Raw genomic sequence first — 56,181 nt, forward strand, 5'->3', positions numbered from 1 at the left:
AAGACTTAAAATTATTAATATTATATTAAATTAATAGTGTATTGTGATTTGGGTATAAAAAAACCCACACGTGTGGGTTATTTGTTCAAGCTCATGTATTTATTTATAAGTGTGTCGATTTTTTTGCTTGACGCTACTAATTCTTCACTAAATATCTCTGGATATTCAATATATGTATTTATTTCATCTCTAACTGATTCAATCTCAGACCTTAATTCCTCTAATTTATTATTCTCCATAATGATCTCCAGTATTACAATTTTTGTATTTTTATATGTATATCTTATCAAAGAACATCATATTTTGTCAATATTCTATCAATGAAACTTGGGCATAATAGACTAAATTTACATATTGCTTATTTTTAAAAAACGTCTACTTTACCAAATGCAGGTTTTATATAAGTATACAGTTTAAATTTCAACATATATTTTATTAAGAAATTCCTGTATTCTCCATTATTATTTTCAGAAGATTCTTCTTAAATACAATAATAAATTACCCTATTTTCATTATAAAAATCGTTTTAAAAAACAATTTCAACCTAGCTTGATTACTGGGTTTATCTTGACTTTTTTGCATTTACTTGCTATAATATATTAAATGAAAATGAAAGTCATTAGGTGGTACTAATGAGGACTGTTCTGATTTTAAAAAGCCTCTCAAATCACCTATTATTAAAGAAATGATTGTTAAAATATTTAATAGGAGATGTCGTTTATGACAGTTAAAGACTTAAAAGTTGGGCAAAAAGGCACTATCAATAATATATATGGAAACGAAAAATTAGCTAAAAGGCTTCTTGCCTTAGGGTGTATAAACAATACTGAAGTTGAAGTTAGAAAAATTGCTCCATTAGGAGATCCAATAGTAATTAGATTTAGAGGATTTGATCTAGCAATAAGAAAGGCAGATGCTAAAAATATTTCCTTACAACAATAAGGGGGCTTTAAATTGATTAATGTGGCATTATTAGGTAATCCAAACGTTGGTAAAACTACAGTTTTTAATTTGTTAACCGGATCTAACCAGTATGTAGGAAACTGGCCTGGTGTAACAATTGAAAGAAAAGAGGGTTTTATTGGAGATGACATCAAGGTTACTGATTTACCTGGAATCTACGCAATGGATACATTTTCAAATGAAGAAAAGGTATCTAAAGAGTATTTAGAAGAAGGCGATGTAGATGTTATAGTAAATGTCGTCGACTCAACTAATTTATCTAGAAATTTATATCTTACAACGCAACTTATGAAATACGACAAACCTATTGTTATATTTTTAAATATGTTAGATATCGCTAAATCTAAAGGAATAACAATAGATGATAAAAAACTTAGTCAAGAGCTAGGTGTCGAAGTTTTTCCACTGATTGACAAAGATAAGGCAGAGGTTGACAAAATATCCGCTAAGATAAAATCTATCTCAGGCGATACATTTGAATACAAAACAAGCTTTGGAAATGAGACTCAGACATATAAAGAAATCGAAGAAATTTTATCTTTATGTGTTGTCAAAGAAGATAACAAGAAAATATCAATAAGTGACAGAATTGATAACATAGTCTTAAATCCAATACTAGCTTACCCTATATTTATCGGTATTTTATATCTACTATTTAAATTTACATTTGACTGGGTAGGCGGACCCCTACAAGAGCTATCAGAATCACTTATTGGGCAGTTTATTGAAGCCCCGGCAACTAGTTTATTAGCTTCTTCAAGTCCATGGTTTAAATCACTTATCGTAGACGGTATCATAGGAGGGCTTGGAGGTACGCTACCTTTCTTCCCACTTATATTTACTTTATTCTTAGGTATTTCATTATTTGAAGACAGCGGCTATATGTCAAGAACTGCTTTTTTAATGGATAACATAATGAAAAAGGTAGGGCTTTCTGGTAAAGCATTTATCCCAATGGTAATGGGAATGGGCTGTTCATCACCAGCTATAATGGCTACAAGAACACTGGAAAGTGAAAAGGATAGAAAAGTAACAGCTCTTATAGCACCACTTATGACATGCGGTGCTAAACTCCCAATATACGCACTATTTGTAACTATATTTTTTAAAGACAATGCAGCACTAGTAACAACATCTTTATACTTGCTTGGAATTGTAGTTGCAATATTAGTCGCATCGTTCTTAAACAATACCGTATATCAAGCGGAGGTCGAGCCTTTTATATTAGAGCTCCCAGAATACAAAGTTCCTAAATTAAAAGCGCTATTTAAAAGTGCATGGAGCAAATCTAAAGGCTTCTTAATAAAAGTTGTTACAATAATGTTTGCAATGTCCGTTGTTATTTGGGCACTATCTTCATTTAACTTCAGCGGTTTTACAGAAGAAATAAATAACAGCTTCCTCGCATCAATAGGAAAAGTGATATCTCCTTTATTTATGCCATTAGGTTTTAAAGACTGGAAGATTTCAGTAGCTTTACTAACTGGACTAAGCGCAAAAGAAATTGTTGTAAATACGTTAAATATACTATACAGTAATATTTACACTACATTACCAGCAGTATTTACTGGTGTTACTGCATACACATTCCTTGTATTTACAGCTTTATATACTCCATGTATCGCTGCACTTGCAACTATGAAAAAAGAATACGGCAACAGAATGATGTTTATATCATTTGCATACCAATTTATACTTGCATGGGTAGTTGCTTTCATGGTTAATATCATTGGAGGTGTAGTATTTATGAATGGATCAATTGTCGAATTACTTGTCGCTGGTGTTATAGTAGCAGCAGCACTATTTATACTATATAGAAATTTAAAATCTGCTAAATCAGGAAAAGGCGGATGTAGCGGATGTTCAGGTTGTCCTTCAGCTTCACAAGGATGTCCAAGTGAAAAAGCAAAGGCTAAAGACCAAGATTAATTATATTAAATAAAAAGAACCAATTACAAAATAATAATTTTGTAATTGGTTCTTTTATTTTAAATACCTTTTTCTATTCACTTTTTTTCTTAAACTTATCAAGATTCTTAGGTAATTCTGGCTGATGTGATAAGTAAAAGCATATTGAGTTAGCTGAAACTTTTAGGTACATAATGCAACATCATTAAATTTTCCAACACTTTATAGCTTATTCCCTTTTTCATAGATTTTTCACTCTTTTCTTTATGGATCCAAGAATTTGCATTGTATATATATTTTTTATTCTACATAATATTTTAAATCCTTTTTTTAGACAAAATGTTTTCCAAAATATAATAATATGCAAGGTATTCTGATATTAAAGTAAATTTACGCATAAAAAAAAGAGCTTACATTTATAAAGAAGCTCTGTGCTTTAGGATCACTATCAAAAGATAGGTCAATATCATATAAAAATGAAGGGGAAGACCCCTCCAAATTTTTAATTTTTAGATTTCTATTATGCCTTGAAGCGAACACAAGTCTACGCCCGAAAAGGCGATTTTAGCGTCAACTTCCTACTTACTCATTTCAATTGATTTATCTACACTTGCAACTGTAGCTTTTATAACTGCTGATCTAAGCCCTTCTTCTTCAAGAACTTTAACTGCTTCAATTGAAGTTCCCGCTGGAGAGCAAACCATATCTTTTAAATCTCCAGGGTGTCTTCCAGTTTCAAGTACCATCTTAGCTGATCCTAATACTGATTGTGCTGCAAATTTGTAAGCTTGAGCTCTTGGCATACCTGCCATTACTCCACCATCTGCCATTGCTTCTATAAACATAAATACCTGTGCTGGTGCTGATCCACCCACTCCTATAACTGCATCCATTAGAGACTCTGGTATTATTTCTGCTTGTCCAAAAGCTTCGAAAAGCCCTTTTATCTCTACAAGCTCTTCATCTGTTACATTTATATTTTTACATAATCCAGCCATTCCTTCACCAACTAGTGCTGGAGTGTTTGGCATTGTTCTGATAACTTTTTTATCTGATCCTACTGCGCCCTCTAAAGATGCAATAGTTTTACCTGCTGCTATAGATACAATTATTTTATTTGTATCTATGTACTCTTTTACTTGTCCTAATACCAATTCAACTACGTTAGGCTTAAGCGCAATTATTATTACATCAGAATTCTTAATAACTTCTGCTGAATCTTTTGTAGTATTTACACCGTAATCAGCTTTTACTCTATCAAGAGCCGCCTGATTTAAGTCTGATATAGTTACATCATTTGGTTTTACTAATCCTGCATTAAGTATCCCACCCAATATTGCAGTTGCCATATTTCCTGAACCGATTATTCCTAGAGTTTTCATATTAAATTTCTCCTTTTAAATGATTATTGTAACAATTCAATAAGCTAACTCTAGTTTTAGAGTTAGCCTATTGTAATAAGCCATGCTTATATTATATATAAATTTGAAATTTTCTACAAATTTAAATTTAATCTATATATTTTTCTATATTACTTTTAGAAACTTTGCTCAGTTCTTCCTATTATCTCATCTTGCAATGTTCTACTTAAGTTGTTAAAGTGATCACTGTACCCCGCAACTCTAACTATAAGATCTTTGTAATCTTGAGGGTTTTTTTGGGCTTCTAGAAGTACATTTTTGTCAAATACGTTGAACTGGATATGGTGTCCATCCATACTAAAATACGATCTAACTAAGTTAGCCATATTGTCTAGACCTTCATCCCCTACAACTACAGATGGTGCAAATCTTTGGTTAAGCAATGTTCCACCAGTTTTTAAGTGGTCCATCTTAGCACATGATTTGATTACTGCTGTAGGCCCATTAGTATCAGCGCCTTTCTCTGGTGATATACCTTCTGAAAGTGGTTTTGCAGAAAGTCTTCCATTTGGACTAGCACCCATAACTTCACCAAAGTATATATGACAAGTTGTTGGAAGCATGTCAACTCTGTACTGTCCTCCCGCTACTGTAGGTCTTCCTGTAACTTCATTGTAGTAAGCCATAAAAACTTCTTGCATTACTTCATCTGCATAGTCATCATCATTTCCATACTTAGGAGTTTTATTTAACACCATATTTAGTATAGCTTCATAACCTTCAAAGTTTGCATCTATAGCCTTAAGTAATGTATCCATATCGAACTTTTTATTGTCGAATACATTGTATTTAATAGCTACTAAAGAGTCTGTTATAGTTCCTATACCAACTCCTTGAATGTATCTAGTATTATATCTAGATCCACCTCTTTGGTAGTCCTGAGCTTTTTCTATACAATCATCAACTATTGTAGACATTAATGGTGATGGCATATGTTTTCCGTACAATCTCTCTATTACCGAATTTCCTTCAACTTTTATATCAATTAGATAGTGCATCTGCTTTTTAAATGCTTCAAACAATTCTTCATAAGTTTTGAAATCTCTAGGATCTCCAGTTTTTACACCTATTTGTTTCTTGGATATTGGATCGTATCCATTATTTAATGCGAGCTCTAACATTTTAGGGATATTGAAATATCCTGTAAGAACGTAAGCTTCTTTTCCGTAGCATCCAGTTTCGACGCAACCACTTGTACCGCCAAGTCTAGCATCTTCTATAGTTTTTCCGGCTTCCATAAGCTCAGAAATTATGGCTTCAGTATTGTAAAATGCAGGTTGACCCCATCCTTTTCTAGATATCTCACATGCTCTCTTTAAGAATTTTTGAGGAGTTTTTTTACTAATCTGTACATTTGAACTTGGCTGTATAAGCTTCATTTCATCCATTACATCTAGTATTATATAACTTACTTCATTTACTCCATCTTGCCCCTCTGGATTTACTCCACCAGTGTTTATATTTGCAAAATCTGTATAAGTACTACTTTCTTTTAGCGTTATACCAACTTTTGGAGGTGCAGGTTGGTTGTTGAATTTAATCCATAAACACTCAAGTAACTCTTGTGCTCTTTCTCTATCTAAAATTCCATCTTCTACATCTTTTTCATAAAAAGGATTTAGGTGCTGATCTAATCTTCCTGGAGTGAACGCATCCCAAATATTAAGCTCAGTAGTTACACCTATATGAGTAAACCAGTACATTTGTAGAGCTTGATGATAAGTTTCTGGTTTATGAGCAGGCACTACATCACAAGTTTCAGCTATTAAAAGAAAATCTTTCTTTTTATTTTCGTCAGTTTCGATTGCAGCTAGTCTTCTTGCTTCTTCAGCATATCTTTTTCCATAAGCGACCATTGCATCACAAGCTATTCCCATACCCTCTAGATCTGCTTTTTTATCATATGCGTCTGGATCATTTAAGAAATCTAATCTAGCAATTCTGTTTATAACGTCTTGCTTTAAATCTAAAAATCCTTTTTTGTATATTGTGTCTCCACATACTGTATGACCTGGGGCTCTTTGCTCCATAAACTCTGTGAATATACCAGTTTCATAAGCATCCAACCACTCATTAGTCATCGATTTAAGCATCTTATCTCTTATTTGTCTCTTCTTCCAAAATGGTATTATTTCTTCTTCATGAATTCCTTTTGATTCTGGCGAAACAGAGAAGCTTATAATATCTCTATTGTTCATTACATCTAAATCTTCAGGTGTATGACAACAAAGTTCAGGATAAGTTGGAGCTCCATTTGGAGAATCTCCTTTTTCACCTACAATCAGCTCACCATCATTGATACATAGACTTCTATTTTCCATGTAATGTTTAAATGATAAAGCACGCAGTACTGGTGTTTCCACACTTCCTTCATACTTCTTATAGGCTTCTGTCATTAAGATAGCTCTCTCCATAGAAATATGTGGCTCAGCATTGATACTTTGTTCTCTCAATTTTTTAGTTCTTTCAAATGTACCTCTAGACATATTCTTATCCCCCAATCTTAGTATTAAAATTATTTTGTTCAAATAAATCTTTTATCTCTTCCATTTTTTCGTCACTTGGCTTTTCAAACTCATCGCTTCATAAGTTTTGTACAACTTTTCATACTTATGTTTTCCTATGTTGTGATAAGGTAAGAGACTTACTGCTTTTATATTTAGAGGTTTTAAGAATTCTATAATTTTTTTAACCTCTAGATTATCATCATCTACATTTACCCCTACTATTAAAGGTATTCTTATGTTTATATTTGATTTATTATCACTTAAAAATTTCAGGTTTTTAAGTATCAAATCATTAGATTTGCCTGTGAATTTTATGTGTTTTTCATCATCTATTAACTTAATATCGTATAAAAATAAATCTGTATATTCTAATATACTCTCATAGTTTTGCGTCTTTGCATAACCACAAGTATCTATAGCTATGTGAAAACCTTTGCTCTTGCAAAGCTTTACAACCTCATTTATATAGTCCATATCCTGCGCCATTACCTCTCCACCAGAAAGAGTAACTCCACCGCCAGACTCTTCATAAAACATTCTATCCTTGTATAGCTCATTGACCAGTTCTTTTGGAGTATACTGCTTGCCTACCATTTCTCTTGCATTGTTTATACAGTAGTCAAGACAAGTTTCGCACTGTTCGCATTTTTCAAAATCTAGACAGACTTTTTCAGTGTCTCTGTATATTGCACCATGTGGGCATATCTTTATACAAGCTTCACACCTAGAGCACTTCTCTTCATTGTACAAAACTTCTTTTGAATACGCCTGACTCTCAGGATTATGACACCATATACATTTAAGAGGACACCCCTTAAAAAATACTGTGCTTCTTATTCCAGGTCCATCATGTATGCTACATTTTTGTAAATTTATTACTAATGTATCCATATATTAACCCCCTAACAGTTGATTACATATTTTAACTATTAAATAACTATATTAATTATTTTTTAACAAACTTCGTTATATATATATTACTATATTCGTTATAATTTTGTCTATACTTTTTTAAGTAATATTAAATTTTTAACCTATATTTTCACACTCATAAATTTTTATGTTATTTTATACCTATTATTATATCTATATCTAATTTTTTCATTAATTAAACTTTAAAAACCGTTAATATTTTATAAAAATTTAGCAAAAAATAAGACTATTGTTAGATATAATATATTCAATTTCACATATATGAATACTTATATCTAATAATAGCCTTAAATTTATTTTATTATAGAGATTTATTTTTGTCTAAAATTGTGCGTTTAATTTAACTTCTTTTCCGCCTCTATTTACCACTATTTCGGATTTTTTACCTTTTGAATAACCGTAAAGTGTTTTGTTTAAATCATTCATTCCAGTTACTTTAGTACCGCCAACCTTAACTATTACATCCGCTGCTCTAAGCCCTGCTTTATCTGCAGTTGAATCAGCTATTACCTCAGCTACATATACTCCTTCTTTTGCTTCTAAATCCATTCCTGTAGCCTCTTCATAATTTGTTAAGTCCATTCCTTTTATTCCTAATGTAACTTTTTCGTACTTGCCATTTTCTATAACTTCTTTAACTATGCTCTTAGCTGTATTTATTGGAATTGCAAATCCCATACCTTCTCCTTGTGATGCTTTTGCAGTATTTATACCGATTACCTGACCTTTACTGTTAAGAAGTGGTCCCCCACTGTTACCTGAGTTTATACTTGCATCAGTTTGAAGAAGCCCAGTCATTTTAGCCTGCTCAGTTTCTATACTTCTATTTAGTCCACTTATTATACCTTGAGTAACACTTTTTTGGAATTCAAGTCCAAGTGGATTACCTATTGCTATCGATATATCCCCGACTTTAACCTTATCACTGTCTGCAAATTCAGCAGGTGAAAGACCTTTTTTCTCTACTTTTACAATCGCTAAATCCAATTGTGAATCGTACCAAACCACTTTACCCGATGTATCTGAACCATCGTTAAACAGTACGTTTACACTAGTAGCTTTTCCGTCTGAAACAACATGTGAATTTGTTAGGATATATCCTTTAGAATCTACTATTATCCCTGTACCGACTCCTTTCATTTCAGAAGGGAAGAATCCGCCGCTTCTATCTACACTTGTTGTTGTGATACCAACTACTGATGGAGTAGCTTTTTCTGCTACTGCTTGGTATACATTTTCCGATTTCCCAGTGTCATTTACTACGATATCTTGAGATTTTGATGTACTATCTGTACTAAAAAGAGTATTCTTTAGAACTAATACCGTTGCTGCAGAACTTAATATAGAACAAATGACAGCAACCAAAACGGTTATTTTAATTAATTTGTTTCGAAACATAATTTCCTCTCCAATCTATAATATATTCTTACACCATTTCGCCTTATATTTTATAACATATTAAATAAATTTATGTATAAAAAAAGAAATCATCTAGGTGTAAACATATGTCTCACTTAGTATGATTTCATTATATTCTTTAAATCTTAATTTAAACTTAACTTATAATCTCTTTTCTAATTTTTCTTTGTGCGATTCATATCCCGGTTTGCCCGAAAGTGCAAACATATTGTTTTTATATTCCTCTACTCCAGGCTGATCGAATGGATTTATTCCAAGCAAATAACCACTTATAGCACATGCCTTTTCAAAAAAATACACTAAATACCCAAAATTATATTCGTCCATATTTGGAATATTTATTATTAAATTAGGTACGCCACCATCATTGTGAGCAAGTATTGTACCTTGATAAGATTTAAAATTTACAAAATCCAAATTTTTTCCAGCCAAGAAATTAAGCCCATCCAGATTTTCTTCATCATAAGGTATCTCTAATTCACGCTTTGTATTTTCAACATTTAAAACAGTTTCAAATATTATTCTTTTACCATCTTGTATATACTGACCAATTGAGTGTAGATCCGTAGAGTAGTTTACAGAAGCTGGGAATAGACCTTTATGATCTTTACCCTCACTTTCACCGAATAACTGCTTCCACCATTCACTTATATAGTGAAGTTGAGGCTCATAGTTAACTAGCAACTCAACATCCTTACCGCTGTTATTTAGTATATTTCTCACTACTGCATATTGATAGCAATCATTTGACTTTATATCTGGAGTTTCAAACTTAACTCTAGCATCGTTTGCTCCCTCCATGATCTTATCTATATCAAATCCAGATGCGCATATAGGTAAAAGTCCTACAGCAGTCAGCACTGAATATCGTCCTCCTACATCATCAGGTATAACAAAGGTTTCGTATCCTTCATTTTCAGCCATCTTTCTAAGCGCACCTTTTTCTTTGTCAGTAGTCACATATATTCTATTATTTGCTTCTTCTTTGCCGTATTTATTTTCAACATATTCTCTAAATATCCTAAATGCCAAAGCAGGTTCAGTTGTAGTTCCTGATTTCGATATAACATTTATTGAAATATCTTTTTGGTCGATCAAATCTAAAATATCATTGATATAAGTGGAACTTAAGTTATTTCCAACAAAATAAACCTTTGGAGACTTTCTAACGTCTTTATCTAGCTCATTACTAAAAGTATGACCCAACATATTTATAGCTGCTCTAGCCCCTAAATAAGACCCCCCTATACCAATTACTAATAATACATCCGAATCTGACTGTATCTTTTTAGAACACTTTTTTATTTTTTCAAATTCAGACTTATCATAATCTCTCGGGAGATCCATCCATCCCAAATATTCATTTCCCAATCCGTTTCTATTGTGAAGCATAGAGTGCGCGTCATTCACACTTTTCTGCATAGAATCTATATCATCTTGTGAAAAAAATCCAATAGCTTTTTTATAATTAAAATTTATCATATCTATAAATAAACCTTTCATATTTATACTCTAATGAAATTATATCACAGGAGTGAGTCATTAACTACATCTTTCCAATTCTCTGAGCAATAACTTGTTGTGCAATATTTACAGCGTGATCGGATACTCTTTCTAAATTTCCTACTACATCTAAGTATATAACCCCATTTTCAATACTACATAAATTTTCATTTAATCTTTTCATATGATTTGCCTTACATGATTTTTCTAGCATGTTGACATGTTCTTCTATTCTAAGGACTTTATAAGCAAGCTCAACATCGTCCTTCTTTATCGACTCAATTGCATAATTGTATCCAGTTATAACTTTGCTGTACATCTCTTCTAGTTCTTTTCTTCCCTCTTCAGAGAATACTATTTTAGAATCGACAGCTTCTTGAGACAGTTCCGCTATATTATTAGCGTGATCTCCAATTCTTTCTATATCATTAACTGTATTAAATAAAGTATCTACAGTCTCTCTATCGTCGTCATCTAATGATGCCTTCGAAAGATCCAATAGGTAATTTAATATTTGTTTTTGTAGATCATTTATAAGACCTTCACGCCTATAAGATCTATCTATATGTTCTTGAGACAATTCAAGCAATCCTCTCATAGCCGCATTCAAACTTTCTTTCGCCTTTTCACTCATCCTAACAGTTTCTTTAACTGTATTTCCAAGAGCTATTGTAGGAGTCTCTATCATTCTGCTATCTATATATTTAACAGTTCTTGCTTCATCCTCATCTTCGTCGCCTTCCTTATCTGGTACCAACCTCATAGCGAGTTTGATTATAAGACTATTGAATGGCATCAATACTATAACAGATAAAATATTGAACAGTGTATGAGTATTTGCTATTTGTCTAGCCACATTTCCTGGGTCCCAAGATGTAACTAAAGCCACGACTGGTTTATTAAGCAACAACAAGAATATCGCAGTGCCGAGAATATTAAAAATCAAGTGCATTACTGCAGCTCGCTTTGCATTCTTATTTGTACCAATACTCGATAACAGTGAAGTTACACAAGTACCTATATTTTGTCCGTACAGTATAGGCAGTGCAGCTCCAAGTGGTATAATTCCTTCTGAAGCAAGTGCTACCAACATACCCATTGATGCACTTGAACTTTGTACAATCGCTGTAATAGCGAATCCAAGCAATAAACCAAGTAGCGGTTTATTGCCGAATGTAACCAATAAATCCGTAAATCCCTTATAATCTCTTAAAGGTTCGACAGCACCTTTCATAAATTCCATACCTGTAAATAATATACCAAAACCGATTAAAACCTCAGCAAGGTTTTTGACCTTTGCGCTATGTGCAAATAAATATATAATGATACCTATTCCTAAGGCAATGGGAGCCATACCATCTAGGTTAAAAGATACTAATTGAGCGGTTACAGTTGTCCCAATATTAGCACCCATTATAACGCCGATAGCCTGCTTTAATGTCATAATTCCCGCGTTAACAAACCCTACAACCATTACAGTAGTAGCACTTGAACTTTGGATTATCGCAGTAACTCCTGTACCAACTAAAATACCCATAATCAGATTACTTGTAAGTAATTCAATTATTTTTTTTAATTTCGTCCCTGCAGATTTTTGAAGCCCATCTCCCATTAAATTCATTCCATAGAGAAATAGCCCCAATCCTCCCATCAAATTGATTGTAATTTCCAATGTATTTCCTCCCCTTAAGAGTTTTCAGAACCTTTTTACACCTCTTGTATTTTACCAAATTTCGAGTTTTGTAGTGTTAAATGTATGTTAAAAATTATAATTGCATTAAATTTTTGTTAAAACTTGGCTAAACTTTTTATATCTGTAAACCTTTTTCCTAACGTCCCGAATCCGTAGCGATTTATATGTATTTAATATTTAATTTATAAATTATTTTTTATACTTAAGTCTTTCTGATTGTTTTTCTATATTAATTCTTTTACTAGTTAATTTTATTTTAATATTTGCTTTTATTTCTATAGCTAATTTCACTTTTGATTTTATTTTTGTTTTTATATCTAATTTCGGTTTTGTTTTTATATGCTTTTGTTTTGTTTATGGTATTGATGTATGACTAGACATCTCAATTTATTATGTTTTTTATTAAATCCAAAATTAATTAAAAAGGATATCTTAAGTGAGTATTAATCACTTTAAGATATCCCCTTCTTCTCATTACATTGTATTATTGTTTTGAATAAATTAATTCTATATTTTCTTTGTTTAGATTCGTTATCAAAACTTCTTCAATTATAAATTTCTTTAATTTATCTTCGAAGTCATTTTGGCTAATGTATTCGCTGTATTTTTCTACTATAGCTAAAGCTTGAGTTTCTCTTCCTAGCCTCTCAACTAAAGAGTCTTCTACTTCCATAATGACAACTTTAACATCACACACAAAGCTATCTTTATCTCCAATATTTATTTCGTCGTCAAATTTATAGATAGAAAATTCTACTTGGTTTTTGTATGGAGTTATGTTTTCTATGCCAATTAGATCCATATTTAACTCCCTTGTGTTATAAGACCTTTTATGATCTTCATATTGTTGAATACTTTTTCGATAAAGTTTTCTGCTTCTTCATTGTCTAATAGCTCTATTTCTAAAGAATCATCATTTAAAATGTCTTTTTCTTCACAATATTTCTTTGCCATTTCAATTAACTGTTCTCTTTTGTCTTTTGATAAATTGTACTCTTTATAATCTACAATTATATACTGTCTTGTATCTAGGTGCCCACTATTATTGTACCCTATTTCTATGTGGTATATAAGTGCATGCACTTCATCTCCTACACAGATAGGTACAGCTGGATTAGATTTTATAAAGTTAGTTGACACTGTAATTTCTTTGCCTAGACTAAGATTCATTCTTTAATACCTCTTTCTAAAACATTGTATCATCATCGATAGTTTTATATCTTTCATAATTTTATATATTTATATATATTTTTAAACTTTATTGTTCTTTATTATGCGTTTTTAATTTCTTTGTATCTCTTACCTAATGTACTAGCGCTTGTATCATACTTTTTAGCTACTTCAGCTTGAGTCGCAATTTCACCATTTTCTTTCTTGATGTGGTATTCAACTGCTGCTGCCCAGCTGTTTTCTGATCCCTTTATTTTATCCATATTATTATTTTTGTATTCAGTCCAGAAATTTACGCATTTAGCAGAAATTTCGTCGTCCGAAATTCGTTTTATAAGCTCAGTAACTTTACAATCTACTTGAGATGGCTCTTTTATTTCTGAAGCATCGTCATTTTTAGTTACAGCAACTTCATCAACTAAAGCTTTATCTCTCTCTGCTTTTAAAAAATCAGCAACTCTCTTATCGAGTAACTGTTGAATGTATTTGTAAAGTATATGTGTGTGATAAATCAAGAAAGTTTTCTTATCTTTGTATACACTCTCATATTGATTATGTAATTTGTTAATATCATTAACGATAAGATCCTTAACTTCATCAGATATACTTAATGTTATATCTATAAGTAGACTTGTATCTCCAACATGTATAGGTCTAGCGATAATTGCGCTTCCTACCTTAAATTCCTTTAATAAATTAACATCAGCTGTAGTTACTTCATCACCTGTCAGACAATCTTTCAATTTAACCTTTCCAGATGACATGTCCATTATTTCGTAAACGCTTAAATACGATTCAAATAAGCTCTTTAATATGTCTATATCTACTTGTGTCAATGTGTTTTTATTTTCTTCAAAGAAATCTACTGTAATCACTTTATTTACATTATTCAATTCCATTATGTGATCTTGAATAAAGTAAGTATTGAAAAACACCTCAAATTTCGAGTTGATTTCTTCATCATCCATAATAAAGAACGCTTCTTTTGCCTTCTCAAATTCATCTTTAAACTTTTCCTGCTTTGAATAATTGTAAAGTCTTGTATATAAATCAGTATATTCTTTTTGTGAAAGCCCAACTTTTCTCGCAGCTCTCTCTGATATTAGGTCTTTATTCATACAACATTTTTTATATTTTTTGCCGCTGCCACATGGACATAGCTCATTTCTTCCCAACAATGTGACTTTCACTCCCCCATCAATAAATTAAAAGTACAATTCGTAATTATACCACATATTTTCATGGATATGTTAAATTTCAACGTTTTTCTAAGTTTTTTTAGCAAAGTGTCAGTTTTTTGTCTTTTGACACATTATCCACAATTACCACTTACGATTTTACCATATTTAGATATTTTTTAAAACCTGTATTTATTAAATTAAAAAGCCTATAACTTGCTAGGCTTTTTAATTTAATAACTTACACACCTAATTAACTTCTTTCTTTGTATTAAATTTATCCTCTTGTATAGCTCCTATGTCTAGTGATTTTTAATGTATATCTTATTTTGTTATAATTATATATTATATTGATGTATCAACAATAATCACATTTTTATATTTAGTTCTTTAAAACGGAATCTATATCAAGTGCCTTCTATAAACTTAGTTGCAGAGACTTTTTTACGTGATATTGAACATTATGGGAAAATATCAAAATATTAGATCTATCATATAATAATAAGAGCATTCGCTTAAAAACTGTAAAAGGAAGTTGAACATTATGAGAAAATACAATAAATATGTTAATAAAGACTGTAGTTTAAAATTTAACAAACACTCTTGTAACGATCATTGTGATTATCCTTGCAATGATTGTTGTGACGATTGTTGTGATGATTGTTGTCATAAACATAAACCACCGCATTGGTGCTGTACTCCATGTATAGTAACAGGATCTACAGGTTTAACCGGGGCGACAGGTCCTACTGGAGCTACTGGTATAACTGGAACGACAGGTCCTACTGGATCGACAGGTATATTTGATGTAGGTCAGACATTATTAAATATTGCAGGACCCGATACTACAAGTGTCCCTTTGTTTGTGAACGATGATTTAATTTTCGAATCATCAACACTTGACATTACAGTAACACCTGGTTCTGCGATTGTGACTATAGAAAATTTAAATTCGCCAGGAAATACTGGTGCTACTGGTGCTACTGGCACTACTGGTGCTACTGGCGCTACTGGTGAGACTGGCGCTACTGGAAATACTGGTCCTACAGGAGCTACCGGCACTACTGGTGCTACTGGTTCAACTGGTTCGACTGGCACGACTGGTTCGACTGGTTCGACTGGTTCGACTGGTTCAACTGGTTCGACTGGTTCAACTGGTTCGACTGGTGCTACTGGTGCTACTGGTGCTACTGGTTCAACTGGTTCGACTGGTTCAACTGGTTCGACTGGCGCTACTGGAAATACTGGTGAAACCGGTGCTACTGGTCCTACTGGCGCTACCGTTGGTACCACTGGTCCTACTGGTCCTACTGGTGAGACCGGTGCTACCGGTCCTACTGGTGCTACCGTCGGAGCGACTGGCGCTACTGGAAATACTGGTGCTACCGGTCCTACTGGTGCTACCGTCGGAGCGACTGGAACTACTGGTACTACTGGTGTGACCGGCGCTACTGGTCCTACTGGTGCCACTGGTGCCACTGGTGCCACTGGTCCTACTGGAACCATTGAACCAAATCCATTTGAGATATATGTTAAAGCTGGTGCAGTTAATGGTGATGGTACCCAAGCTAACCCATTTGGAACAATCCAAGAAGGTATTACTGCCGTATCTCCAACAGGTATTGTGCATATATTAGGAGGAAATTATCCAATAACTGCTCAGATAACCATCAATAAAGCAGAAATAACATTAAAAGGGTATCCTAATACACTGATTGAGCTACAAAGCACCGCTATCGTCTTTTTAGTAACGGGAACTGGCGTAACATTAGATGGATTAACCATCACAAGTAATGATCCTTACGAAGTTGAATTTATTCAATTCGCAGGAACAAACCATAAGCTTGTAAACAATACTATTTATGGACCCCCACAAGCAGGGCCATCAACAGATTGGGTAGTAAACCGTGGTTTTGTAACGCAGAGTAATGTTACCAATTTACTGGTTCAAGGGAATTTATTCTATTCTCTCAGACAACCTGCATATTTGAATCCAAATTCAACAGGTAATATCTTAGACAATGTGGTCTATAATACGAGAGGATTTGTAGTAGCTCAGGCTATTTTTATATTTTCTGGTAACTCTTGGGGAATACCTGCTAATGCAGTAGACATCGCTTTACTGGTTGGTACTATTACCGGTGCACCTTACGATCCTCTAAGTGCTTTGTCACAAAGTAATAGCAGTGCAATTATCAGTAATCAGAGGATTTAACTGAGCTACAAAGACTAATTAATTCTAAAATCATGGATGGTTTTTTAAGAAATTAAAAAGGGTAGCAATTAAGCTACCCTTTTACATATCATAGAAAATGACTTTACAACTACAGCTAGACGCTTTCTCTTTTTCAACATGTAAAACACTCTATAATCCTTAACCTTACCATAAAAATTTCTATTTAGGATAGAACTGTTCTGTATCGACAAATACTGCAATATCATCTCCATTATCAAGCACTTTTATTGTAAAGCTACCAACCTTGCTCTGTGGAACTGGGACTGTGTTTAAATATCCTTTTTCTTTTAGAGTCTCCACGCTTATATTTTCAGCAATGCTCTTATCATCACTTATTGCAATACTTGTTGCGGTTGCAATATTAGCTGCATTTGTATAGTCTGCATTTAACTTTGCGTTGTCCTGAACCTTCCCGTATTTCACAAGTGCGATACTCGTAAGAATCCCTAGTATCGTAATAACAATTACCATCTCAACAAGTGTAAATCCTTTTTTCTTTCTATCTTTTATTCTAAGTAGCTTCTTATTTTTTATTTTTATCTCCAATACACGCTCACCTTTCCCAAATAATTCTTATACTGTTACTGTAATTTTCACACTATAATTTTTTATTTTATATAGATTCTATGCGTAACTTTATTTCACTAACTATACTGAAGATATTATTTCAAACATAGGTGTTACCATTGCTATTATTGAAGAACCTATAATCGCTCCTAAAATTATAATAATTACCGGTTCTAAAAGCTTTATCATTTGCTCTATCTTTATATTAAGTTCATTTTCATAAAATTTGTTAGCTGCTTCTAAACTCTCTTCAAGTTTTCCGCTCTCCTCACCTGCCTTTACCATAGATATAAAAAGTTCTGGAAAGAACTTAACCTGCTCAAGTGCAATTCCTATTGAATTTCCCTTTTTTATGTAATTATTAGCACTTGATATATCTTTATATACATATTTGTTATCAACAACATGGGCAGAAATATCTATCGCATCAATTATCTGAACTCCACTGCTTATAAGTATCTTCAATGAGCTTGAAAATCTCGTTGTTATTATCAATTCGTTCAACATCTTAGTAACAGGTAATTTTAGTTTTACTTTATCGATATAATTCTTAAACCACTTGTTATAGACAAATAAGTAGTACAATAAGGTCAATACTGCTATAAATATTAAAGACAATATTGTAAGGTTACTTCTTAAAAAGTTTGATGTAAATATCAGTATCTTTGACAAAAGAGGTGGCTCTATCGCATTACTTGAAAAAATGATTTGAAAATTTGGGATGATAAATAATAAGATAAATACCATAGATGTAAATGATAAAATAATTAAGATTATTGGATATATCATTATTGTAATTATCTTAGACCTAAGCTTGTACTCTTTATCGAAGTAACTTGATAAAGATTCCATCACTCGATCTAAGCAACCACTCACCTCTCCTGCAGAGACTGTATTTATAAAAAAATTTGAAAATGATTGTGTACTTTGAAATGCTTGTGTTAAAGTCTTTCCACGCTGGATTTGATCCGAAATATGTGCAAGTGCATCCTTTGCAGTTTTACTAGAATGTTCCTTAACCATATTAAGGAGTTTGATTATCTCACATCCTGATTCCAGTAAAATAGCTATTTCTTTACACATAACTCTAAGTTCTTTGTATTTTATATACTTTGAATTTGAAAATTTATTATTTTTATAATTTTTATTTATCGTTAATATGTATTTATTTAAATTTGGAATATAATCATACAATTTCTTCAATAGATATACACTCCTCTAAAGTTGTAATCTTTTTTTCTATTAATCTTCTGCAACAGTCATTAAATGTAATCATCCCACTGCTTATAGCTATGTTTTTTATGTAATTTGTATCTGGAGATTCCTTTATACATGTTTTTATATCGTCATCTATATTTAAAACTTCATAAATCGCAGTTCTACCTAAATATCCGATATTGTTACAGTTCTTGCACCCCACTGCGACTTTAGTTTTTATTTCTTCATATAAGTTATCCTTTATAGATATCTCATGGCTACAATCACCGCATACTTTCCTAACTAGCTTTTGAGACAAAACTCCTATTATAGAAGCGCTTAATAAATACGGTTCAATTCCCATCTCTAGAAGTCTCGTTATAGCTGACACTGCATCATTCGTGTGTAGTGTACTTATTACTAGGTGACCTGTTATAGCCGCTCTTATTGCTATTTTAGCCGTTTCTAAATCCCTGATCTCTCCTACCATAATTACATCTGGATCTTGTCTTAATATACCTCTAAGTCCATTTTCAAAGTTTAGACCTATTTTTGGATTTATTTGAATTTGATTTATCCCATCCATCTTGTACTCAACTGGATTTTCTATTGTCATTATATTCTTACTTGTGTCCCTCAAGTCATCTAGTAGAGAATATACAGTCGTCGTCTTCCCACTGCCAGTAGGGCCTGTCACAAGAATTAGTCCTGACTTTTTACCAATCATTCCCTCTATTAGCTCTATTGATTTTTTGGAAAATCCAAGCTCCTTTTTACTCTTTAAAAATGAATCTCTATTTAAAATTCTGAGTACTATCTTTTCCCCAAAGATCGTAGGCATTGTGGATACTCTAATATCTATAACCTTACTCTTTACTTTAATATCTACTCTTCCATCTTGAGGCAGCCTTCTCTCAGTTATATCCATACCAGCGCTCAGCTTTATAATGGTACACAGTGCTGAGTAATCGTCAATTTCCACACCTGATCTTTTTATAATCTCTCCATCTACCCTCATTCTAACAACAGTCTTCTCTTCAAAAGGTTCAATATGTATATCACTTGCATTTAATTCAACAGCTGTCGTTAAAAGATCATAGAATAATCTCTTTATAACATTGTTGTCATCAGCATTTATATTTATGTAAGAATTTAAATCACTTGGTTCCGATACATCATTTAAGTAATTTCCTTCATCGTTTAATAAAAGTTGTGATGCCACGCTCTTTTCTATTTTACTCACCCTCTATATATTTTAAATTATTAGGCAAATTTATCTTTTTCATATGAATTTTCTTATCAAATTTTATATTTATTTTTATAGGATTTTTTAATTGAATTCTATTTAAATACTCACTTCCTTGGTCCATATAATTCGATAATTTTTTTTGATCTCCTATTGCTTTTATTACATAAGCTTGAGCAACAGGAGTTCCGTTTATATTAATATGACTACCAGCAAGTGCTATCTCTGAATACTGATTAATCCTCTGGTCATTTATAGAAACAAAATCTGCACCCTCAGACTTCAGCTCATTTACAATATTTAGAAGTATCCTGTTGTAGTCGACTAAATTAGAAAGATTTCCTTCCTTTTCATCTCTTGCATCAACAGTCATTATTATCCCTGATCCTTTTAAATCTGTATAAGAAAGATTTTCTTCTAGAGAATTTATGTCTTTGGCTTCATCTGAACTTTTGAATTTTTTGCTTAGCTCTTCTACTTGATCATCTAACTTTCCTTTTTCTTCTTGAAGAGCTTCTACAGATTTTTTCTTTTCTTTGATTTGTGATTTTACTACTTTGTCTTTGTTTCCATAAACAGCGTTATCGCTAGCAGTGTCTCTTATCATACTTCCGATAAATATACCTAATATTGCACTCGTTAATATTATAAACATATATACTTTTTTCATACTGATTAGCTCCCTACAAATTAATTCAATTTCTTTAATTTCTTTAAGTACTATAATATCATAAAATATAAGTAGAATGTGGGTTAATGGTTGAGATCCAAATGGATATAAGGATGATGTTGTTATCTTGCAGGCTGGCTAAAAAATCTTGCCAGACAACTACAAATACAACGCAGAGAACTTAAATATAAAGAGCAAGTTCAGTGTAAGTGAACTTGCTCTTTATATTTTCGATTTAGTTTTTTACTCATTATTTTTGCTTATAATTTTAATCATTATTTATACTCATTGATCTATTTTTTATAGCTATTTATTTTTTTAATTATTTCTTCTCTCAACTCGCTAACTTTATCAAAATCCATGTTAGGTACATAGTAGCCCTCCATGATATCGTGATTTGCTTTTGCTCTCTTTAAACTTGATATTGCTAGATTCAATAGATCTTCTAATGCTTTTTCATCAGTTTTAATATCTTCTTCGTATTTCAATAATTTCTTTTTATCTAGGTATTCGTTAAAGTCTATTGTCCTTCTTTCACTAAATAGATTGCTTACTGTGAATCCTATGTTTAGATTTTCTATATATACGCTTTCTACTTTTTCAGGTATTAGTGGATAGTGGTATAATTCTACTTTCATCCCTTTAAGTTCAGCTTTATCTGCTATCCTTTTTATAAATGTAGATTTTCCTGTTCCTATTTCTCCTGATAGGTAATATATTTCTGCGTCTTCAGGGAAAATATTGCCTGCGTGATCTACACATCCGACTGGAGTTATAGCTGATCCAAATAGATGTACTTTTTTTCTATAGACTCCTGTATTCTTTATATCTTTAAATAGTTCGTCTATAAATTTCTCAGTCATTTTATTTAATTTTCCTATATTCAAACAAGAAGAGTTTTTATCTTGTATTCCTATATATATAGGTTCCGCTGCTGCTAGGTACTTATACGCTCTTTTGAAGCTATCACTTATGTCTCTATCCGTTTCTATTATTTTGTTTTTATTCTTTTCAAGTTCTGCTGTATTTAGAAAATCCCCTAAGTTTACTATTTCATCTTCTGCCCCCGGTAGTTTTGGATCTACTATATGTGGAGATGTACCATCTAATAAGAGTACTCCTAACTCTTTGATTACTAGCGCATCAAGTGAGTTTGGGTCTGATGGGCAGTGAAACAAGTCTATATCGTATCCTTTGGAATTGTATTCTTTTGCTAATTTTTTCATTAAGGAAGATTTTCCTACTCCTGGCCCTCCTTTTAAGCAGAATATTCTATTTACGTTTTCAGGAACTATATTGTTAAAAAATGAATACGATCCTTTTGAAGTGTTACCACCAGGAAATGCTCTTTTAATTTTCCCTTTCATTGACAATCCCCTCCTAAAAAATATTTTTCACTCTACTAAGCATATTACTAAAATTCTTAATTTATTACTTCAGTTAACATATTCCTCACACTTATTAATAGTATTATCATATGATTGAATATAACTTATATTTATTAAAAATTATTTTTATAATAAAATAAAAAGGATCAACTATTGTGATAAACTACATTTTAGTATTATGTAGTAATCAAATAGCCAATCCTTTTTTATTTTAATCTAGTGTTATTTCGTAGCCATGCTCATTATACTGAGCTATTATTTCGTTCCACAGCTCTTCAACTCCAGTTTTCTTTAATGATGAAACTGGTATTACTTTTTCTTCTGCTGCCATCTGTAGTTTATTTCTAATTATACTTATATGCTTTTGGTATTGCCCTCTTGAAATCTTATCTGATTTTGTGGCTATTACAGCACAGTTGTATCCGTAGTGCTTTAACCATTCGTACATAAGTTTATCGTCTTCAGTTGGCTCATGTCTTATATCTACAAGTAAGAATATAGAGCAAAGTACATCTCTATCTTCTAGATATCTTTCCATGATACCGCCCCATTTTTGCTTTTCACTTTTAGCTACTCTTGCATATCCATATCCAGGTAAGTCTACAAAGTAAAACTCTTCATTTATCAGATAAAAGTTAATAGTTCTAGTTTTACCTGGAGTTTGACTTGTTCTTGCAAAGTTTCTTCTATTTAAAAGTGTATTTACAATAGAAGACTTTCCTACATTAGATCTACCAACAAGGGCTATCTCTGGGATACCCTCTGGTGGATACTGTGATTTATTTACTGCACTCATTGTTATTTCTGTACTTCTAATTTTCATCTTTTACACCACTTTTCATTAAAGCTTGTTCTAACACTTCTTCCATATGATCAACTAAAACGAATTCCATTTTTTCTTTTACGTTTTCAGGAATTTCTTCTAAATCAGACTCACAATCTTTTGGTAATAGTACTTTTGTAATTCCAGCTCTATGTGCTGCTAGAAGTTTTTCTTTAACTCCACCGACTGCAAGAATTCTACCGCGAAGAGTTATTTCTCCAGTCATAGCTATATTTCCTGGAACTGATCTCTTTGTAAGAGCTGAAGTAACTGCTAGAGCCATTGTTATACCTGCTGAAGGTCCATCTTTTGGTACAGCGCCTTCTGGTATATGAATGTGTATGTCGTTTTCCTTATAGAAATCTGGATTTATATCGTACTTTTCAGTTATTGATCTTATATACGATATTGCTGTTCTTGCAGATTCTTTCATAACATCTCCAAGTTTACCAGTCAGTACAATTTGACCTTTTCCTTTTACTACGTTTACTTCTACTTCTAGTGTAACTCCGCCTACTTCTGTCCATGCAAGACCATTTACTAAACCTACATGAGATTCTTTGTCAGCTAACTGATATCTGAATATATCTTTTCCTAAATAATCTTCTACGTTTTCTTTTGTTATTACAACGCCTTCTAGATTTGGATCTTCTACGAACTTCTTAGCAACTTTTCTACATATTTTACCTATAGTTCTCTCTAATGTTCTAACCCCAGCTTCTCTTGTATAGTGATTTATTACCTCTCTTATAGCACCTTCATCCATCTTGATAAAGTCTTCTTTAAGAGCATGCTCCTTGATTTGTTTTGGGATTAAATATTTTCTAGCTATATTTACTTTTTCTTCTTCGATATATCCAGAAACTTCTATTATTTCCATTCTATCAAGCAGTGGTCTAGGTATATTGCTAAGGCTGTTTGCTGTAGTTATAAATAGTATCTTAGATAGATCGAAAGGTATTTCTAGATAATGATCTACGAAGTCTTTGTTTTGTTCTGGGTCTAGTACCTCTAACATCGCTGATGCAGGGTCTCCTTTGTAGTCTGCAGCCATTTTATCTATCTCGTCTAACAAGAACACAGGATTCTTCGTTTGAGCTTCTTTGACACCATTTATAATTCTTCCTGGTATAGAACCTACATAAGTTCTTCTGTGACCTCTTATTTCTGCTTCATCTCTAACTCCACCAAGCGAAAGTCTTACAAAACTTTTGTTAAGTGATCTAGCTATTGATTTTACTATTGATGTTTTACCAACTCCTGGAGGTCCAACTAGACAAATTATAGGGCCTTTGTGATTTTTAGATAGTTTCCTAACAGCTAAGTACTCAAGTATTCTCTCTTTGACTTTTTCAAGTCCATAGTGATCTTCATCTAGTATCTCTTTAGCTTTTATGATATCTAACTTGTCCTTTGTCTCTTTGCTCCAAGGAAGCGAGAATATCGTATCTAAATAGTTTCTACTCACTGATATATCTGGTGACATAGGTGAAATCTTAGAGAATTTATCTATCTCTTTACTTATCTTTTCTCTGGTCGCCTTCGGAACTTTAAGCTTACTTAGTTTTTCCCTGTACTCTTCAGCCTCTGAGTTTATATCTTCTTCTTCACCTAGTTCTTTTTGAATAGCTCTAAGTTGTTCTCTTAGATAGTACTCTTTCTGAACTTTGTTCATCTGTTTTTTAACTCTTAAAGTTATTTTTTTTTCAATTTTTAATATATCAATTTCTTCTAACAATATTGAATATATTAATTCTAGTCTCTTTTTAATATCGAATTCTTCTAAGATTTGTTGCTTTTGATTTGGCTTTAAATAAATATTCGATGCTATTGTATCGATATATCTGTCAACATCATCTATATCTGCAAGTGATATAAGTATCTCTGGTGACACTCTGTTTCCGATATTAATGTACTCTTCAAAAGAATCAAATACATTTCTTACAAAAGCTTCTATCTCTACTTCTGACTCTGCGTCTTCATCTTTTTTGTCGTAAATTATTTCTTCAATTACTGCCTTGTAGTATCCTTCATCTTGATTTAATTCTTTTACTTTCCCTCTAGATACTCCTTCGACCAATACTCTCACTGTATCCCCAGGAAGTCTTATCATCTGTTTAACTTTACAAATAGTACCTACATGATAGAAATCCTCATCAGTTGGTTCATCTACATCCGCCTCTTTTTGAGAAGTCAAAAAAATCAGATCTTCATCCCCTAACATAGCTTCATCAAGGGCTTTAAGAGAGAGTTCTCTGCCTATATCGAAATTTAAAATCATATATGGGAATATTGATAATCCTCTAAGAGGAATCAATGGCAATTCGTGTTCTACCTTAGTATAATTTTCTTCCATATCATATCTCCTTTACTTATACTTTTAGTGTCGCTTGTTATATTATATATTTACGATAACTAATTTTCAACATAATAGCTGTCATTTAATAATATTTTAATATCTATTTAATATGATATAATGTAGTGGTACTACAAACTTTGCATTATGGAGGCTTGCACTATGTTTAAACTATTTTTAACTTTCTTAAAGATAGGAGCTTTTACTTTTGGCGGTGGTTATGCCATGGTTCCTCTTATCCAAGATGAGCTTGTTACAAAGCAAGGTCTTCTAACAGAAGAAGAATTTATAGACTACCTATCTATAGCACAAAGCTATCCGGGTGTATTAGCTATTAATATATCAGTTTTACTTGGTTATAGATTATATAAAATACCTGGAGTACTAGTATGCGCTCTCGGCTCAGCCCTTCCATCATTTTTTATTGTACTGACAGTTTCTTATTTGTACTTTAAAAATTCCTCGTCTAAAATTTTAGATGGTTTCTTCATGGGAGTTGCTCCAGTGGTTATAGCTCTTATACTCTACTCATTTACTAGTCTTTTTGAAAAACTTCCAAAGACTAAAGTAAACATAATTTTTTTGGTGATTACATTTGTTTGTGTTGCTGCATTTAATATTAGCCCTGTTTATTTAATCATCGGAGGGGGAGTGTATAGCTTATGTCAAAAATAATTTTGCTTTTTTTATTATTCTTCAAAATAGGTGCCTTTAGTTTCGGTGGCGGTTATGCTATGCTTCCATTTATACAACAGGAGTTTATAACGAAAAACCATCTTATTACTAGCCAAGAATTTCTAGACTTACTAGCTATATCACAGTCAACTCCTGGTCCTGTAGCTATTAACAGCGCTACATTTGTAGGTTTTAAGACTGCAGGCATATTAGGCTCACTGGCAGCTACTATAGGTGTATCTTTATTTGCAATAATCGGACTTACAATTATTTCACGTCTATTTGACAAATTTAGAGATAATAAAAAAATTGAAAATTTACTTACTGTACTTAGACCTATCACAATAGGTTTTATCCTTGCAGCAGCATTTTCTTCTGGTAAGGATGTTCCCTGGAATTTATACGCTATTTTAGCTTTTACAACTTCGTACTATTTACTACACAAGAAAAAAATCGGGTCAATAGTAATAATTTTCATATACGGCGCAATAGGAATAGCTCTCACATTTATAATGTAATAAATTACTAAATAGATTTATTACATTATAAATAGCGCATATGTAAATATTTCAAATCTAAAAAAAATAACTTATTTGATTAAATTATAAAAAAGGAGCTTAATAAAGCTCCTTTTTATATGTTATGCACTCTCTTCTTGATCTTTAAGTACAATTTCAGGTTCGACATCAGAATCTTTAACAGACTCTTCTGTAACTATAACCTTCTTAATATTTTCTCTTGATGGAACCTCAAACATAGTCTCCATCATGATCTCTTCGACAATACTTCTAAGACCCCTTGCACCTGTATTTCTCTCTATAGCCTTTTTGGCAATAGCTTTTAGCGCATCGTCTTCGAACTCCAGCTCGGCGTCGTCAAGTTCAAATAATTTTTTGTACTGTTTAATAAGAGCATTTTTTGGCTCTTGAAGTATACGAACCAACGCACTTTCATCCAGTAATTGTAAAGTTGCTATTACAGGTATTCTTCCTATAAATTCAGGAATTATACCAAATTTAAGCAGGTCTTCTGGAAGAACTTTTGCGTACATCTTACCGATATCCATATCTTTCTTGCTTTCTATCTTAGCTCCAAAACCTAGAGTCTTATCTCCTCCACGTTTTTGGATGATTTTTTCTATACCATCGAAAGCCCCACCTAATATAAACAGTATATTAGTAGTGTCTATCTTTAAGAATTCTTGGTGTGGGTGTTTTCTTCCACCTTGTGGCGGAACATTTGCAACTGTGCCTTCTAGTATTTTAAGAAGTGACTGTTGAACACCTTCACCACTGACGTCTCTAGTGATAGATGGGTTTTCTGATTTTCTAGCTATTTTATCTATTTCATCTATATAGATGATTCCTTTTTCTGCTTTTTCAATATCAAAATCTGCTGCTTGAATAAGTTTTAAAAGTATGTTTTCAACATCTTCTCCAACGTATCCAGCTTCTGTTAAAGAAGTTGCGTCTGCCATTGCAAAAGGTACATTTAATGTTTTAGCTAATGTTTGTGCCAGTAGTGTTTTACCAGAACCAGTTGGACCTAGTAATAGAACATTACTCTTTTGAATCTCAACATCTTTAGAGATAGCTTTTTTCCCGCCTATTCTCTTATAATGGTTGTAGACTGCTACTGATAGAGATTTCTTAGCTTTTTCTTGACCAATAACATAGTCGTTTAGTATCTCCATCATCTCTTTTGGCTTTGGTAGAGATATAGAACTATCTTCTATAACATCTTCCATTTCCTCTTGGATAATTTCGTCACAAAGCTCAACACATTCATCACAAATGTAAACATTTGGGCCTGCAATTAATCTTCTCACTTGATCTTGATTTTTACCGCAGAACGAACATTTTAATTGTCGTTTATCTTCGTATTTAGACATATTAACCCTCCCTACGGTCTGTTTTTGTTTGTAATTACTTCATCAATTAAACCATATTCTTTTGCTTCTTCAGCACTCATAAAATTATCTCGCTCAGTATCCATCTTAACTTTTTCAAGTGGTTGACCTGATCTCTCTGATAAAATTGTATTTATTGTTTCTTTAATATTTAATAACCTTTTAGTGTGTATTTCTATATCTGTCGCTTGACCTCTAGTCCCACCAAGTGGTTGATGTATCATAACTTCACTGTTTGGTAAAGCGAATCTCTTTCCTTTTGCTCCCGCTGTAAGTAAGAAAGCTCCCATTGATGCGGCCATTCCTATACAGATTGTGCTTACATCTGGTTTGATATACTGCATAGTATCGTATATAGCCATCCCAGCTGTAACACTTCCTCCTGGAGAATTTATATATAGGTATATATCCTTATCCGGATCGTCAGCCTCTAAAAATAAAAGCTGTGCTACTACAAGTCCAGCTGTAATATCATTTACTTCTTCACCTAAAAATATTATTCTATCTTTTAGTAACCTTGAGTAAATATCGTAAGATCTTTCTCCTCTTCCAGTTTGCTCAACAACTACAGGTACTGATGCCATGTGCATTCCCCCCTTTTTTATTATTTATCAAACTTAGATAGATATACTATGGTCTATTTGCAACAACTTCATCGATTAAACCGTATTCTTTTGCTTCAATCGCACTCATAAAGTTATCACGTTCTGTATCCATTTTTATTTTTTCTAATGGTTGACCAGTTCTCTCAGATAAAATTTTATTAAGAGTTTCTTTAGTTTTAAGAATCCTTTTAGCATGAATTTCTATATCTGTCGCTTGACCTTGAGTTCCACCAAGTGGTTGGTGTATCATGATCTCACTGTTTGGTAAAGCTAATCTCTTGCCTTTTTCTCCTGCTGCAAGTAAGAAAGCTCCCATTGATGCAGCCATTCCTATACATATAGTACTTACATCTGGTTTGATATATTGCATAGTGTCATATATAGCCATTCCAGCTGTAATACTTCCGCCTGGAGAATTGATGTATAAATGTATATCTTTATCAGGATCATCTGCTTCTAGAAATAACATCTGAGCTACTACTAATCCTGAAGTAACATCGTCGACTTGATCGCCTAGAAATATAATTCTATCTTTTAATAATCTTGAGTAGATATCATAAGATCTCTCTCCTCTTCCTGTTTGTTCAACAACTACAGGTACTAATGCCATATGCCATACCCCCTTTTATCTATACAATTTGCAGTGGGCTAGCCACCCACTGCAAGTTGTTTGTTGTATTTAATTATGCTAATTTTGCATTTTCAACTAAGAAATCTATTGTTTTTCTCATCTTTATTTGATTTTTTATATCTTCTAAATCTTCTTCTCTTAATGATTTCTTTATTTCATCTAACTTCATGTTGTACATAGTAGCCATTGATTCTAACTCTGTGTTAAGTTCTTCTTCAGTAGCTCCTATTTCTTCTTTATCACAGATAGCTTCTAATACTAATGATGATTTAACAACCTTTTGAGCTTCGTCTTTTCTTTCTTCTCTCATCTCATCAATAGTTCTACCTGTCATTGATAAAAGTTGATCTAAACTAAATCCTTGAGCTTGTAGTTGATAGTGTAACTCGTTCAACATATTGTCTATTTGAGTTTTTACCATAACTTCTGGAACATCTACTTCTGTACCTTCAGCAACTTTTTCCACAACTTTGCTTCTTAATTCGTTTTCAGCTCCAACTTTTGCTTCTTCTTCTAATTTTGCTCTAGTGTCTTTTTTAAGTTCGTCTAAAGTATCAAATTCGCTAACATCTTTAGCAAACTCGTCATCTAAAGCAGATAATTCTTTAACTTTTACATCTTTTATAGAAACTTTGAATACTACTGGCTTACCAGCTAAATCTTCAGCATGGTACTCTTCTGGGAATGTAACATTTACATCTACATCATCTCCAGCTTTTTTACCAACTAATTGCTCTTCAAATCCTGGTATAAATGAGTTTGATCCTATAACAAGGTTGTGGTTTTCACCTTTTCCACCTTCAAAAGCAACCTCATTGTTAAATCCTTCAAAGTCTATTACAGCTGTGTCTCCATCTTCAATAGCTTTTTCTGGAGCACTTACCATTCTAGCATTGTTTTCTAACATTTGATTTAACTTAGCATCTATATCTTCATCTTTTACAGTATCATCAACTTTTTCTACTTCTATACCTTTATATATACCCAATTCAAACTCAGGTTTAACTTCAACATTAAGAACCATTACTATTCCGTTATCTTCGCTTATTTCTTCAACATCTAAGTCTGGATTATCTATTGGATCTAAATCTAATTCTTTTACTGCCTCTGGATAAACTTCTGGGAATAATATTTCTATAGCGTCGTTATAGAAAAGTCCCTTTCCAAATTGAGTTTCTAAAACAACTCTTGGAGCTTTACCCTTTCTAAATCCTGGTATATTGTAATTTTTTCTAGTTTTTTTGTAAGCTTTTTCTACTGACAAATCAAAACTTTTTCTATCTACTGTTATTTTAAAATTAACCTTATTTCCTTCTTTTTTAATTAGTTCTGCTTTCATTATTTTACTCCTCCTAATAATCTTTATGCAATTCCCCATATTGGTATTATAATTCATTCATTCAATAATGCAACCTCTTAATTATATCACATAAGTTTTTTTATTTACAAGTAAACCATTATATGAATTTAACAATTATATTCAGCTTACAGTCTCACTTCTTTTACATCTACTTTTTCGCCATTTATTCCCATTATGACAATACTTGGATAACAAACTTTTCTAGGAATAGAAGCACTTCCAGGGTTCAAAAAAAGCATCCCATCATCTTGATCTTGATACGGTGTATGTGAATGCCCAAATACGACAATATCTACATCAAGTTCTTTCGCTTTTTTCTTAAGAGATTCCACACCATTTTTCACATTATATTTATGACCATGACATAAAAATACCTTTTTATCTTCTATATTAAATACCAATTCTTCTTCGACATTTTCATAGTCACAATTTCCTTTTACTGCAATAATGTCTACACCTGTAGCTTGGTTGATATATTTCGAATCTGCAAAGTTGTCTCCTGCGTGAAGAATCAAACTGCAATCTTGTAGATACTCTATAGCTTTATCAATGTTTTTCTTCATTCTATGAGTATCGCTTACTATTCCTACTTTCATTATTTATTAACTCTCTTTTCAAATTCAACTCTCATAAATCTTAAAGCTTCAGCTCTATGACTTATAGTATTTTTCATATCGCTAGACATTTCTGCAAATGTTTTGTTGTACTCATCTACTATAAACAAGCTGTCATACCCAAATCCATTTTCTCCAACTTCTTCAAATCCAATTTTTCCATCGCATGTACCCCTAACAGTAAATGTCTTTCCATCTGGGAATACAACAGCGATCGCAGATACAAATTTTGCGCCTCTTTTTCCTTCAGGAACATCTTTCAAGTCTTGTAGAAGTTTTTTTCTGTTGTCTTCATCTGTAGCATTATCTCCAGCAAATCTAGCTGAGAAAATACCTGGTTTTCCACCCAATGCGTCGACTTCAAGTCCAGAATCATCTGCTATAACTATCATTTTAGTTTCCTTTGCAATTCTTCTAGCCTTGATTAATGAATTGTGCTCGAAAGTTTTACCATCTTCTACTATCTCTATTTTATCTAAATCTAAATCTTTCAATGTATATATATTATAATCTAAACCTTTTAGAATAGAGTTCATCTCTTTTAATTTATTTTTATTGCTTGTCGCTACTACTATCTCTTTTCCGTACTCCATTCCGATTATTTCCTCAGTTATTTCGCCAAGAGCTTCTTTTTGTATTTTTATAAGCTCTTTATTGCCTATCTCAGCGATTTCTAATAGCATGTACAAATCTTTTTTAGAAAAAGGTTTGTCCTCTCCTGCACCTTGAACTTCAACAAATTCGCCTCTATTTGTCATAACGATATTCATATCGACAGAAGCTTTATAATCTTCTTCATAACATAAATCTAAAACGTACTTCTGGTCTACAACACCGACACTAACAGCTGATACAAAACTAGTTATAGGTATTTGCTTGATAGTCTTTTCTTTGTACATTTTATATATGGCATCTGCCACTGCTACAAAAGCTCCAGTAATTGAAGCTGTTCTAGTTCCGCCATCTGCCTGAATAACATCACAGTCAACCCAAATAGTTCTTTCGCCTATTTTATCTAAATCTACAACAGATCTTATAGATCTACCTATAAATCTCTGTATTTCTTGAGTTCTTCCATCTAGCTTACCTCTAACAGCATCTCTTATTTTTCTTTGCTTAGTAGACATTGGAAGCATTGAGTACTCAGCATTTATCCATCCTTTTCCAGTATTTCTTAAAAATGGTGGCACTTTATCTTCAACATATGCAGTACATATTACTTTAGTTTCTCCCATTTCTATAAGTACTGATCCTTCTGCATACTTAGTGTAATTTCTCGTTATCTTTACAGGTCTTATATCATCAAAACTTCTTCCATCAATTCTCGCCATACTTATTCCTCTCCTAAGCTATATTATTCTTGCATTTCTTAGCTATACTGTTCTTGCGTTACTTTAGCTATACCGTACTTGGTTTCTTTAGGTTATAGCATTTTTTTAGCTATATTATTCTAGCCCTTCTTTGATCATTATTCTCTAATTAAAAGCCTAACACTATTTGTCAAAGTTTTCTACATTATATGAACAATTTTTAGCTTATTTTAATAATTTTTCTTCAACTTCTTCTTTTGTGTCCATTTCAAGTAATTTATTGAAGTAATCTTCATCTACTACTTTTACATTTAATTCTTCTGCTTTTGTAAGTTTACTTCCTGCTTCTTCTCCAGCTAAGACAAATTTAGTCGATTTACTAACACTCGAAGTAACTTTTCCGCCTCTTTTTTCAATTAATTCTTTTGCATCATTTCTTTTAAGAGTTGGAAGTGTGCCAGTAAGTACTATCTTCATCTTATCAAATATCTTAACTATATCATCAGAATCATCCTTTAGCGATTCAATATTTACTCCAGCTTCTTTAAGTTTATCAATAACTTCTAAATTTTTATCTTCATTAAAGAATTCTACAACACTATTTGACATTATGTCTCCGAATTCTTCTAAGTCATTCAAATCTTCAGTTTTTGCATCTATTATTTCATCTAAGTTTTTATAGTTATCAGATAGAATCTTCGCTGCCTTTGCACCTATAAATCTTATTCCCAAACCATTTACAAGTCTCCACAGGTCATTTTGCTTTGATGCCTCTAAAGACTTTAAAAGATTCTCAGCCGATTTTTCTCCCATTCTCTCTAAGTTTACTATATCTTCTTTCTTTAAATAATACAGGTCAGCTATGTCCTTTATAAGGTTCTCATTAAGTAAAAGAGTTACTATAGATTCACCAAGTCCATCTATATTCATTGCATCTCTAGATACGTAGTGTATGATTCCCCTTCTTATTTGAGCTGGACAAGACATGTTTATACATTTAACCGCGGCTTCGCCATCTAGTCTTACAGTCGGTTCAGAACACGCTGGGCATTTGTCTGGCATTACAAAATCCACTTCGTCTCCAGTACGATTTTCTTTAATTACTTCAAGAACCTTTGGAATTACATCTCCAGATTTTTGAACGAGTACAGTGTCATTTATCTTTATATCTTTTTCTTTTATATAGTCTTCGTTGTGAAGAGTTGCTCTACTAACTGTAGTTCCCGCAAGTCTAACTGGCTGTAAAATAGCACTCGGTGTAATAGTACCTGTTCTACCAACTTCAACAACTATATCTAGTATTTTAGTTGTCTTCTTTTCGGCAGGGAATTTATATGAAGTAGCCCATCTAGGACTCTTAGCCGTGTTGCCCATAGCTTCTCTTTCTTCAATATCATTGACTTTTATAACCATACCATCTATCTCAAAGCCAAGTTTATCCCTATTTTCTGACCAGTAATCAATATGATCTATTACTTCGTCTATATTATTGCATACCTTGTAATTCTCTATTATTTTAAACCCTTGATCCTTTAAAAACTCTAGTGACTCACTGTGAGTTTTTATATTGTAATCGTCTATATTTTCAAGATTAAAAGCAAATATATCTAAAGGTCTTTTTGCAGTAAGTTTCGAGTCTAATTGTCTAAGAGAGCCGGCAGCTAGATTTCTTGGATTTGCAAACAATTGTAATCCTTGATCTTCTTGCTGTTCATTTACTTTTTCAAAATCATCTTTTGATATAAATACCTCTCCCCTTATTATAAGCTCATTTTTTCCTTTATTTTAAGTGGAATAGTTTTGACAGTCATAAGGTTTTTAGTTATATCTTCTCCAACTACACCATCGCCTCTAGTTGAACCATTTTTAAATTCACCATTATGGTATACAAGACCAACTGATAAACCATCTATTTTAAACTCAACTACATACCCTAAATCCTTTCCTGCTAAATCTCTAACCCTTTTATCGAAGCTTCTTATCTCTTCTTCTGAAAATACATTTGCAAGGCTTAACATAGGAGTCTTGTGAACTATTTGATTGAATTTGTCTAGAGGAGCACCTCCAACTCTATTAGAAGGGGAATCTATCTTTTTAAGTTCTGGGTTTTCTTCTTCTATCGATATTAGCTCTCTCATTAACATATCATAGTCGTAGTCTGAGATTTCTGGTTGATCTTGATTGTAGTATTTTTCATTGTGATAATTAATCTCTTTAATTAAATCGTTCATTTTATTTTCTATATTCATAATTTAATTATCTCCTATTGCAATATATTTTCTATTTATTCTCTATTTATTGTCTATTTTATTTTAAACTTTTATACCTTAATATCCTCTTTTTAGGTCCACAACATTTTTTAGTTGTTCTCCATTTATAAATTTTTCGAGGTTATTGTACACCAAATTGAATACTCTATCCGGATTTTTATCTGACCACCAAGAGTTATGAGGTGTTGCTATTACATTTTCAAACTCCCATAGTTTGCTATCTTTATGTAAAGGCTCTTCTTCAAACACATCTAAAGCAACTCCTCTAAATTTATCTATGCAGTTTATTAAATCATCTTGGTTTATTAGATCTCCTCTACCTATGTTTATAAAGGCAGATCCTTCTTTCATAAGTTCAAACTTATCTTTATTGACAAGCCCTATTGTCTCTTTTGTCGAAGGCATCGATGCTACGACAACATCGCATTCTTTAAAAACTTCGTCCATATCTGAAGTTGCATAGCATTTATCAAAGTATTCTCTATTGCTTCCCTTCGTGTTTACACCCCATATTTCAACATCGAAAGGTTTTAATCTCTTAGCAGCTTCGGTCGCAATTGTGCCAGTTCCTAAAAATCCAACTCTAAGGCCGTTAATTTCTCTTGTTGTTAAATCTGTCTTCCACTCTTTATTTTGTTGATTTTTATAAAAGCTGATTGTGTTTTTGTATATGTCTAATATAGACTTAACTATCCATTCGCCAATAGGTATGCTGTATCCACCTCTATTATTAGCGACCATTATATTTCTATCAATTATTTCTTCTTTAGGAAGCTGATCTAATCCTACACTTGTTGTCTGTATATATTTTAAGTTTTTCATTTGTTTTATATCTAATCTCGAAAAACTATCATAAGTTATCAAAACATCAACTTCGTTTATTTCATCATTGTTTTCTATAATTCTCTCAGATTTATATAATACTTCATATCCTAAGTCTTTTATTGTATTTAATTTTTCTTCATCGTATTTAACTGTGAATAATACTTTCATTCGTATTCCCCCTCGTAAAATATCTACTTAAAAAATCTACTGAAATCTAAACATTAAATAGTCATAAATAATATATACTTACTGAAATTTATTATGAAATTCATTTGTAAAATTATGTACTTTATATATTAATAATAAGTTTTATTCTATAGATTTAGTCCTCATGATGTTCGAATTGTTTTCCAGAAGAAAGGGCCGTATTTTCCTCAATAAGGTTTGCAATTAAGTTATTCAGCGTCCAGTTTATAGATGTCTCAGTTACCATCGCTGTAAGAGGTCTCCTCATTCTCATCTTTTTAATATTATCTAAAAAACCGTTCACCCTTTGAGTAGGCATATTATTGAATATAATAGCTTTATTTGATAAGACTTTTTCGCTATTTTCTTCTATATCTCCAGACAATATATCTTTTATTGTATTTTCTCCATGTTTTCCATTTACAATTATATTATCCTTTATTCCCGCAAATCTACTTACATTTTTAACTAGAGATAATTCCTTTTTATCAAAATTTACAAGAATAATACACGCCCTGCTGTCATTACTAAATTTATTTTCATTTGATATTTTTTCAAAACTCATATAATTCACCTCTTTTTTCAAAATTAAAAAACGTTCATACATTTTAATTTACCCTATAAATTTAAATTAATCAATTTTTTGATAAAAGATTTCATTTATTTTCTCAATAAAACAAAACTAACTTTTCATTTACATGCAATTTATATGAAAAGTTAGTTTTTAATATTATTTATATGGAATTTTTGTAGAACATGGTACCCCTACCGTGCACTTACCACATATATCGCAAAGTCCAAGATACGAGTACTTTTTATCATTTTCTAAACATATTTCGTAACAGTTATTTCTTATAAATCCATCAACTTTTAAAGCATTGTTAACACATCTTCTTACACATACTTTACACTTTCCATTCTTTTTATATAGACAATACTCCTCATCTAGTCTATTTGAAGGTTCTAACTTTAGGCTTGTTACTATACTTCCAATTCTACCACAGCAGCCTTTTTCTGTAATCATCATGTTATTTAAACCAAAAGATCCAAGTCCTGCAATATAAGCAACATGTCTTTGAGACCAATCACTTATTAGTTTATCTGTGTCAAAGTTATAAGTACCTGGGATTGCGTAAGATTTATATCCACTATCTTCAAGTTCATCTGCTAAATATTGATTTAGTTCTTGCATTAACTTATTTGATTCTACATATGCTCTTGCCCATTCTTCAGAACATTCCCTACCTTCTATATTGCTTTTATTAATTTCTTCAGCAAATGGTATAAAATATACGATAACAGTCTCTGCTTCATCCAAAAAATCTTTTGGCATTGCATGTGTACTACTTACCGCACTCTTTAAATTGTAAAAAAGTGAATCATTTGCATCAGCAAACCTTACTATCGCATCTTTCCAATGGTTATTTACGTCTTCTCTGTTTGAAAATTCATTTATATAACTTCTTATTAAAAATTCAACCTTTTCATTCATGAAAACTCCCTCTAAATATAATAATCTTTGAAATTATTACTATATCTTTGTTAAAACTGTAACTACTAATAAAACGTAATATAACTTTTACAATCTATAATAAATCTATTTTTAGTGAAGAGCAATATCTATACAAAAAAGCTAATATAGATTTTTGATGTGAAAACTACATATAGCTAAATATACTATTTACAATATTGTTATGCCTCCACTTGCTTGCCCTGATACAGTATTAATAAGTGAAAGCCCTGATGCCGACGCAGAAAATACCATTAACAATCTAGTTTCTGTGGTAACTGCTATTGATAATCCTGTGTTTACGCCATGACTTACAATACCTACACCTAATGTTCCTGAAAGTGTTGGGGCTAGTGTTACAGCTGTTCCAGCTATCGGTGAAAAGGTATTATTAGGAGTTGTGGATCTATAAAGTTGAGCAGTTATAGTAATTGTAGATCCTAATAAGCTTAGAGAAGCTGTTGTACTGAAATATGCCGCTACTGATGTAATAGTCCCACTACGAGGCAGAGAAAATGCAAAGTTAGATGCATTAGTGAGGTCAATGGTTGCTCCCAAAACAGTTAATCCTGCTGCAGAGTTACCAAATCCAATAAATGCGGGTATGCCCACTAAACCTAGTGCTATTGTAGTAAGAGATATTGCTGTTCCTGATGCTAGTGGGATTATCGCACCATTTCCAGTAGTTCCTGTACTTCCTGTTGCACCTGTTGGACCAATATTTCCAGTTGTCCCGGTAGCTCCTGTGTTTCCTGTTGGACCAATCAATCCTGTTACTCCTGTAGATCCAGTAACTCCCGTTGCGCCTGTCAATCCGGTAACCCCCGTCGAACCTGTGACTCCGGTACTTCCAGTTGAACCTATTGGGCCGGTATTTCCTATTGAACCGGTCATTCCTGTGACTCCAGCACTTCCAGTTAACCCTGTTGGGCCCGTTGCTCCGGTAATTCCTGTTGGACCAATATTTCCAGTTGATCCTGTAGCTCCTGTAATTCCGGTCATTCCTGTGACCCCCGTACTTCCAGTAACTCCCGTATCTCCTGTTGATCCTGTCGCCCCTGTTAGTCCAGTATTCCCGGTACTTCCAGTTATGCCAGTTACTCCTGTTGATCCTGTTGGACCTGTGACTCCCGTTATTCCTGCTACTCCGGTACCTCCCGTTGCTCCAGTAATTCCTGTTGCACCTGTTGGTCCAATATCTCCAGTTGATCCTGTTTCTCCGGTACTTCCAGTTGACCCCGTTGGCCCAGTTAATCCTGTTGCTCCGGTATTTCCTGTAGTACCGGTCATTCCTGTGACTCCAGCACTTCCAGTTAACCCTGTTGGGCCAGTGTCCCCGGTACTTCCTGTTGAACCTGTTGGTCCAGTTGATCCTGTTAATCCTGTTGCTCCGGTATTTCCGGTTACTCCAGTTAAGCCAGTTACTCCTGTTGATCCAGCTGCGCCTGTAAATCCTGTGACTCCTGTACTTCCGGTTGATCCAGTTTGACCTGTCACTCCTGTTTCTCCGGTTGAGCCGGTATCTCCTGTACTTCCCCTTAACCCTGTTGGACCAATATTTCCAGTTGATCCTGTTACTCCTGTACTTCCGGTTAAGCCCGTTGGACCTGTAACTCCCGTTATCCCTGCTATTCCGGTAACTCCTGTACTTCCCGTTGACCCCGGTTGACCTGTCACTCCTGTTTCTCCGGTATTTCCGGTTAACCCAGTTGGACCTGCGACTCCCGTTATTCCTGCTACTCCGGTGCCTCCCGTTGGACCCGTTGACCCGGTAATTCCTGTTAACCCCATTAGACCTGTTTCTCCGGTATTTCCTGTGACCCCTGTACTTCCAGTAACTCCCGTATCTCCGGTTGATCCTGTCGCCCCTGTCAGCCCAGTAACTCCCGTTTGACCTGTTAGTCCAGTATCCCCAGTATTTCCGGTTTCACCTGTACTTCCGGTTAAGCCTGTTAAGCCTGTTGGACCTGTAACTCCGGTACTTCCAGTTAATCCTGTTGCTCCGGTATTCCCTGTAGGACCGGTCATTCCTGTGACTCCAGCACTTCCAGTTAACCCTGTTGGGCCAGTTGATCCAGTAACTCCAGTTGCTCCTGAATCTCCAATGCTCCCCGTTGCGCCTGTTGGGCCCATTTGACCTGTTGCTCCGGTAATTCCTGTTGGACCAATATTTCCAGTTGATCCGGTAGCTCCTGTAACTCCAGTGTTTCCTGTGTCTCCTGTTGCTCCTATATCTCCAGTATTTCCCGTTGTACCGGTGACTCCTGTACTTCCGGTTGAGCCTGTTGGGCCAGTTGATCCTGTAACTCCTGTTGCTCCTGTATCTCCAATGCTCCCCGTTGCACCTGTTGATCCGGTATTTCCTGTTGGACCTGTGACTCCCGTTATTCCTGCTACTCCGATGCCTCCCGTTGGACCCGTTGCTCCGGTACTTCCGGTTAACCCCATTAGACCTGTTGATCCGGTATTTCCGGTTAACCCGGTTGGACCTGTTGATCCTGCTTCTCCGGTACTTCCAGTTATGCCAGTTACTCCTGTTGATCCCGTTGGACCTGTGACTCCCGTTATTCCTGCTACTCCGGTACCTCCCGTTGCTCCAGTAATTCCTGTTGCACCTGTTGGACCAATATCTCCTGTTGATCCTGTTTCTCCGGTACTTCCAGTTGGCCCAGTTAATCCTGTTGCTCCGGTATTTCCGGTTACTCCAGTTAAGCCAGTTACTCCTGTTGATCCAGCTGCGCCTGTAAATCCTGTGACTCCTGTACTTCCGGTTAAGCCCGTTGGACCTGTGACTCCCGTTATCCCTGCTATTCCGGTAACTCCTGTACTTCCGGTTGAACCTGTTAATCCAGTTACTCCTGTTGCTCCTGTTGCTCCTGTATCTCCAATGCTTCCCATTGCACCTGTCGATCCTGTATTTCCTGTTAACCCAGTTGGACCTGTTGATCCTGCTTCTCCAGTACTTCCAGTTAAGCCAGTTACTCCTGTTGCTCCTGTGATTCCTGTGATTCCTGTACTTCCGGTTAATCCACTTGCTCCTGTTGGACCGGTCATTCCTGTCGATCCTGTAATTCCTGTAGGACCCGTTGGTCCGGTTTCTCCGGTGCTTCCTGTTGCCCCAGTTTGACCGGTAAAACCTGTTAATCCAGTACTTCCGGTTGATCCCGGTTGACCTGTCACTCCTGTTTCTCCAGTTGAACCGGTATCTCCTGTGCTTCCCGTTGCACCTGTCGATCCTGTTGAACCGGTCATACCCATAGCTCCAGTGTTTCCTGTTGCTCCTGTGACCCCGTCTATACCCGTTGCCCCAGTACTTCCTGTCGCTCCTACTGTTGCACCAGTTGGGCCAGTCGGGCCTGTTGAACCTGTATATCCTGTAGAGCCTGTAATCCCTGTTGATCCTATCGTCGCTCCAGTTGGCCCTGTTGGACCTATCAACCCTGTAGGCCCAGTTACCCCCATATTTCCTACGCCCCCTGTAGGACCTGTACTTCCTGTGGATCCTGTTGAACCTGTATTTCCTGTAATTCCTGTAATTCCTGTTACTACTACAACAGATCCTGTAGGACCTGTTGCCCCCGTCGCCCCTGTTGGACCTGTTACTCCAATATCCTCACAATGATCTTTACCACAAGAGCACAAACATATATCATAACATTTACAATATTTATGGTAATGATATTTGCAATATTCACAAGAGCTACATTTTATGCAATAATGCATTTTTTTCATACCACAATGCTCACATCGCGTGTAGATCATTTACTTGCCCCCTTGAATAATATTTTAAATAAATAAAGCTCATTATGCTGCTTTATTTTTTCTTATTCTTCAAGCTATTGTAATAGTTTTCATTATATAAAACAGCTTCATTATTAGGCTTAAGCTTCTTTGATTTTTCATGATAGAAAATTGCCTTTTCAACATCACCTAACCTATCATAACAAACACTTAACTGTATACTTGGTATGAAATCATAGCAATCATTAAATTTAAATCCTTGTTTTATTTCATTTATATCCTTACTTAATGCTACTTTATACCAATATATAGACTGTTTATATTGTGCTCTATCAAATAGATGTTTAGCTACATCACAACATATTTCCGCTCTTGGTTCATCAAATTCAAAACTTCTAAAAAGTGAGTATAATGCTTTTTTATCCTCTTTTATTAAGTAATAGCATGTAGACATATCTTTACATGCGCTAATGCAATCTTCTATCCATCCCTCTCCTGAGTCTAAAAAATCTTCAAATCCTTTTATAGCTTCTTCATATCTATCGTTGTAGTATAATTCTCTCGAATAATAAAACTGTTCTCTTGGACCCAATTTTTTACCGTCTTTTATCATCTTTTCAAAAATTCTAATGTTTCTTTTAGGGTCTTTATGTCCTTCTTTTTTGTGGGTAATTGCTACCTCAGAATGAATTATATTTCCAGATGGTACTATTACTTCATGTATCTCTCCAACCCATCTATAATTATTTTTTCTTTTAAATATTCTTTCTCTAAAGTATGAGTGAATAGGTTTGCCATCTGCATCAAATGCTACATTATATTTCATCATAACCATGTCAATTGTACTGCTCAATGATTTTTTTAATTTAAGTAACCCTACTTTATCTTTTTGTAGAATGACATCATCAGCATCAAGCCACATTATATAACTTTTGCTTGCTTTAGAAGATGAAAAATTACGTGCTGCTGCAAAATCTTCAATCCACTTAAAGTCATAAACTTTGTCTGTATATTTTTCAACAATCTCTTTTGTTTTGTCAGTAGATCCTGTATCTACGATAATAATTTCATCAACAATATCTTTTACTGAGTCTAAACATCTACCTATAACATCTTCTTCATCCTTAACAATCATACATAAACTTATATCAATCATGAAATTCCCCTCTCAAAGTAAATTTTTTATCTAGTTTATTAATATTTCTGCATAAAAAAACCACTTACATATTTCAACATTTATTCTTTAATTTACTCTGTCTAACTATGTTAGTTGTTGAATATTATTTTGAAATATAAAATAGTTTTTGAATAATTAATAAGTCCAAATCCACACAATTCTTATATTTGCAATAACGTATTAATTATCTCTGTATGTATTAAATATATTATTTAAAAATCTGATTTATTACTCCCCATATTAAAATCAAACCTTCTTATCATAATTTAACTATTTCTAAAATCTACACGATAAAATAATTATCCAAAAAATAAAAAACTATTGGCGATTTATAATAATCGCCAATAGCTATATTTAAACTATTTTATATTAATAGTAATATCTACATTAAAGTTCTTATAATATAGTTATACCAGCACTAGCTTGACCTAATACTGTATTAACTAATGTAATACCTGCAGCTGTAATAGAGAAAACCATTAATATTCTTGTTTGATTTGTTACTGGTATATTTAGTCCAGTTAAAGTTCCATTTGCTGTATCGCCTATTACAATTGGACCTGTTAATGGAGATAAAGCAACTTCTGTTCCTACAATCGGTGTGAAATCATCATTAGGTGTAGGTGAACTGTACAATTGAGCATTAACTGTAATTGTAGTTCCTGTAATTGCTAATCCAGCTGTAACACTAAAGAAAGCTGATATAGAGTTTATAACTCCATCTCTAGGCATTGAGAAAGCCACGTTATTAAGACCAAGTAAATCTATAGTTGCTCCTAAAACTGTCACACCTGGTACTGCGAATCCAAAGCCTATAAATGAAGGTAGACCTACTAATCCGCCAAGCACTGATGTTAACGTAATTGGAACACCTGATGCAAATGGAACTATAGCTCCATTTCCAGTTCCTCCTGTTGCTCCTGTTCCTCCTGTTGCYCCWGTTCCTCCTGTTGCCCCAGTTCCTCCTGTTGCTCCTGTTCCTCCTGTTGCCCCAGTCCCTCCTGTTGCTCCTGTTCCTCCTGTTGCTCCTGTTGTTCCTGTTACTCCACGTTGCGGACAGCAATGTGGTGGTTTAGGTTTATGACAACAATCGTCGCAGCAATCATTATCATGACAACAATCACAGTGGTCATTACAACAATCATTACAACAATTGTTTTTGTTGAATTTTAAATTATCGTCTTCACTAAAATATTTATAGTACTTTCCCATTAATCACAACTCCTAATCTTAATTTGAGCCTATGCTCTATATATATTATGCTCGTATTCTAATTCTTGTGATTAATTTATTATTCGATTTTTTTATATATTTTTCAAGAATTAACTTCCTTTTTTTTAATTTCCTTAACATTTTATTAAAATATAATTTTAGATTTAATTTAGATTTAAATATGTCAAAAGAGGTATTCAATATTAATATTGAATACCTCTTTGTTATATCTATATATTATTTAAATGCTTTGTATTTTTCATCCAATGGCCCAAACTCTTTATCATCAGGTGTTGATATAGGATTACCAAATGGCATTTGAGCTATAAACTTCCAGTTACTTGGTATATCCCAAGTCTTATAAACATCTTCATTTATAAGTGGATTGTAATGTTGAAGCGATGCTCCTAGCCCTTCTATCTCTAGAGACGACCATACTATATATTGCAACATACCGCTAGTTTGTTCAGCCCACACTGGGAAGTTATCTTTATAAAGGGAGAATCTATTTTGAAGGTCTTCTACAATTGATTGATCTTCAAAGAATAAAACTGTTCCGTATCCAGCCTTAAATGAATTGATCTTACCTTCTGTTGAGTTTTTAAATTGCTCCTCTGGTGTTACTTCTCTCAATTTATCTTTAGCTATTTCCCATAATATATCATGGTGATCCCCAAACAACACTACAACTCTCGAACTTTGGCTGTTAAATGCTGAAGGAACAAAATTAACTGCATCCTTTATAACTTCTTCGATTCTATCTTCACTAACTCCAATGTTTCTATCTAAGCCATATATTGTACGTCTTTTCTGTAAAATTTTATAAAAATTTCTTCCCATCACTACTTACCTCCATTTTAATTAATTAATCTATTTAACAACTAGTATATATTTTTATGTTAATTTCCTTGTACTCTATATATACCTTTATGTATGCTTTTTAAACAGATTATAAATAAAAATTACTAATTAGTATAATAAGTTATTTATGTGGAAACAGTTATGCGTAATATGTTATATATTTATATGTTATATATTACCTGAATTTATTTTACAAATGAATTATATACCGATTTTATCCATCATTTGCTTCCTTATTTTACAAATAATCCAATATCCTTTTATACTCATCGATTAAATCTTCGTATGAATATCTAGCTCTATTTGCTGAACTTGTGGAAGGTAGATATATAGATTCTATCCCTGTATTTGGGTAACAGTGTTTTTTGTACAAATCTGTGGCCTTTTTTCCAGTTGTAAATACAGATTTAATATGGCTATTTTTTATAATATTGTTTATATCATTTGCCTTGGGATTTTTTATACTGCTATCCTCAGCACCTTTTATTTCACAAGACTTCAAAACATCCCATAGCGCAATATTATGCTCCTTTAAAAATATAATTTTATCTTCATTATTATTAAGTTTAACTATAGAAAATATCTCAGACATAATAGGCCAAAATCTGTTTTGAGAATGTCCATAGTAAAAGCCTACTTCTCTCGACTTTGGAGATGGCATTGTCCCGAGTATAAGAATTTTTGAATTTTCATCGTATACCGGTTCAATTGTATGTGTAATTTTATCTAGCATTTGTTCTCCTTTCAAGCTATCCTTATCCTCGAACTTCCCAGTGATAAGTCAATGCGTGGTAACAACATTCTTTTATAAATTCATTATTGATATTTAAACTCCTTCCAATCAAATTTCCTTAAGCTCTGTTTTTTTAACCTGATCTTTTTAGAAAGGGGCATAAATTCTGATGACATCCTGACATTATTCCTACCTATTAAAATTATTTCACATTCTTCTTCTGAATCTTCTACATTAAATACTCCTTCTTCAACTCACTCTGCTACATAACAGATATGAAAACTGGCAATGATCTATCTATATTAATTTCCTTAATTCTGTAAGATACTATAGAGAACGGATTATAATTTGCGTATTCCATTATTCTTATCATCTCTATTAGAAATTGTTACTTTATTTCTACCATGATAATCCACACCTTTCTATCATTGATTATACATTGAGTGTATTATTTAAAATAAAAGGTGTCAATATTTAATCAATATCTTCACTCGGATTGTACTTCAAAAATACACTCGTTAAAAATCCTAAAATTACTAACAAGATGGCAGATATTTTTAAAATAGCCCATATTGGTATATTATCTAATGCTAGACCATATACTATTTGACTGACCGGCATTTACTCCGCCATTTTAAAAAAGAGTATGACTCACTTTTTATGTTGAGGCACACTCTTTATCTGTCGCTATAGTATTATATAATTTTGGCTTATATCCCGTATTATTACTTACACTTTATATTTAAAATTTAATTTCAATCTGCTTGTACTAATCGAATATAAACGATTTTAATCATCAATTAATTTAGTATGCTTTCTCTTAATTAGCTAATCTCTTCTAAACTTTGAATATCATTTAATATATTTGGATCTTTTAAATCAGAAGTTCTTGTTTTTTCTCATTTATTAAACTATAGTATGTACTTTCATTTAATACAAGCTCTTGGTGAGAACCTGATTCAATCACTTTTCCTTTATCTATAACATATATTTTATCTGCATTTTTTATAGTAGATAATCTATGTGCTATTACTACAACTGTTTTATCTTTTAGGATTTCATTTATATTTTCTAATATAGTTTTTTGTGATATATTATCTAAAGCCGATGTTGCTTCATCAAATATTAAAATATTCGAGTTGCTAATAAGCGACCTTGCAATGGCAATCCTTTGTTTTTGCCCTCCAGACAACTTTACACCTTTTTCTCCTATAATTGTATCAAAGCCACTAGGAAGTTCATTTATAAACTTATAAATATCTACCTTCCTGCATATATCTTCAACATATTTTTTGCTTATATTTTTATTCCCTAAAGTCAAGTTATTTATTATATTATCATCATATAATAATAAATCTTGTGTTACAATAGAAATATTTTGTCTTAAAGACTTTAGATTATAGTCTTTAATATTTATATTATCTATAATTATTTTGCCTTTATCTATATCCCATAATCTATACATTAGATTTACTATAGTTGATTTCCCACAGCCACTTGATCCAACAAGAGCTGTTATCTTTCCTTTTTCAAATCTAATATCAATATTATCTAACGTCTTATCTTGATTGTATGAAAAAGTAACCTCCTCAAAAACTATGTCGCCATTAAAGCTTTCTTTAAGTCTATTTCCTTTATTGTCATGTTTTATAGTTATAGGTTCATCTAATACGCAAAATATACGATTTATCGATACTAACGATTGTTGTATTCTTGTGTTAGACCTTATTATATTAATACATGGGCCTATTAGCATTCCTGTGTATTGTTGAAATGCTATAAGTTCGCCTATGCTCATTTTTCCTTTAATTATTTTTAGTCCACCATATCCATATATAAAAATTGTTATTAAGCTACTTAGTATCTTAGATATTGATATATTACACGAAATAATCATGTCTAGCTTTATACATTTAGTTACTAAGCTTTTTTCTTGTTTAATATATCTTTTAAAAAAATTAAAACTAGATTTTGATATTACAACATTCATTATATTAGAAACGTACTCTTGAACTATATTAGATATACTTCCATCCCCTTGCCTAACTTCTCCAGTTTTTGTGGCTATAATCTTAGTAAATTTAGATTGACTAACTGTAAGTACTATCTGTAATGTAATTACAATAAGCAATAAATCGAACTCCATTCTTACTAAGAAAAATAAGGCTATACATGCTGTAATTACATCTATAACTAAAGAGAAGAATATTTCTACTCCAAAGTTTTCTACTAAAAACATATCGCTTTCTACTATACTAAATATATTTCCCGTCTTTATATTGGTATAATAATCACCTGATAACTTAGATAGATGCTTAAGTAACTTTATCTTTAATTTAATAGCTACACTTTTTTTCATCTTGGAATATATATATTCTAATGCAATACCAAGTAGGACTGATGAAATACTTATTGCTGCATATAGTAAAACTAATTTTATTAATAAATTAGTCTTACTATTACCTATAGCATCATCTAATATTAATCTTGTTACTTGAGGTAAAAATAAATCTAATACAGAAGTCAACATCATCATAACAAATGCAATACTCGCTATTAGTTTATTTTTTTCAAATACTATTTTTAAAAATCTTTTTATATTTTTAGAATTACTCAATTTTTCTCTCCAATACTTTATACATTTACTTAAGCCTCTAATGATTTTATTTGACCATCTATTATAGAAACGATTCTATCTGCCTTTTGAGCTACTTTATCATTATGAGTTATCATTATGAGCGTTTGATTGTATTTTTTTATTGATTGTTTTAATAAATTGATAACTTCTTCTGTCGTCTTGGTATCTAAATTTCCAGTCGGCTCATCTGCAAGTACTATAGCAGGCTTTGCTGCTAATGCTCTTGCTATAGCAACTCTTTGTTGTTGCCCTCCTGATAGCTGATTTGGTAAATGTTTTTGTCTTTCTTTTAATCCTAAAAATTCCATTAGTTCATCTATGTACACTTCATCTATCTTTGCTTTGTCTAACATTAAAGGCATTTCTATATTTTCTCTAACGGTAAGTACCGGTATTAGGTTATATTGCTGGAATACAAAACCTATTTTTCTTCTTCTATATTTTGCCAAATCGCTTTCAGACAATTTAAATATATCTTGATTCTCTATTTTTACCGTTCCTAGAGTAGGTCTTTCAAGTCCTCCAAGCAAATGAAGCATTGTTGATTTACCACTACCGCTTGGCCCTATTATTGCAACAAATTCGCCCTTTTCAACTGATATGTTTGCACTGTTAAGTGCCTTTACTGATGTTTCTCCATTTCCGTATGTTTTTGCTAGATTTATAGTTTCTAATATTTTCATACTAAACCCCACCCTTTTTTAAATTCTTTTCAACAAGTTCTGTTAAAGTGTATGTAGATATAAAATTATATCTTGTTATATTCATATAATCTAAACTTATAGTGAATTTTTTTTCTAATTTTTTTATTACATCAAAACAATTATCAGCATTTAAACCTATATTTTTATTAAATAAACTATATTTATATAGTATATTATTGTCTTTATCTATATTAAGAACCTCACTTAGTATATCTACTACATCTTTAAGAATTTTTTTATTAATATTTTTTTCATCTTCTTTAAAGTTTGGATATCTTTTGCTTGATTCTAAATCATTACTTGTCCAATAATTCCGCATTGCAACTTGACTTAGTATTTTATTCAAATCATCTAATTTTATATTAGAATTTTCATTTACTAGGTTTGCTATTTTCCCTGATAATTTTGCTGCAGCTTGGCTATTACATTTTCCAAACAACTTATATGAATTATTTAAGCCACATCTTAAATATGAGTTGTTATCCATAATACACTGAATCTCAGAATCCTGATTATACCAAAATGCATTCTCATTCTCTAATATAAATCCTTTAACTCCTATTACATTATCAAATTTAGCAGGATAGCTATATTCAAATCCATTTGCAACTGAACATACAATAATTTTTCCTTGCTTTTTAAGATCTTCACAAATTTTATATAAATCTTGGACTAACTCACTTTCCATGACAGATAGACTTAAGCTTATAATTTTTATATCTGTATCTAAAAGAAACTTTAAAGCTTCTTCTAAAACTTGTATATTTGACCTTCCTTGCTTATCCAAAACCTTAACCACAAAAATTCCCACATCTTCAAACTCTTTTTTTATTATTGAGGCGCATGACGTTCCATGACCATTTTCGTCTTCGTAGTTATCTGATACGAAAATATAGTCCTCCATTGACTCAAATGCTATTCCGTCAACGATATTGTATTTTAAATATTCATGATTTTTATCTATACCTGTATCTACAATAGCCACTTTTACTTTACTTTTCATAATTTCACCTACTCCAATGAACTAATAGATTCAACTATTGATAAACACTTTATTTTCTTTGAGGGTAAATAAGTTGCTATAAATCCTATTAATATATTTATTACTATTATTAATATATAATTTTGCCATTGGATTATAAACTTAGGGCTTATCAATAGCGGACTTATGTACTTAAATAAAATTATTTGTCCACCTATGCCAAATACAACAGATAAAATGCTTGAAATTAATCCATATGTAAGTCCTTCAAATGTAATCATTTTTTTAAATTCTTTGTTGGTCATTCCTATAGCCCTAATCATTCCAAACTCGTTGGTCCTTGATATCAAACTATAACTAACATTATTCATTATATTAAACAAACTAATGACAAACAAAATAACTATTATTGAATAAATAAATATTAATTTATTTTTTGTAATAAGTCTATCTCTCCTCTTTCTTGGCCTAAGTCTCTTACAGTACTACCTTGTACTCTATTAGATATATTAAATATTTCATCACTTATTTTTTTAGAATCTGCACCTTGATTTTTATCAATGTTTACTATTTGGTAATTATCAAATCCTATCGTAGATTTAAATTTACTAGATGGAATTATTATGTCGACACTATCATCCCCTGTGTAATAATCTGAGGTGTCTATAACTTCATCTACTATTCCTCCTACTATAAATTCTTTCATTACATACTTTCCATCATTAATATCAAATGCTAAATAATTTTCACCGACATTAAAATCCTCCTTGAATATAATCTTAATCTTTTCTCCAACCTTTATGTCTGTAACATTAGGTCCTAAGGGGTGTGGTATTCTAATTAAGGCTATATTTTGATTTTTCATTTTATTTATATTTATTTCACCATCTAGCAAATATTTTTCTAAATCCTTTAACAAATTGTCATTATATCCGTAAACATGGTTTTTAAGTATAACTCCACCAGTATTTTTATCTTCTGTTAATAATCCGTTTAATACTTCCTTAGTATATTTGTAAGAATTTATTTGTTCAAAATAATTAGGCTCTGATATTTTAGATTTTTGTAAAGGCATAATTGAATATAAAACTTGAATTGCCTTCACAGATTTTACTCCAGCTAAATTTTTTATATCTTTTATATCTTGACTAGATATACCCTTATCCATTTCCTGTAAAGGTATCATACTTATTTTATAATCAGTGTTTATATTTGATGTTTCAGCTACCTTTTTTCCTTGGATGTTAGCTAAATGTGCATAAAATCCTGAAACTATAAAAAGAGCACTTCCCAAACTCATAGATAAAACTATCATACTAAATCTCTTTTTATTTCTAAAAATATTCTTAAAAGCGATAGCTTTTTCAAATGCAATAAATTTAGTTAAAATTGAAACAGATAAAAAATGTTTTATTCTTTTTTCTTTAGAAGTTATATTATTTCTAATCGCATCCATTGCTGAAATTTTTCTTATATTTATAAACGTAAAAAACGAGGTTATTAAAACTATGTTAAATGAAACTACTATTGAAAATACTAATATATCTATCGGTATAATAAATTTTGTGATTTCTACAGATCCCTCTGTAAATAATCCTCCTGATATAGAGCTAAATAGCCTAGCACCCATTATTCCAGATCCTATTCCTATTGGTGTACTTATTCCTAATAATATTAATAATTCCACGAAAATTATATTGAATATCTGTAGTGAATCTCCGCCTATTGCTCTTATTACACCATATTCTGAAGTTCTTTGAAGAATAGATATGTTAAATATTCCATATATAACTATCCCACATACTATGGCTACTATGATTGCTAAAACTATAATACTGTAATCGATTTCTCCACTAGCTCCTAATGAATCTAGTAACATACCGTTTTCTCTGATATTACTCTTTTTTATATTTGCTTCTTTAGCAATTTCTTTTGTATTTTTATTAATATTGGACTTTTCATCAAATGATACATAAGCATCTGCTTTAGATGTATTTATATCTAAAGCTAAAAATCCTTCCATTACGCCTGCTGATTTTTCTCTAGTTCTATCTTTTAATAATCCTACTAATATGTATGTTTTTTCTGTTTTTTAAAAAACAAATTAATAGTTACTTTTTCTCCTACTTTAGGCTCTATTCCCATATTTTTTAAAACCCAAGTCTCTAATGCTATTTCATTTTGTTTAGTTGGAAATCTTCCCTCTACTATTTCCGAATTTCCTAATTTTATATATTCCTCGTTAGATTTTTGTATATTTATCATCATGTCGTCATCAGGATTATTTGAATCATAATATGACGTCAGCCCTATTTCTTGTATATCTTTATTTCTACTTACAATATCTAATTGATCTTTATTTAGATCTTTATACTTTACATGGTAATTTCCACATTCATATTTCATTTTAGCTATATTAGCTTCTTTTGCACTTTTCGATAGTGTACCTACCCCAACAATTAATGCTATGCTAAGAACGATACTTGCACATATCGCAAATGTCCTACTAGAATATTTCTTTATGTATAATGTTGTAATTTTTAAATAACTTTTCATAATATATTCCTCTCTATAAATAAATTTTCGGGTATATATATGGTCGCCTATTAAATAAGCGACCATATATTTATATTGCATACAGCTTTTATGCATAAGAATATTTTCTTCAAATAGCTTAACTACTCTTTTACAATCATACTTGTATAAATCATTATCCATATATAATAGCGGGGTTACCATTCTTCAGTTATATTGTTGATATTAAACCCATATAGTATCTTTGTCTTATATTTTTCTATTTTTAAAATATATTTTTTCACATTAATATTTCTAATTTACAAATTCATCTAGTTGTTATTATTAGATATTTGAATTTAAATGTTTAATAAATTTATCTTATATTTTAAGTTCTCTAATGCACACTGCATAGGTGGAGCTGCATTATAGTCATTTGTAACAAGTTTATTTATAATTTTGCATCTAGGTCCATCACAATAATTATAAAGTTTGCATCCAACACAATCTGAATTTAATTTTTTTGAGTAATTTAAAATATTATCTCTTTTTTCAATATTAATTCCATTAAATATATCTCCAATCTCAAATTCTCCACTTCCACCAGCCAATATACATGGATATAATTTTCCATCCGGGTATATATGGAAGCCACTCTCTCCACCATTACAATCTCCCTTTATCCTATATATTTCTTTATCAGTAAGACTTATATCAACATCATCCCGATTATCTATATACTCTTTTATACTCTTGATTTGCTTCTCAAGCAATTCAACATGCTCAATATCCCAATTTTCATCAAATAAATTAGGTGCAGGAACTATAAGCTTAAACCCTAAGTCAATTAAATATTTAACATCATTATATAAATTTTCTACACTGTCAGAATCGAATGTCATTCTTACCCTCATATTCGGAATAAGCTTTAGTAATTTTAAACTATTTTTCATTACTATATCATGACTTCCATTCCCATCCATAAATCGCCTGTTTTTATCATGCGTTCCTTTTGTACCATCAATACTAACTGTTATATCGGGCATTTCATTTATAATAAAATCAATTATTTCATCATTTAATACAGTAGCATTAGTTGTAGTTAGAAAAGTTATATTTATCCCTAATTCTATACACTTAGCTTTAAGTTCACTTACAATGTATTTAATTTTATCAAACGCTAAAAAAGGCTCTCCACCATGTATGCCTATCATTAAGTTTTTTTCACTATTATGTATATTATCTAATGTAAAATCTATTGATTTATCAATTATTTCTTCAGACATAATCTTATTTAATTTATTTTCACCTTCATAGCAATATTTACAATTTAAATTACAACTATTAGTTACCCAGAATGTTGTTGACATAGTATCCCTACCTTTCCCATACTCTTTTATGTAATATTGGTTTTACTTTTTTACATTTATCTTTAAAAGCCGCTTTATTTTCTTTTAATTCTTCAAACTCTCCTGGACATGTCCAGCAGAATAAATTAACTTTACAATTTTTACAATCCCTATATTTCTGAGAATTTAGAATATCTACTAAAGGATGTTGTCGTATATCTTGACTTGTATTTAAATCATCTAAATTTTCCATTTCCATTATATTGCCTAATTTATTTTTATGCTCCATAAACGACACACATGGGTATAAATCCCCAGTATGTGATATCATAATTTCTCTCTTACCTGCACTACAAGAACACACCCCAAATGATTTATCATAGTTATCACTTAAAAATTCTTTTGGGACATATACCTCATCTATACCTTTATTTGAAAATACTTCTATATTATCTTTTCCTCTTCCAACAGGTGAAAATATTCTGACTAAAGGTGATGTCCCTAACAATTCATTTAATTTATTAAACTCTGATTCCAAATGCTCATTTTTATCACTTATAGCCATAGATAATGATACCTTTTCAAATCCAGTGCTTTTTAAAAGTTTCACATTCTTTATTACCTTTTCAAATACCCCTGGACCTCTTACTATTGAGCAGCTTTCTTCATCAACTCCATCGAGACTTATATCAATTTGATATGCGGACTCTGATAGTATGCTTACATTTTTTTCATTTATAAGGGTTCCATTTGTTGAAACTATAATTTTTCCATGGTAATTTGATTTAAGGTATTTCAGTAATTCTATGAAATCTTTTCTAAGCATCGGTTCTCCTCCGCTCAACATAATTCTACTTGGATTCCACTTTATTATTTTATCAAATATACTTTTCATATCTTCTGTTGACAAATCTTTATTTTCGCTAACTACTCCATCTGCATCAATACAACAATGAACACATTTTAAATTACATCTATGAGTAATTTCTATGGAGGCTATTTTATTCTTAAAATGCTGTTTATTATTTTCGTCTTCGATGATTGCAATACTACATAGACGGTTGTATAAATCTTCTATATAATTACGATCATCATCATCATAAAGGCTTGATTTCAACTCATCTAAAGTCATATTGTTATCTATCCCTAAAATTAAAATATCATATACCTCTTTGGATATTCTTATCCATTGCCCTGTTTCTATATTACTTAAAACTACTTTATTTAAATTTATAATTTTTCTACTATGTTCACTAATTTTATACATATTATCAAGTCTCTCCTTTAATCTAAACATCTAATATAAATAGAACTTATCATTGAAAAAATATACTTTCCATAAATACTGTATAAATGGTTATTTTCTGTAGCTTAATAGTATACAAAATAACTTATTTTACGCATTTAATATTTTAATTTGTTCATAAATACTTAACTTCACAAAACCCATTAGGCATTGATTAATTTTTATTTATTTTATTAAAGTTAAAAGGAGTTTCAAAATATTTTGAAACTCCTTAAAATTAACATATTTTTAATAATAATATGATCCATAATGTTTAGGTTTACCTATTTTATAACAATCATCTCTACAATCGTCATTAGGACCTTGGTATCTCTCTGTATATCCTACAACATCACAGTTTTTCTGAGATAATACTATTACCTCTTGTTTGTCTTCAATTTTATTGATTTTTAACATCTTAACTCCCCCTTAATTATATTTGTTATAAAATATATCATCTTTATGTATGCTTGCTTTGATAATACGAAGGTTTAAACAATTTTGTGCAATCATTAGCACACGATAAACTATCCATATAATAATTCGGTTTATCTGCTCTCGCACATGATTCACTCTGTACTTCTACTAAGATATTATTTTTATCTTGTATCTTATTTATTTTGATCATGTATACCTCCTTTTCTTTAATCTACTATATAGATAACACTTTATGTTTTAAATTTCTATATATTATGTATAAATGGTTGTTAATTATAGTTAAATGGTTTGTAATCATAACATATATTAATAAAAAATAGTAGTAAATAAATATTGAATTTATTTACTACTATTTTAGAATCATAATTAAGAACAAGATGATTGATAGTATGCTGGCTTACCAATTTTTGAGCAATCTGTCATACAATCCTTATCCGAATATGTATAATTCTTAGGCTTTCCGTTTGATCCACATAAACATCCACTACTCTGAGATATAACTTTTATTTCTTCTTTATCAGTTATTTTTTTTATTTTTATCATTTTTGGCTGCTTTCCCTTCGACAATTAATTTAGTTTTATCTAAGTTGTTCATTACTACTAATAACTAAACCTTATTTGGTATCATAATTTTTAATATAAATTTATTTTCATGATATTCTGCAATTAACTCACCAGAATATTTTTTTACGGAATTTTTTACATTTCTTAACCCTACTCCATGAATAGATTTATCTTTTTTACTAGTAATAAAATTATTATTCTTTTGTATTATTTCATTTACTTTAGTATTTTCAATTACTATAATACAAAAATTTTCTATATATTTACTTTCTATTCTTATTTTTTACATATATCATTTGATTGTATCTTAGTACATGCTTCTATAGCATTATCTATTATATTTGAGAATATAATGCATATATCTATCATATCCATATAATTATTTTTAGAAAAATCCATATCAGCATCAAAATCGATTAAATTTTCATCGCATAACAATTTTTTGTTGTTTAATATAGAATTTAAAATCATATTTCCGGTGATAAATTTATAATCACTATTTTTATATTTTTTAATCCCATTTCTATATTATCAATATAATTTATAACATTCTTTGCATCATTACTTTCACACATATCTCTAATACATATCATATGGTTTTTAATATCGTGATATATTTCTTTTACTTTTTCTTGTTCTTTATTAATTTTCAAATAATAATTATGCTCTTTAAAAATATTATCTGTTAATATCTCGTTCTCAGTTTTTACTTTGTAACTATTTAAAATAATTTTCAGAATAATAAAAAATGCTATATTAGATATAGATATCAAGAAAAGTATAGTAATTAATTCGATATTAGAATCATTGTTGAATGCTTTGTATCTAAATGTTAATAGAACACTTAAACTATTTGTTAATATTGGTATAAATATATATACAGCAAGTGCTTTCTTTAATTTATAACATT

51 protein-coding genes and 2 pseudogenes are annotated in these 56,181 nt (G+C 31.9%); 5 read left to right on the top strand and 48 right to left on the bottom strand.

The window, feature by feature from the left end:
- Nucleotides 1-77: 77 nt before the first annotated feature.
- A complete protein-coding gene (locus T473_RS17795) occupies nucleotides 78-239 on the bottom strand; it encodes an aspartyl-phosphate phosphatase Spo0E family protein (protein ID WP_077065792.1) in 162 nt (53 codons plus the stop codon).
- A 481-nt stretch (nucleotides 240-720) separates the two neighbouring features.
- Between T473_RS17795 and T473_RS0111720 the strand changes: the two genes are divergently transcribed.
- Nucleotides 721-942 carry a FeoA family protein gene (locus tag T473_RS0111720; RefSeq protein ID WP_024622068.1) on the top strand — a complete coding sequence of 74 codons (222 nt, stop codon included), beginning with the start codon at nucleotides 721-723 and terminating at the stop codon, nucleotides 940-942.
- 12 nt (nucleotides 943-954) lie between these two features.
- Nucleotides 955-2,892, top strand: a complete 1,938-nt coding sequence (gene feoB / locus T473_RS0111725; protein ID WP_024622069.1) for a ferrous iron transport protein B — start codon at nucleotides 955-957, stop codon at nucleotides 2,890-2,892.
- A 73-nt stretch (nucleotides 2,893-2,965) separates the two neighbouring features.
- On the opposite strand, the gene T473_RS20165 is transcribed toward feoB, so the two are convergent.
- The 10 genes from T473_RS20165 to T473_RS0111770 form a co-directional block, all read right to left on the bottom strand.
- Nucleotides 2,966-3,064: a cyclic lactone autoinducer peptide gene (locus T473_RS20165; protein WP_077065793.1), complete on the bottom strand. Its 99-nt coding sequence runs from the start codon at nucleotides 3,062-3,064 to the stop codon at nucleotides 2,966-2,968.
- Nucleotides 3,065-3,449: 385 nt separating this feature from the next.
- The gene (proC, locus tag T473_RS0111730; protein ID WP_024622070.1) at nucleotides 3,450-4,253 is read right to left on the bottom strand and encodes a pyrroline-5-carboxylate reductase; all 804 of its coding nucleotides are present in this window, start codon (nucleotides 4,251-4,253) and stop codon (nucleotides 3,450-3,452) included.
- Nucleotides 4,254-4,408: 155 nt separating this feature from the next.
- On the bottom strand, nucleotides 4,409-6,778 hold the full coding sequence (hypD, locus tag T473_RS0111735) for a trans-4-hydroxy-L-proline dehydratase (RefSeq protein WP_024622071.1): 2,370 nt from the start codon (nucleotides 6,776-6,778) through the stop codon (nucleotides 4,409-4,411).
- 51 nt (nucleotides 6,779-6,829) lie between these two features.
- Nucleotides 6,830-7,690, bottom strand: a complete 861-nt coding sequence (locus T473_RS16770) for a glycyl-radical enzyme activating protein (protein WP_330369493.1) — start codon at nucleotides 7,688-7,690, stop codon at nucleotides 6,830-6,832.
- Between the two features lie 363 nt (nucleotides 7,691-8,053).
- The gene (gene htrA, locus T473_RS0111745) at nucleotides 8,054-9,133 is read right to left on the bottom strand and encodes a serine protease HtrA (RefSeq protein WP_152522306.1); all 1,080 of its coding nucleotides are present in this window, start codon (nucleotides 9,131-9,133) and stop codon (nucleotides 8,054-8,056) included.
- A gap of 159 nt (nucleotides 9,134-9,292) precedes the next feature.
- Nucleotides 9,293-10,639, bottom strand: coding sequence for a glucose-6-phosphate isomerase (locus T473_RS0111750; protein WP_024622073.1), 1,347 nt, complete (start codon nucleotides 10,637-10,639; stop codon nucleotides 9,293-9,295).
- Between the two features lie 58 nt (nucleotides 10,640-10,697).
- Complete coding sequence (locus tag T473_RS0111755; RefSeq protein WP_024622074.1) at nucleotides 10,698-12,326, bottom strand: Na/Pi cotransporter family protein; 1,629 nt, start codon at nucleotides 12,324-12,326, stop codon at nucleotides 10,698-10,700.
- 505 nt (nucleotides 12,327-12,831) lie between these two features.
- On the bottom strand, nucleotides 12,832-13,149 hold the full coding sequence (locus tag T473_RS0111760) for a hypothetical protein (protein WP_024622075.1): 318 nt from the start codon (nucleotides 13,147-13,149) through the stop codon (nucleotides 12,832-12,834).
- 2 nt (nucleotides 13,150-13,151) lie between these two features.
- Nucleotides 13,152-13,517 carry a hypothetical protein gene (locus T473_RS0111765; protein WP_024622076.1) on the bottom strand — a complete coding sequence of 122 codons (366 nt, stop codon included), beginning with the start codon at nucleotides 13,515-13,517 and terminating at the stop codon, nucleotides 13,152-13,154.
- Between the two features lie 101 nt (nucleotides 13,518-13,618).
- The gene (locus T473_RS0111770; RefSeq protein WP_152522307.1) at nucleotides 13,619-14,707 is read right to left on the bottom strand and encodes an SEC-C domain-containing protein; all 1,089 of its coding nucleotides are present in this window, start codon (nucleotides 14,705-14,707) and stop codon (nucleotides 13,619-13,621) included.
- Between the two features lie 532 nt (nucleotides 14,708-15,239).
- Here T473_RS0111770 and T473_RS17805 point away from each other — a divergent pair.
- The gene (locus tag T473_RS17805) at nucleotides 15,240-16,910 is read left to right on the top strand and encodes a hypothetical protein (protein ID WP_077065794.1); all 1,671 of its coding nucleotides are present in this window, start codon (nucleotides 15,240-15,242) and stop codon (nucleotides 16,908-16,910) included.
- A 180-nt stretch (nucleotides 16,911-17,090) separates the two neighbouring features.
- On the opposite strand, the gene T473_RS0111780 is transcribed toward T473_RS17805, so the two are convergent.
- From T473_RS0111780 to lon, 7 genes are all read right to left on the bottom strand, one after another.
- Nucleotides 17,091-17,477: a type II secretion system protein gene (locus T473_RS0111780; RefSeq protein ID WP_242825933.1), complete on the bottom strand. Its 387-nt coding sequence runs from the start codon at nucleotides 17,475-17,477 to the stop codon at nucleotides 17,091-17,093.
- Between the two features lie 102 nt (nucleotides 17,478-17,579).
- Nucleotides 17,580-18,701 carry a type II secretion system F family protein gene (locus T473_RS0111785; RefSeq protein WP_024622081.1) on the bottom strand — a complete coding sequence of 374 codons (1,122 nt, stop codon included), beginning with the start codon at nucleotides 18,699-18,701 and terminating at the stop codon, nucleotides 17,580-17,582.
- The gene (locus tag T473_RS0111790; protein ID WP_024622082.1) at nucleotides 18,685-19,938 is read right to left on the bottom strand and encodes a GspE/PulE family protein; all 1,254 of its coding nucleotides are present in this window, start codon (nucleotides 19,936-19,938) and stop codon (nucleotides 18,685-18,687) included. The genes T473_RS0111785 and T473_RS0111790 overlap by 17 nt, the downstream gene beginning before the upstream one ends.
- A complete protein-coding gene (locus T473_RS0111795) occupies nucleotides 19,931-20,611 on the bottom strand; it encodes a DUF881 domain-containing protein (protein ID WP_024622083.1) in 681 nt (226 codons plus the stop codon). The genes T473_RS0111790 and T473_RS0111795 overlap by 8 nt, the downstream gene beginning before the upstream one ends.
- 293 nt (nucleotides 20,612-20,904) lie before the next feature.
- Nucleotides 20,905-21,978: an nSTAND3 domain-containing NTPase gene (locus T473_RS0111800; RefSeq protein ID WP_024622084.1), complete on the bottom strand. Its 1,074-nt coding sequence runs from the start codon at nucleotides 21,976-21,978 to the stop codon at nucleotides 20,905-20,907.
- A gap of 232 nt (nucleotides 21,979-22,210) precedes the next feature.
- Nucleotides 22,211-22,822, bottom strand: a complete 612-nt coding sequence (gene yihA / locus T473_RS0111805; RefSeq protein WP_024622085.1) for a ribosome biogenesis GTP-binding protein YihA/YsxC — start codon at nucleotides 22,820-22,822, stop codon at nucleotides 22,211-22,213.
- Nucleotides 22,812-25,178 carry an endopeptidase La gene (gene lon / locus T473_RS0111810; protein ID WP_024622086.1) on the bottom strand — a complete coding sequence of 789 codons (2,367 nt, stop codon included), beginning with the start codon at nucleotides 25,176-25,178 and terminating at the stop codon, nucleotides 22,812-22,814. The genes yihA and lon overlap by 11 nt, the downstream gene beginning before the upstream one ends.
- Before the next feature lie 162 nt (nucleotides 25,179-25,340).
- Between lon and T473_RS0111815 the strand changes: the two genes are divergently transcribed.
- Together T473_RS0111815 and T473_RS0111820 are read left to right on the top strand one after the other, a co-directional pair.
- A complete protein-coding gene (locus T473_RS0111815; RefSeq protein ID WP_024622087.1) occupies nucleotides 25,341-25,853 on the top strand; it encodes a chromate transporter in 513 nt (170 codons plus the stop codon).
- On the top strand, nucleotides 25,841-26,371 hold the full coding sequence (locus T473_RS0111820) for a chromate transporter (RefSeq protein WP_024622088.1): 531 nt from the start codon (nucleotides 25,841-25,843) through the stop codon (nucleotides 26,369-26,371). Before T473_RS0111815 ends, T473_RS0111820 begins: the two co-directional genes overlap by 13 nt.
- Before the next feature lie 122 nt (nucleotides 26,372-26,493).
- On the opposite strand, the gene clpX is transcribed toward T473_RS0111820, so the two are convergent.
- From clpX to T473_RS18550, 30 genes and pseudogenes are all read right to left on the bottom strand, one after another.
- On the bottom strand, nucleotides 26,494-27,744 hold the full coding sequence (clpX, locus tag T473_RS0111825) for an ATP-dependent Clp protease ATP-binding subunit ClpX (protein ID WP_024622089.1): 1,251 nt from the start codon (nucleotides 27,742-27,744) through the stop codon (nucleotides 26,494-26,496).
- An 11-nt stretch (nucleotides 27,745-27,755) separates the two neighbouring features.
- Nucleotides 27,756-28,346 carry an ATP-dependent Clp endopeptidase proteolytic subunit ClpP gene (gene clpP / locus T473_RS0111830; RefSeq protein WP_024622090.1) on the bottom strand — a complete coding sequence of 197 codons (591 nt, stop codon included), beginning with the start codon at nucleotides 28,344-28,346 and terminating at the stop codon, nucleotides 27,756-27,758.
- Nucleotides 28,347-28,392: 46 nt separating this feature from the next.
- A complete protein-coding gene (gene clpP, locus T473_RS0111835; RefSeq protein WP_024622091.1) occupies nucleotides 28,393-28,977 on the bottom strand; it encodes an ATP-dependent Clp endopeptidase proteolytic subunit ClpP in 585 nt (194 codons plus the stop codon).
- A 73-nt stretch (nucleotides 28,978-29,050) separates the two neighbouring features.
- Complete coding sequence (gene tig / locus T473_RS0111840; RefSeq protein ID WP_024622092.1) at nucleotides 29,051-30,337, bottom strand: trigger factor; 1,287 nt, start codon at nucleotides 30,335-30,337, stop codon at nucleotides 29,051-29,053.
- 146 nt (nucleotides 30,338-30,483) lie between these two features.
- Nucleotides 30,484-30,954, bottom strand: coding sequence for a metallophosphoesterase (locus T473_RS0111845; RefSeq protein ID WP_024622093.1), 471 nt, complete (start codon nucleotides 30,952-30,954; stop codon nucleotides 30,484-30,486).
- Nucleotides 30,954-32,303: a ribonuclease PH gene (gene rph, locus T473_RS0111850; RefSeq protein WP_024622094.1), complete on the bottom strand. Its 1,350-nt coding sequence runs from the start codon at nucleotides 32,301-32,303 to the stop codon at nucleotides 30,954-30,956. Before rph ends, T473_RS0111845 begins: the two co-directional genes overlap by 1 nt.
- A gap of 204 nt (nucleotides 32,304-32,507) precedes the next feature.
- Nucleotides 32,508-34,531, bottom strand: a pseudogene (gene ligA / locus T473_RS16775) (NAD-dependent DNA ligase LigA).
- A gap of 78 nt (nucleotides 34,532-34,609) precedes the next feature.
- Nucleotides 34,610-35,545, bottom strand: a complete 936-nt coding sequence (locus T473_RS0111860; protein ID WP_024622095.1) for a phosphoglycerate dehydrogenase — start codon at nucleotides 35,543-35,545, stop codon at nucleotides 34,610-34,612.
- Nucleotides 35,546-35,699: 154 nt separating this feature from the next.
- Complete coding sequence (locus T473_RS0111865) at nucleotides 35,700-36,128, bottom strand: DUF3783 domain-containing protein (protein WP_024622096.1); 429 nt, start codon at nucleotides 36,126-36,128, stop codon at nucleotides 35,700-35,702.
- Nucleotides 36,129-36,293: 165 nt separating this feature from the next.
- Nucleotides 36,294-37,055 (bottom strand): epoxyqueuosine reductase, encoded by a 762-nt coding sequence (locus tag T473_RS0111870; protein WP_024622097.1) that lies wholly within the window; start codon nucleotides 37,053-37,055, stop codon nucleotides 36,294-36,296.
- 189 nt (nucleotides 37,056-37,244) lie between these two features.
- The gene (locus tag T473_RS18135; RefSeq protein ID WP_024622098.1) at nucleotides 37,245-40,835 is read right to left on the bottom strand and encodes a beta strand repeat-containing protein; all 3,591 of its coding nucleotides are present in this window, start codon (nucleotides 40,833-40,835) and stop codon (nucleotides 37,245-37,247) included.
- Between the two features lie 52 nt (nucleotides 40,836-40,887).
- Nucleotides 40,888-41,970, bottom strand: a complete 1,083-nt coding sequence (locus tag T473_RS0111880; protein WP_024622099.1) for a glycosyltransferase — start codon at nucleotides 41,968-41,970, stop codon at nucleotides 40,888-40,890.
- A 417-nt stretch (nucleotides 41,971-42,387) separates the two neighbouring features.
- Entirely contained in the window at nucleotides 42,388-43,203 is an 816-nt protein-coding gene (locus T473_RS0111885; protein ID WP_024622100.1) for an exosporium glycoprotein BclB-related protein, read from the bottom strand.
- Nucleotides 43,204-43,440: 237 nt separating this feature from the next.
- On the bottom strand, nucleotides 43,441-44,043 hold the full coding sequence (locus tag T473_RS0111890; RefSeq protein WP_024622101.1) for a nitroreductase family protein: 603 nt from the start codon (nucleotides 44,041-44,043) through the stop codon (nucleotides 43,441-43,443).
- 259 nt (nucleotides 44,044-44,302) lie between these two features.
- Complete coding sequence (locus T473_RS0111895) at nucleotides 44,303-44,797, bottom strand: DNA-deoxyinosine glycosylase (RefSeq protein ID WP_024622102.1); 495 nt, start codon at nucleotides 44,795-44,797, stop codon at nucleotides 44,303-44,305.
- A 474-nt stretch (nucleotides 44,798-45,271) separates the two neighbouring features.
- Entirely contained in the window at nucleotides 45,272-45,418 is a 147-nt protein-coding gene (locus tag T473_RS18530) for a hypothetical protein (protein ID WP_161627557.1), read from the bottom strand.
- A gap of 253 nt (nucleotides 45,419-45,671) precedes the next feature.
- On the bottom strand, nucleotides 45,672-47,414 hold the full coding sequence (locus T473_RS0111905; RefSeq protein WP_024622103.1) for an ABC transporter ATP-binding protein: 1,743 nt from the start codon (nucleotides 47,412-47,414) through the stop codon (nucleotides 45,672-45,674).
- Between the two features lie 29 nt (nucleotides 47,415-47,443).
- The gene (locus tag T473_RS0111910; protein ID WP_024622104.1) at nucleotides 47,444-48,118 is read right to left on the bottom strand and encodes an ABC transporter ATP-binding protein; all 675 of its coding nucleotides are present in this window, start codon (nucleotides 48,116-48,118) and stop codon (nucleotides 47,444-47,446) included.
- A 1-nt stretch (nucleotide 48,119) separates the two neighbouring features.
- Complete coding sequence (locus T473_RS0111915; protein WP_024622105.1) at nucleotides 48,120-49,142, bottom strand: S8 family serine peptidase; 1,023 nt, start codon at nucleotides 49,140-49,142, stop codon at nucleotides 48,120-48,122.
- Between the two features lie 8 nt (nucleotides 49,143-49,150).
- Nucleotides 49,151-49,564, bottom strand: coding sequence for an ABC transporter permease (locus T473_RS0111920; RefSeq protein WP_330369496.1), 414 nt, complete (start codon nucleotides 49,562-49,564; stop codon nucleotides 49,151-49,153).
- The gene (locus tag T473_RS0111925) at nucleotides 49,546-51,144 is read right to left on the bottom strand and encodes an ABC transporter permease (RefSeq protein WP_024622107.1); all 1,599 of its coding nucleotides are present in this window, start codon (nucleotides 51,142-51,144) and stop codon (nucleotides 49,546-49,548) included. Before T473_RS0111925 ends, T473_RS0111920 begins: the two co-directional genes overlap by 19 nt.
- Before the next feature lie 44 nt (nucleotides 51,145-51,188).
- Nucleotides 51,189-51,677, bottom strand: a complete 489-nt coding sequence (locus T473_RS0111930) for an ABC transporter permease (protein WP_024622108.1) — start codon at nucleotides 51,675-51,677, stop codon at nucleotides 51,189-51,191.
- 317 nt (nucleotides 51,678-51,994) lie between these two features.
- Nucleotides 51,995-53,005: a radical SAM/SPASM domain-containing protein gene (locus T473_RS0111935; protein WP_024622109.1), complete on the bottom strand. Its 1,011-nt coding sequence runs from the start codon at nucleotides 53,003-53,005 to the stop codon at nucleotides 51,995-51,997.
- 7 nt (nucleotides 53,006-53,012) lie between these two features.
- The gene (locus T473_RS0111940) at nucleotides 53,013-54,251 is read right to left on the bottom strand and encodes a radical SAM/SPASM domain-containing protein (protein WP_024622110.1); all 1,239 of its coding nucleotides are present in this window, start codon (nucleotides 54,249-54,251) and stop codon (nucleotides 53,013-53,015) included.
- Nucleotides 54,252-54,518: 267 nt separating this feature from the next.
- The gene (locus T473_RS18535; RefSeq protein WP_161627558.1) at nucleotides 54,519-54,686 is read right to left on the bottom strand and encodes a hypothetical protein; all 168 of its coding nucleotides are present in this window, start codon (nucleotides 54,684-54,686) and stop codon (nucleotides 54,519-54,521) included.
- Between the two features lie 43 nt (nucleotides 54,687-54,729).
- Complete coding sequence (locus T473_RS18540; RefSeq protein ID WP_161627559.1) at nucleotides 54,730-54,897, bottom strand: hypothetical protein; 168 nt, start codon at nucleotides 54,895-54,897, stop codon at nucleotides 54,730-54,732.
- Between the two features lie 176 nt (nucleotides 54,898-55,073).
- Entirely contained in the window at nucleotides 55,074-55,250 is a 177-nt protein-coding gene (locus T473_RS18545) for a hypothetical protein (protein WP_161627560.1), read from the bottom strand.
- A gap of 64 nt (nucleotides 55,251-55,314) precedes the next feature.
- Nucleotides 55,315-55,551, bottom strand: coding sequence for a GHKL domain-containing protein (locus T473_RS20170; protein ID WP_077173623.1), 237 nt, complete (start codon nucleotides 55,549-55,551; stop codon nucleotides 55,315-55,317).
- On the bottom strand, nucleotides 55,548-55,742 hold the full coding sequence (locus tag T473_RS17330; RefSeq protein WP_024622111.1) for a GHKL domain-containing protein: 195 nt from the start codon (nucleotides 55,740-55,742) through the stop codon (nucleotides 55,548-55,550). The genes T473_RS20170 and T473_RS17330 overlap by 4 nt, the downstream gene beginning before the upstream one ends.
- Nucleotides 55,739-56,181: pseudogene (locus tag T473_RS18550) on the bottom strand (hypothetical protein); the annotation flags it as partial. The gene T473_RS17330 and the pseudogene T473_RS18550, both read right to left, overlap by 4 nt.

The sequence above is a fragment of the Clostridioides mangenotii TR genome, assembly GCF_000498755.1.
Taxonomy (GTDB): Bacteria; Bacillota; Clostridia; order Peptostreptococcales; family Peptostreptococcaceae; genus Metaclostridioides; species Metaclostridioides mangenotii_A.

Excerpts from the sequence above, each read along its gene's own strand:
- T473_RS16770 (WP_330369493.1), bottom strand. The coding sequence starts at position 7,690 with ATGGATACATTAGTAATAAATTTACAAAAATGTAGCATACATGATGGA.
- clpP (WP_024622091.1), bottom strand. The coding sequence starts at position 28,977 with ATGGCATTAGTACCTGTAGTTGTTGAACAAACAGGAAGAGGAGAGAGA.
- T473_RS0111865 (WP_024622096.1), bottom strand. The coding sequence starts at position 36,128 with ATGAGTTTTGAAAAAATATCAAATGAAAATAAATTTAGTAATGACAGC.
- T473_RS0111930 (WP_024622108.1), bottom strand. The coding sequence starts at position 51,677 with ATGAAAAGTTATTTAAAAATTACAACATTATACATAAAGAAATATTCT.
- hypD (WP_024622071.1), bottom strand. The coding sequence starts at position 6,778 with ATGTCTAGAGGTACATTTGAAAGAACTAAAAAATTGAGAGAACAAAGT.
- T473_RS20165 (WP_077065793.1), bottom strand. The coding sequence starts at position 3,064 with ATGTACCTAAAAGTTTCAGCTAACTCAATATGCTTTTACTTATCACAT.
- T473_RS0111720 (WP_024622068.1), top strand. The coding sequence starts at position 721 with ATGACAGTTAAAGACTTAAAAGTTGGGCAAAAAGGCACTATCAATAAT.
- T473_RS17330 (WP_024622111.1), bottom strand. The coding sequence starts at position 55,742 with ATGATTTTAAATTCTATATTAAACAACAAAAAATTGTTATGCGATGAA.
- clpX (WP_024622089.1), bottom strand. The coding sequence starts at position 27,744 with ATGTCTAAATACGAAGATAAACGACAATTAAAATGTTCGTTCTGCGGT.
- T473_RS0111760 (WP_024622075.1), bottom strand. The coding sequence starts at position 13,149 with ATGGATCTAATTGGCATAGAAAACATAACTCCATACAAAAACCAAGTA.
- T473_RS0111915 (WP_024622105.1), bottom strand. The coding sequence starts at position 49,142 with ATGAAAAGTAAAGTAAAAGTGGCTATTGTAGATACAGGTATAGATAAA.
- T473_RS0111940 (WP_024622110.1), bottom strand. The coding sequence starts at position 54,251 with ATGTATAAAATTAGTGAACATAGTAGAAAAATTATAAATTTAAATAAA.
- rph (WP_024622094.1), bottom strand. The coding sequence starts at position 32,303 with ATGGCGAGAATTGATGGAAGAAGTTTTGATGATATAAGACCTGTAAAG.
- T473_RS0111935 (WP_024622109.1), bottom strand. The coding sequence starts at position 53,005 with ATGTCAACAACATTCTGGGTAACTAATAGTTGTAATTTAAATTGTAAA.
- T473_RS0111820 (WP_024622088.1), top strand. The coding sequence starts at position 25,841 with ATGTCAAAAATAATTTTGCTTTTTTTATTATTCTTCAAAATAGGTGCC.
- tig (WP_024622092.1), bottom strand. The coding sequence starts at position 30,337 with ATGAAAGCAGAACTAATTAAAAAAGAAGGAAATAAGGTTAATTTTAAA.
- T473_RS18535 (WP_161627558.1), bottom strand. The coding sequence starts at position 54,686 with ATGTTAAAAATCAATAAAATTGAAGACAAACAAGAGGTAATAGTATTA.
- T473_RS0111860 (WP_024622095.1), bottom strand. The coding sequence starts at position 35,545 with ATGAAAGTATTATTCACAGTTAAATACGATGAAGAAAAATTAAATACA.
- proC (WP_024622070.1), bottom strand. The coding sequence starts at position 4,253 with ATGAAAACTCTAGGAATAATCGGTTCAGGAAATATGGCAACTGCAATA.
- T473_RS0111795 (WP_024622083.1), bottom strand. The coding sequence starts at position 20,611 with ATGAAAAAAGTATATATGTTTATAATATTAACGAGTGCAATATTAGGT.
- T473_RS0111815 (WP_024622087.1), top strand. The coding sequence starts at position 25,341 with ATGTTTAAACTATTTTTAACTTTCTTAAAGATAGGAGCTTTTACTTTT.
- T473_RS0111895 (WP_024622102.1), bottom strand. The coding sequence starts at position 44,797 with ATGCTAGATAAAATTACACATACAATTGAACCGGTATACGATGAAAAT.
- T473_RS0111925 (WP_024622107.1), bottom strand. The coding sequence starts at position 51,144 with ATGGAAGGATTTTTAGCTTTAGATATAAATACATCTAAAGCAGATGCT.
- T473_RS17795 (WP_077065792.1), bottom strand. The coding sequence starts at position 239 with ATGGAGAATAATAAATTAGAGGAATTAAGGTCTGAGATTGAATCAGTT.
- T473_RS0111890 (WP_024622101.1), bottom strand. The coding sequence starts at position 44,043 with ATGGGAAGAAATTTTTATAAAATTTTACAGAAAAGACGTACAATATAT.
- T473_RS18540 (WP_161627559.1), bottom strand. The coding sequence starts at position 54,897 with ATGATCAAAATAAATAAGATACAAGATAAAAATAATATCTTAGTAGAA.
- T473_RS0111870 (WP_024622097.1), bottom strand. The coding sequence starts at position 37,055 with ATGAATGAAAAGGTTGAATTTTTAATAAGAAGTTATATAAATGAATTT.
- clpP (WP_024622090.1), bottom strand. The coding sequence starts at position 28,346 with ATGGCATCAGTACCTGTAGTTGTTGAGCAAACTGGAAGAGGAGAAAGA.
- T473_RS0111910 (WP_024622104.1), bottom strand. The coding sequence starts at position 48,118 with ATGAAAATATTAGAAACTATAAATCTAGCAAAAACATACGGAAATGGA.
- T473_RS17805 (WP_077065794.1), top strand. The coding sequence starts at position 15,240 with ATGAGAAAATACAATAAATATGTTAATAAAGACTGTAGTTTAAAATTT.
- T473_RS18530 (WP_161627557.1), bottom strand. The coding sequence starts at position 45,418 with ATGCCGGTCAGTCAAATAGTATATGGTCTAGCATTAGATAATATACCA.
- T473_RS18545 (WP_161627560.1), bottom strand. The coding sequence starts at position 55,250 with ATGATAAAAATAAAAAAAATAACTGATAAAGAAGAAATAAAAGTTATA.
- T473_RS0111800 (WP_024622084.1), bottom strand. The coding sequence starts at position 21,978 with ATGAAAGGGAAAATTAAAAGAGCATTTCCTGGTGGTAACACTTCAAAA.
- T473_RS0111880 (WP_024622099.1), bottom strand. The coding sequence starts at position 41,970 with ATGATTGATATAAGTTTATGTATGATTGTTAAGGATGAAGAAGATGTT.
- T473_RS18135 (WP_024622098.1), bottom strand. The coding sequence starts at position 40,835 with ATGATCTACACGCGATGTGAGCATTGTGGTATGAAAAAAATGCATTAT.
- T473_RS0111845 (WP_024622093.1), bottom strand. The coding sequence starts at position 30,954 with ATGAAAGTAGGAATAGTAAGCGATACTCATAGAATGAAGAAAAACATT.
- yihA (WP_024622085.1), bottom strand. The coding sequence starts at position 22,822 with ATGAAAATTAGAAGTACAGAAATAACAATGAGTGCAGTAAATAAATCA.
- T473_RS0111765 (WP_024622076.1), bottom strand. The coding sequence starts at position 13,517 with ATGAATCTTAGTCTAGGCAAAGAAATTACAGTGTCAACTAACTTTATA.
- lon (WP_024622086.1), bottom strand. The coding sequence starts at position 25,178 with ATGGAAGAAAATTATACTAAGGTAGAACACGAATTGCCATTGATTCCT.